Origin of the sequence: Enterobacter sp. NFIX58, assembly GCF_900110475.1 — a bacterium.
Lineage (GTDB): Bacteria > Pseudomonadota > Gammaproteobacteria > Enterobacterales > Enterobacteriaceae > Enterobacter > Enterobacter quasiroggenkampii.
On sequence record NZ_FODW01000001.1, the window covers coordinates 56682 to 114352 of the forward strand.

Genomic DNA, 57671 nt, shown 5'->3' on the forward strand with positions numbered 1-57671 from the left:
GCATATCATTGAGATAACCTGTGCGAACGGTCTGAACGTGATTGCCCATGCGGATTATCCGGCAGCGGAATACTGCTGGCAAAAACCGGTCAGTGCCCATCGCGTTTTATGGGACCGCGATCGGTTGATGGGGTTTATGGTGGGTAAAGGGCAGGGCATCAGCGGTGCGGATCATTTCTGGTTCGGACATACGCCTGTCGACAGAAGGTATGATTTTGACAATCTTCACTACATTGATACGGGCGCCGTATTTGACGGTTACTTTACGCTGGCGCAGCTGCAGTAATAAATAACCCGCCTTCGGGCGGGTTCTCTTTAGGTCAGGCAAGACGCATGACCCAGGCATCGGTTTTACTATCGTAATGCTCACGGTAAAGGACTGAGTGTTCGCCATCAAGTATTGCCGGGACGCTGGTGTCTGCATCCCATGCATCGAGCTGCATGCACAAATCCGGGTCGGATTTGCAGGGAATACTTAACGTTCGATCGCCTTGTGCTTCGCCGCGCAGCTCTGCGTCGTCGATTTCGAAAGCGCCAATACGCACGCTGGTTTTCGTCATAGTGCTCTCCGGGTCGGTTGTCAAAATCTGGTATGACCAGTGCGGCCACCCATTTTTGATCGTAGACAAGGAGAGCAAAATCGCCAGTAAAAAAATGCGCTTTTTTTCAGGCCGTGCGATCGTTACCGGTAAACAGCCGTCCATCGCGAACCAGCTCGCGCGGATAGCTGTTTTTCAGTCGTGAACCGACTTTTTTTGCCAGCCCGAGCGGGTATCCCTGATACGTCACGATCACTTCATCGCCTGATGGCGTGCTGTCAGGATAGACATCGCGACCACGATACCACTCTTCGGCTTCCTGATGCGTCAGGGCAAAGGCATTTTCGTGCCCGGCAAGGGCGATGACGGCCTCATGCTGCCAGCGATAGCCTTTATTATGCACTTCCGCCAGGCGGATCCCGATTCGGGAAAAACGGACCTTTCCGATGAGCGGTTCGATCTCAGCCGGGAACAGCCATACCTCTTTATCACGGATCCAGAGGTGCAGGCTCTCATCCCAGGCCAGGCCAACTTTTTCGGCGGCGGCGACAAGCTGTGCTGCATCGCGACCTTTGAGGGGGACAAACGGGAAGTTGCCGACCTTGAATTTAGGTGCGGGCAGGGGAGCAACCGCCTGTGTTTTACGCAGACGTGCCACAAAGAAGCCTTCGCAGTCGTAAATCTGTGGGAACACATGAAGGAAACCCTCAGGGGTGACCGCCTCCTGTGCTGAGGCAAACAGATCGTTAAGCGGCAGGAATTCGACCGCATCCGGGTATTGCGCTTTCAGCCACAAACAGACGTCTTCGTTTTCATCGCGGTTTAAGGTGCACGTTGAATAGACCAGTGTGCCGCCTGGGCGCAGGGCATGGAATGCGCTCTCGATCAGCTCCCGCTGCGTGGCGGCGATCTCAAGGTTGCTTTCCACGGACCAGTTCTTTAACGCATCGGGATCTTTACGCACCACCCCTTCGCCGGAGCAGGGGGCATCCAGCAGGATGGCGTCGAAGGCTTCCGGCAGGGCAGCGCCAAACACGCGTCCGTCGAAGTGCGTCAGGGCAACATTATGAATACCGCAGCGGCTGATGTTGGCATGCAATACCTTCACGCGGCTGGCGGAAAACTCGTTGGCGAGGATCGCACCGCGGTTACCCATGCGGGCGGCAATCTGCGTGGTTTTTGAGCCAGGCGCCGCGGCTACATCCATTACGCGTTCAGGCGAATTGCCATCGGCGAACAGGGCTGCCACCGGCAGCATCGAGCTGGCCTCCTGGATATAGAACAGACCGCTCAGATGTTCCGCGGTACTTCCCAGCGGCACGGCGTCTTCGTCATCGCGCTCGATCCAGAACCCCTCTGCGCACCACGGTACCGGCGTAAGCTGCCAGCTGTAGGGCGCGACCAGCGCCAGAAAATCCTCGACGCTGATTTTCAGCGTATTGACGCGAATACTCCGGCGTAACGGACGCTGGCAGGCGGCGATAAAATCGTCTAACGACAGGTGAGAAGGAAGCGCCTCGCGCATCTGCGCCAGGAATTGTTCAGGAAGAAATACGGAGTTTTGAGCCACGGGCACACCACAGGGAAAAGTTCAGGTGCGCAGTGTAGCATAAAGGCTCCGGTGCGTTGACACCGGAGCCTTGCAGATTAACGCGGCAGGGCGGTTCCCCATTCGCGCCACTCTTTCGGTTCGCTTTCGAGCAGCAGGAAGTGTTTACCCGGTTGCGCTTTCGGTGCCAGCGGCGTTCCCGGCGGCGTGGCAAAGGCAATGCCACCGCGAATGAACTGGTTGAAGGTGCCGGTTTTCACCACGCCTCCCGTCAGGCCAAAGTCCAGCGAATAGCCGGATGCCAGCCAGAATACCGAGTTATTACGCACCAGGTGCTGGTAGCGTTCACTGATGCGCAACGCCACCATTACGCGGTCAGAGAGCGTACCGAGCGTCAGGCCCGTGACCGTACCTACTTCAATACCGCGGAACAGTACCGGGGTGCCGATGCTCAGCGAGCCCGCTTCCGGCACTTCCACCACGATGCTCAGGCCGCCAAGGTAGCGCGAGTCGGTGATTGTGGCTTCCTGCAGCTCGAAATCACGACGGGCATTGCCCTGGCCTGGCTCCACGTTGATGTACGGCTGCAAAATGGTATCGAGATGCTCAACGCCCGCGGCCGAGATCTGCGGCGTGACCACCGAGAAGCGCGTACCCGTACGGGCAAAGGTTTGCACATATTCCGGGTAAAGTACGGCGGTGGCCTGCACCTCGTTACGCGAGGTGATCAGCGTCAGCTTCTGGATCTGCCCGATATCAATACCCAGATAGCGGATGGGCATGCCTTCCGCCAGCTTACCGGCGTCAAACGCGTGCAGGGTAATCTGCCCACCCACGGCGCGGGCGGCGGTCTCGGACGGGAAGAGAATACGTTTATCGCCCTTGCGCAGATTCGCGCCCGCACCGCTGAGGTTATCGAAGCTAATCGCCCCCCGCAACGCGCGTGAGAGCGGAGAGGCCTGCACGGTCAGTCCGTTACCGTTAAGCTGAACTTTCGCGCCGCCTTCGGCCCAGAAGACGCTGTTCGGCGTCAGCAGCTTGCGGTACTCCGGCTTGATGTGCAGTTCGATATCAAAGGCGTCGGCACGCGGGCGAACGGTAATCACTTCCCCGACTTCAAACTTGCGATACAGCACCACGGATCCCGCCTGAACGTCCGGCAGGGTCTCAGCGCTTAACGTCAGCGTGGTGGTAGGAAGATCGCTCAGGCTGTTTTCAATCGCTTTCTCCAGGTTGGCATACAGCGGGTAGCTATCGCGCACGGGGCCTTTATCCCCCGGTAAAATGCGGATACCGCCGTTGACCCATTCGCTGGCGCTGGCGCCGAGAAACTCCACGCCGTCCAGACCCACCTTCACGTCGACGCGACTGTTCACCACGAATTTACTGTCACCGTGCACCAGATCTCTGTATTGCGGGTCGATGGCGACGGAGAATTGCACCCCATCCGCGGAGAGCTTGCGCTCCAGCACCTGTCCCACCTGCACGCCGTGTAAAATCAACGGCTGACCGGCTTCAATCCCATAGCTTTCAGGCGCATTCAGGGTAACCGTCACCACGCCCGGTTTTTGCAACAGAGCTTTATCCGCCGGAGCAATCACGAAGCTGTTGCTGGGCTGACCTTCACCCGGGATCAGCTCAAAGGTATTGCCGGTCAGCAGCGTGCTGAGGCTGGTATCGTTCAGCGAGATCTTTGGACTGCGCATTTCGATGCGCGTTTTCTCGCGCAGGAGATCGACCACGCTCGGATCGACCGTCATTTCGCCGGTGACCGACCCGCCCGGGTTGAGCGTCATTTTGGTGAGCTGGCCGACCTGCAGACCCTGATACATCAGCGGCGTTGAACCCGCTTTTAGCCCCTTAGCATCGGGCAGGGCAAGTTTGACGATCACGCCGCGCTGGCTGTGCGCCAGGTCGGCGTACAATCCGAACGTGTCATCAGCGGTGGCAGGGCTCGAGTTTTCCGGGGAGTCAAAGGCAATGGCGCCGTTCACCAGGGCGGCCAGACTTTCCAGCTTCACTTTGGCGCCGCTCAGGCTGAGGTCGGCATCCACGCCGGACACGTTCCAGAAGCGGCTGCCCTTTTTCACCAGATTGGTGAAGCGACGCTCGATCAGCACATCAATAGTGACGCCCTGTTTGTTCGGGTTAATCGAGTAATCGTACACGCGGCCAACCGGGATCTTACGGAAATAGACCAGGGAGCCACTGTTCAGGGAACCGAGGTCCGGCGCCTGGAGATGAATCATCAAATCGCCGTTATTAAGACGGTATTTGGGCTGCGTATCCAGCGCAACAAAGTGATCCTGCGGCTCGCCTTTGCCCGGCATCATGCCAATATAGTTCCCGCCCACGAGCGCATCCAGCCCGGAGACACCGGCCAGAGAGGCTTTTGGCGTCACCAGCCAGAACTGTGTTTCGCTGCGCAGGGCATCCTGCATGTCAGATTTGATACTGACCCGCACCTGAATCTTATTCAGCCCTTTTCCAAGGGAGATATCCTGAACCGTACCGACCTCAACCCCCTGGAAGCGAACGGGCGTTCGTCCGGCGACGATGCCGTCGGCGGTCTGGAAATCAATGGTGACCGTACTCCCGCGATCTTCATAGCTTGTCCAGATAAGCCAGCCTGCAATCATCAGGGCGATGACGGGCAGCAACCAGAATGGCGAAATGCGGCGTTTTGTTTTAATTCTCGCTTCAGTCGGCGAAGCGGGGGTTTCCTGACTCATGTGCATCCCAAAGTAAGCGGCTATCCAGCCATTCCACAGCAAGAATAGTCAATATCACCGCAGAGCCGAAATAAAAAGCCGCGGGTCCCATTGTAAAAGCAAGTAACTGATCGCGATTGATGAGCGACATCATCAGCGAAATCACGAACAAATCTAACATTGACCAGCGGCCAATCCAGGTGACGAATCGCAGAAGCAGAATGCGGGTCCGTAAACCTTGTTCACACTTTAAGTGAATGCTGATGAGCAGGGTAATCATCACTACCACTTTGGTAAAGGGAACCAGGATACTGGCAATAAAGACGATCGCCGCCACCCCGACATTGCTGTGCGCAAGGGAGATAATCCCGGAGAGGATAGTATCCTCCTGACGTCCGCCATTCACGTAAATGATGGAAATCGGCAGCATATTGGCGGGGATCAGGAACACCAGGGAGGCGATCAGCGCGGCCCAGCATTTTTGCAGGCTGTTGTTGCGCCGCAGCCGTAATGGAATGTGGCACCGCGGGCAGCGTCCGCGCGGGTCGGGTAACCCGGTATAGTGGCAGCCCAGACAGACGCGCAGATTTTCATCGGGGCGCGTGGCGGGGCGCTGAGGGTAAAAACGCTCCCAGAGCTGCTCAACGTTAAGGTGGATCAGCGTCAGGATGCTCAGCAACACCAGACAGATGAAAGCAAAGAGTCCAATGCCGGGCTGCAAAAAGGCGTAGTCCTGGACTTTTATGGACGCAACGCCCACGCCGACCAGATAAATATCCAGCATGACCCACTCTTTGAGCTTATCCAGCATCAGCAGTACCGGGCGAAGGTTCATGCCAAGAATATTGCCAAACCAGAGATAGGCAATGGCGGCAACCAGCACCAGCGGTGCGCCAACGGTGCAAAACAGCACCATGGCGGCGGTAATCGGATCGCCCTGACGGGTCATCTGCCAGATACCCTGCAGCACGTTGGCATCAATGCGCACGCCAAGCAGGTAGAGCTTCAGCAATGGTTCGCTCCAGGCGAAGGGCATCAGCAGCAGCATGGTGACGGCCATGGCGGCGAGGCGGGTCAACGACCAGTCGCGGCCATCGCGAATTTTGGCGTCGCAGCGGGGACAGAAGGCGCTTTGGTGCGATTTCATCTTCGGCAACATAAAAAGCGTATCGCACTGGGGGCAACGCTGATAATGTGCACGAGGCAAAGCTTCGCTTACCGTATGGACAGTTATCTTTCTCGTCGGCGTAATTTTGGTTGTTTTTAAGGCCATCAGCTGCGCACAAATAAGTATTGTTGAAAGTTATAATAACTCATGAACGGATTCATCTTGAGCATGAGCGCATTTAATGCTTATTTTAATAGGCTATGCGGTAATTTTGTAAGACAACTAAGTGATTGAATAATGAACAAAACAGAATTCTACGCGGATCTGAACCGCGATTTTAAGGCATTGATGGCGGGTGAGACCAGCTTCTTAGCCACTCTGGCAAATACTAGCGCATTGCTGTTTGAACGTCTCTCTGACGTAAACTGGGCGGGCTTTTACCTTCTGGAAGGTGAAACGCTGGTGCTCGGTCCGTTCCAGGGAAAGCTGGCGTGCGTGCGTATCCCGGTTGGGCGTGGCGTATGCGGCACGGCGGTGGCCGAGAATCAGGTCCAGCGTGTGGAAGACGTTCATGCGTTTGACGGACACATTGCCTGTGATGCTGCCAGTAATTCTGAAATCGTTCTGCCGCTGGTGGTCAAAAATCAGATTATTGGCGTTCTGGACATCGACAGTACGGTCTTCAGTCGCTTTACAACCGAGGACGAACAGGGGCTGCGCGAGCTGGTGGCGAATCTGGAAAACGTACTCGCAGCAACCGATTATCAAAAATTCTTTGCGAGCGTCGCAGGATAATCAACGGATAACGTAGCATTTACTGATAGCGTCATTATAATGACGCCTGTTCATGCCTGCGCTTGTTGGCAACGTCCGTTGTAATCAGGAAATTTCATGGAAAATCAACCTAAGTTGAATAGCAGTAAAGAAGTTATCGCATTTCTGGCCGAGCGTTTCCCGCAGTGCTTCAGCGCGGAAGGCGAAGCTCGTCCCCTGAAAGTCGGTATTTTTCAGGATCTGGTGGCACGTGTTGAAGGGGAAATGAACCTCAGCAAAACTCAGCTGCGTTCCGCCTTACGTCTTTATACTTCGAGCTGGCGTTACCTGTACGGTATCAAACCTGGCGCGACTCGCGTGGATCTCGACGGCAACCCTTGCGGTGAGCTGGACGAGCAGCACGTTGAGCATGCGCGCAAGCAGCTGGAAGAAGCCAAAGCACGCGTTCAGGCACAACGTGCGGAACAGCAAGCGAAAAAACGCGAAGCCGCCGCGGCAAACGGCCAGGAAGAAGCGCCTCGTCGTGAGCGTAAACCACGCCCTGCGCCGCGTCGTCACGATAATAACGATCGCAAACCGCGTGCAGACAAACCAGCAGCAAAAGCCCCACGTGCGCCTCGTGAAGAGCCGCGCCATACTCCGGTTTCTGACATTAACGCCCTGAGCGTCGGTCAGGCACTGAAGGTAAAAGCGGGTAACAATGCTATGGACGCCACCGTACTGGAAATCACCAAAGATGGCGTTCGTGTACAGCTGACTTCTGGTATGTCAATGATTGTACGCGCAGAACACTTGTTGTTCTGAAACGGAGGCCAAGCCTGGCATGAACACTTTTTTTAAGCTCACCGCGCTGGCGGGTCTGTTTGCTATAACAGGTCACGCTTTTGCAGTGGACGATATCACGCGTGTTGATCAAATTCCGGTACTCAAGGAAGAGACGCAGCACGCGACGGTGAGCGAGCGCGTGACCTCACGTTTCACCCGTTCGCACTATCGTCAGTTCGATCTCGATCAGGCCTTTTCGGCCAAAATCTTTGACCGCTATCTGAACTTGCTGGATTACAGCCATAACGTTTTGCTCGCCAGCGATGTCGAGCAGTTCGCTAAGCGAAAATCCGAGGTGGGTGACGAGTTGCGTTCAGGCAAGCTGGATCTGTTCTACGATCTCTACAACCTGTCGCAAAAGCGCCGCTTCGAACGCTATCAGTACGCGCTGAAAGTGCTGGAACGTCCAATGGACTTCACCGGCAACGACACCTTCAATCTGGACCGCAGCAAAGCGCCCTGGCCAAAAGATGAAGCCGAGCTGAATGCGCTGTGGGACGGCAAAGTTAAATACGACGAACTGAGCCTTAAGCTCACCGGCAAAGACGAAAAAGAGATCCGTGACACGCTGACGCGTCGTTACAAATTTGCCATTCGTCGCCTGGCCCAGACCAACAGTGAGGATGTCTTCTCGCTGGCCATGACGGCCTTTGCGCACGAAATCGATCCGCACACCAACTATCTCTCACCACGCAACACCGAACAGTTCAATACCGAAATGAGCCTGTCTCTGGAAGGTATCGGCGCGGTGCTGCAGATGGACGATGATTACACGGTGATCAATTCGATGGTAGCGGGTGGCCCGGCATCTAAAAGCAAAGCGATTAGCGTTGGCGATCGTATTGTGGGTGTGGGACAAACCGGCCAGAACATGGTCGACGTGATCGGCTGGCGTCTTGATGACGTGGTTGCGCTAATCAAAGGTCCGAAAGGCAGCAAGGTTCGTCTGGAAATTCTGCCAGCCGGAAAAGGCACCAAAACCCGTATCGTTACCCTGACCCGTGAGCGTATCCGTCTGGAAGACCGCGCGGTGAAAATGTCGGTGAAAACCGTGGGTAAAGAGAAGGTGGGCGTCCTGGATATTCCTGGCTTTTACGTCGGGCTGACTGACGATGTGAAAGTTCAGCTGCAGAAGCTTGAAAAGCAGAACGTCAGCAGCATCATCATCGACCTGCGCAGTAACGGCGGCGGGGCGCTGACGGAAGCGGTTTCTCTCTCTGGCCTGTTCATCCCATCTGGCCCGGTGGTTCAGGTGCGCGATAACAACGGTAAAGTGCGCGAAGATGCGGACAATGACGGTGTGGTCTACTATAAAGGCCCGCTGGTTGTTCTCGTTGACCGCTTCAGCGCTTCCGCGTCTGAGATCTTTGCCGCAGCCATGCAGGACTACGGCCGTGCGCTGATCGTCGGTGAGCCAACCTTCGGGAAAGGCACTGTTCAGCAGTACCGTTCTCTGAATCGTATTTACGATCAGATGCTGCGTCCGGAATGGCCTGCGCTGGGCTCGGTTCAGTACACCATTCAGAAATTCTACCGCGTAAATGGCGGCAGTACGCAGCGTAAGGGCGTCACGCCGGACATCATCATGCCGACTGGCACCCAGGAGACGGAAACCGGCGAGAAGTTTGAAGATAACGCGTTGCCGTGGGACAGCATCAATGCCGCGACCTACGTGAAAGCGGGTGATATGATGCAGTTTGGCCCTGAGTTGCTGAAGGCGCATAACGACCGCATCGCGAAAGATCCGGAGTTCCAGTACATCATGAAGGACATTGCGCGATTCAATGCTCTGAAGGATAAGCGGAATATTGTTTCTCTGAACTACGCTCAGCGTGAAAAAGAGAACAACGAAGACGATGCAACCCGCCTGGCGCGTATCAACGATCGCTTCAAGCGTGAAGGCAAGCCTCTGCTCAAGAAACTGGACGATCTGCCAAAAGATTACCAGGAGCCGGATCCGTATCTCGACGAGACGGTACATATCGCTCTCGACCTGGCGAATCAGGAAAAAGAGAAACCTGCCGTACAGCCCGCTCCGGCAAAATAACCTCCCAACAGGCACAAGACATTGTGCCTGTTTCTTTTTGTACTTTATCCTTCCGTCAGTCAGATTTTCAATTGTGTAAAGTTGTGTCTTTCTGGTGACTTACGCCCGCCGGATGCTTGAAAATAGCCGCAATACCCATACGATGTGGGTAATCGCATAGTGCGTTTTGTTAAACTGAGGTAAAAAGAAAATTATGATGCGAATCGCGCTCTTCCTGCTCACCAACCTGGCGGTGATGGTGGTTTTCGGGCTCGTGCTAAGCCTGACAGGAATTCAGTCGAGCAGCGTTCAGGGTCTGTTGATTATGGCGCTGCTGTTTGGTTTTGGTGGCTCGTTCATCTCCCTGCTGATGTCGAAGTGGATGGCACTGAAATCGGTAGGGGGTGAGGTCATTGAGCAACCCCGTAACGATATGGAACAGTGGCTGATGAATACGGTGGCTCAGCAGTCCCGTCAGGCCGGGATCGCCATGCCGCAGGTGGCCATTTACCATGCTCCGGATATCAACGCGTTCGCCACGGGGGCCCGTCGCGATGCGTCACTGGTTGCTGTCAGCACCGGACTGCTGCAGAACATGAGCCGTGACGAAGCCGAAGCGGTTATCGCCCACGAAATTAGCCATATCGCTAACGGTGACATGGTGACCATGACCCTGATTCAGGGCGTGGTAAACACCTTCGTGATCTTTATCTCCCGTATTCTGGCGCAGATTGCCGCGGGCTTCATGGGCGGCAACCGCGACGAAGGTGAAGAGAGCAACGGCAACCCGCTGATCTATTTTGCTGTGTCGATGGTTCTGGAACTGGTATTCGGTATTCTGGCGAGCATCATCACCATGTGGTTCTCTCGTCACCGTGAATTCCACGCGGATGCCGGCTCTGCGAAGCTGGTTGGTCGTGAGAAGATGATTGCCGCGCTGCAGCGTCTGAAAACCTCCTACGAGCCGCAGGAAGCGAACAGCATGATGGCCTTCTGCATTAACGGTAAATCCAAATCGCTGAGCGAGTTGTTTATGTCTCACCCGCCGCTGGATAAGCGTATTGAAGCGCTGCGCAGTGGGGAATACCTGAAGTAACGCAACAAAACACAAAAAGCCGGGCGGGAGAACACTCCGCCGGCTTTTTTTATGCCTGAACCCTGGGCTGGGTCACCCGCAGGCCGCTGACGACCGCCGCGAGGGTGGCAAGGGCGCCTGCGGTGAGGAGCGCAAGGTGGTTACCGTTTTGTCCGGCAAGGTTAAACATCAGGGCGACCAGTGCCGCACCGCTGCTTTGGCCCAGCAGACGCGCGGTTCCCAGCATACCGCTTGCCCCACCGCTGCGATGCCGTGGTGCTGAGGTGATAATGGTGTGATTATTGGGGGACTGGAACAGGCCAAACCCTGCGCCGCAGAGGATCATGCGCCAGATGATGTCCAGATCCGAAGGCGACGAGGGCAACAATGCTAACGCGAAAAGGCCTGTCGCCATCACCGCCAGCCCCAAAGCGCCCAATAAACCGGCATGAACGCGTTCAATTAAATAACCTGCCAGCGGTGCCATCACCATTGTCGCCAGCGGCCAGGGGGTGAGCAGCAGCCCGGTTTCCACTTCTGAACGGCCAACTACGCTCTGCAGAAAGAAGGGCAGGGAGACCAGAGCCAGCATCTGGGCGCAGAACGAGCAGACAGACGTGCAGATGGAGAGCGAAAAGAGGGGAATACGCAGCAGGTCAACGGGCAGCAAAGGAACTGGCAGGGTGAGCTGGCGGCGTACAAAGAAGAAGCCGATCGCCAGCAGGGCGATGAGCTCCGCGGCGGTAATCATCAGAGATTGTCCCTGGGCAAAGCCGCTCAGCGCCGTAATCAGCAGGCCGAAGGTCAGGGCATTCATCACCGCACTTGCCACGTCGAAGCGCGGCATGCTGCTTTTGGGACCGTTAGCGGGAAGAAAGCGCAGGGCAAAAAAGATGGCGACGATACCCAGCGGCACGTTAATGGCGAACAGCCATTGCCATGACGCAACGGAGAGGATCGCCGCCGCAATGGTTGGCCCGGCGGCAGAAGAGACAGCGACAATAAACGAGTTTATCCCCATTCCGCGCCCCAGATGACGCTGCGGATAAATCAAGCGGATCAGCGCCGTGTTTACGCTCATGAGCGCCGCGCCGCCAAAACCCTGCGCAATACGCGCAAGCGTCAGGGTATGCAGTGAATCTGAAAGGGCACAGAGCAGGGAGGTAAAAGTGAAAACTACCAGGCCGCACTGATATACCCGGCGGTAGCCGAACATATCGCCGAGGAAAGAGAACGAGAGCAGTGACACCACAATCGCAATCTGGTAGGCGTTAACAATCCAAATCGAACTGGCGGGTGAGGCATGCAGGTCGCTGGCGATGGTTGGCAGGGCAACGTTTGCAATCGCGCCGTCAAGGACGGCCATTGAGATACCGATAATGATGGTCGCTATTGCGCCATACCGTTGGGGTAATGGCAGGCCATCAGAAAGATTTTTTTCCATCAGGAGTAAAAAGCTCAGCGTGAAATTATTCTCAGGGTAACTATTTTAGCATTGTTACAGCCGCGATATGTCGCAGATTTGTAACGAAGTAAACGCGGATTGATTGCAGGTGACATGACGGGAACTTATAATAAAAACCGGTTCTGATTTTTATAAAACACTCGCTATGAGGTGGTAAATGGCTATTGCGGATTTGGATAAACAGCCAGATTCTGTTTCTTCCGTGCTGAAGGTGTTTGGCATCTTACAGGCGCTTGGAGAAGAGCGTGAAATAGGTATTACAGAGCTGTCGCAGCGCGTGATGATGTCAAAAAGCACCGTTTATCGCTTTTTGCAAACCATGAAGTCCCTGGGATACGTTGCGCAGGAAGGCGAATCTGAAAAGTATTCTCTGACGCTTAAGCTGTTTGAATTGGGTGCGCGTGCGCTACAAAATGTTGACCTGATCCGCAGCGCTGACATTCAGATGCGTGAAATCTCTCGCCTGACCAAAGAGACCATTCATCTCGGTGCGCTGGATGAAGACAGCATCGTTTACATCCATAAAATCGACTCCATGTACAATCTGCGCATGTATTCGCGCATTGGTCGACGCAACCCGCTCTACAGTACCGCCATTGGTAAAGTTCTGCTGGCGTGGCGCGATCGCGAGGAAGTGAAGCAGATCCTTGAAGGCGTGGAATACAAGCAAAGTACCTCACGAACCATTACCAGCACGGATGCGCTGCTGACGGTGCTTGACCGCGTGCGCGAGCAGGGATATGGCGAAGATAACGAAGAGCAGGAAGAGGGGCTGCGCTGCATCGGCGTTCCGGTATTTGACCGCTTTGGCGTGGTGATCGCGGGCTTGAGTATCTCCTTCCCAACCTTACGCTTCTCCGAAGAGCGTCTGCATGAGTATGTGGCTATTCTGCACACTGCGGCACGGAAAATTTCTGAACAGATGGGATATCACGACTACCCGTTTTAATCCCTGCTGGTAGAAAAAAACGCCGCATCTGATGCGGCGTTTTTTGTATGTCATTCACCTGGCTGATTAGCCATTATCAATCACGACGGATGTTTTACGCAGTACAGGGCAGTGGGTTAAGCCAACGATCCCGCTGTCAGTATGCAGATACTGGGCAGTGCTCATTCCCTGTGCTGTGAGGTATTTACACTGAATGCCTAGCCCGGCTGCGTTTTCGGTGCTCCCCACGAGCACGCCATAGCCCGTTAACAGAAGGCCAATCCAGACAAGGGCCAGTGCAATAATTGTTCGAATGATGAATCGCATCATTACCTCTTTTATCGTTGTTATCGTAATGCTAGCGTAAAGCGTTTACGTGATGAAACAAGTGCAGGATTCTGAAAAAAAACGCGATGGAGGCACAGTTAGTCCTTGTTTAAGATAAGCGTGATAATCTCTTTACATCAGGTCCTTAGACGGAGTGTGGAGTGAAAAAAATACGCTGGGTAATTCTGATTATCGTGCTGATAGCGTGCGTGGTGTTATGGACGCAGACGATCAATGTGATGTGCGATCAGGATGTACAGTTTTTTAGCGGCGTTTGCGCAATAAACAAGTTTATTCCGTGGTAATAGACATTTTTTCTCAACGTGATTTCCTTCCTTCGCGCCAGTGGTAAAATAGACGTTTTTATTGAGGTGGTGAAATGGGTGAGTTACTGAATTCAGGGCTGCTGAATATAGCATCCCTGATGATTTCTTTGGTGGTTCTGCTTGTGGGGCTGGTCATCTGGTTTTTCGTGAACCGCGCCAGTTCCCGTACTAACGAGCAGATCGAACTGCTGGAAGCGCTGCTCGATCAGCAAAAACGTCAGAATGCGCTGCTACGCCGTCTGTGTGAGGCTAACGAACCGGAAGAGAAAGACGCGCCGAAAGACGCGGTCGCGGAAGATAACAAAGACGAAGACGACTTTATCCGCCTGGTGGCTGAGCGTTAATCTTTTTGTCCTGGGAGGTGGCTGTGGTCTGGAAAAATCCCTGGTATGACCCCTCCCTGAAACATCACACCCCAAACGGTTTTTGTAATACCGATCCTGTCGGACATCAACCCGGCGACCTTGACCGTTGGCGTAAAGCGCGTAAAGAGGCTGGATTACCGAAGCCGCCCGCGCTGGGTTATGAAGACTTTATCCGCCAGTGGTGGCAACCGGTTGAGCTTACGCAACCTCAGGAAGATGGGGTATGGTGGCTCGGACACGCGAGCGTGTTGCTGCAGCTGGACGGCAATATCATCCTTACCGATCCGGTGTTTTCTCGACGCGCTTCTCCGCTGCCTTTCCTGGGACCCCAGCGTAAGACACCCCCCGTACTGTCTGTCGAGCAACTTCATCAGCTGGATGCGGTCGTCATTTCCCATAATCATTACGATCATCTTGATGACGCAACCCTTCGCCGAATCCTCAAACGCTTTCCCGACGTCAGTATTTTTGTTCCGTTGGGCCTCGCCGACTGGTTTCGTCGCCGGGGAGCAAAACGCGTGGTCGAACTCGACTGGTGGCAGAGTTTCACCTGGCAGGGGATGACGCTGACCGCCGTACCGGCACAGCACTGGAGCATGCGCACGCCATGGAACCGCAATCGTTCCTTATGGTGCGGCTGGGTGATGGAAGGACGGCATCACCGCTTCTGGTTCAGCGGTGATACCGGTTATTCACCTGAGCTGCTGTTGATTCCTGAACGCCTGGGCCAGATAGATGCCGCCGCGTTACCGATTGGTGCCTATGCCCCACGATGGTTCATGGCTGTCCATCATATGGATCCGCAATCTGCGGTGGCATTGTGGCAGCAACTGGGCTCACCTCTGGCGTTCCCTATTCACTGGGGCGTGTTTGAACTGGCAGATGAATCCTTAGATGAACCTGTGCAGGAGTTAACTCACGCACTCGATAATTTAGCACCAGTTAACCATTCTTTCAGGATACTGAAAATTGGTGAATATTTATCCTTATAAACGAAGCGATAAATTGTTGCATATATTGTTGATGTAAACGCGCGCAGGAATGTTTTATTTTTGTCGAAACGTTTTGCTTGCCTTCTTTTGATGCAGAGTCATAAAAATTTCATTATTTTGGTGCATAACGCTGTTTATTCGCTGGTGCATTTTAATACAGCTGGGAGCGGGTTATTAACACTGTTTTTTCTCTGAAACAATTTGGTCGCGTTACAATGATTTAAGCATAAGTTTTCACAAATTGTTCTAACTCAATCAAGACGTAAGATTTCTTTTCCTGTTTGCTGGACGGTTCGTAATGATTGAGCTATGTTAAAAAAGTCTTAGATTACAGCGGTTGTGAAAGCAACGCTGGGTCTTTGTTACGCAGCAGGGCTGTCTGTACGTGATGCGCATAATTGTGCAAAACCTGACAGGCACTGTTCGAATTTGTGCGGCGGATCGAGACATGTTTAAAAATGGCTTGCCATATTAAACATAGTGTGTGATAACACGTTTTGGGTCAAACGAGGTACAGTTCTGTTTATGTGTGGCATTTTCAGTAAAGAAGTCCTGAGTAAACACGTTGTCGTTGAATACCGCTTCTCTGCCGAACCTTATATTAGTGCCTCATGCAGTAATGTCTCAGTTTTATCTCAGTTAATGCCTGCGGGCTAAGAAAACACTCTAAGGAATTTTGCAAAATGGCAAAGATTAAAGGTCAAGTTAAGTGGTTCAACGAGTCTAAAGGTTTTGGTTTCATTACTCCTGCTGACGGCAGCAAAGACGTGTTCGTACACTTCTCTGCAATCCAGGGTAACGGCTTCAAAACTCTGGCTGAAGGCCAGAACGTTGAGTTCGAAATTCAGGACGGCCAGAAAGGCCCAGCTGCAGTTAACGTAACTGCTATCTGATCGAACCGCTGCTGACTGAAGTGCCCGGCACTTCACTCTCAGACATAAAGCCTCGCCTGTCGCGGGGCTTTTTTATGTCCCTTATCTTTCAAAATATTACCATCCGCGGTCTTGTTAGTAACTTGTTGCAAAGCTGCGAGGTTAGTAGCACTGTTTCGCCACCTTCTCGCCGTCTTTTCCCGTTAAATCAGGGCGTTGTTTTACAGCCCTGGGGTTCAGGTGAAGAAGACATTGATAACAGCAACTGGAAATTTCACGCCGGCGCGTTTTGCTCTGCTCTGTTTAGCTATTTTTTGTAGTCTGGCTTTTCTGCTGGGGCGCGTTGCCTGGCTGCAAATCATCAAGCCTGACAATCTGGTGAAGCAGGAGGATATGCGATCCCTCCGCCAGCTGGCGATTGATGCGCCGCGCGGCATGATAATGGATCGTGAGGGTCGCCCCCTGGCGGTGAGCGTGCCTGTCCAGGCCGTTTGGGCCGATCCGAAAACGGTGCTGGCAAAAGGGGGCGTCGGGCTTGATGAGCGCTGGCAGGCGCTGGCCAGCGCGCTGCATCTCTCCCTCGGCACACTCTCGGCACGCATCAACGCCAACCCACAGGGCCGTTTTATTTACCTTGCCCGTCAGGTCGATCCTGCGCAGGCAAAGTGGATCGACAAACTGAATCTGCCCGGCATCAATTTGCGCGATGAGTCCCGCCGTTTTTATCCTGCTGGCCATGTGGCAGCGAACCTGATTGGCTTCACCAATATTGACGGGCAGGGCATCGAAGGTGTGGAAAAGAGCTTCAACGCGCAACTCACCGGCAAGCCGGGTGTGCGTCAGGTAAGGGAAGATCGCTATGGACGCGTGGTTGAAAACCTGACCGAAATTGCGCCCGCACCGGCGCATAACATCCAGTTAAGTATTGACGAGCGGCTGCAAACCATCACCGAAGATGCGCTCGACAATGCCGTGGCCTGGAACAAGGCCGAGTCGGGGGCGTCGGTGCTCATTAATATCCCAACCGGGGAAATCCTCGCCATGGCGAGCTACCCGGATTTTAACCCCAATAATCGTGAAGGGGCGACGATAAACGATTTTCGCAACCGCGCAATCAGCGATACGTTCGAACCTGGTTCGACCGTCAAGCCGCTGGTGCTGATGACGGCCCTGCAGCAGGGGCTGGTCCAGCCGGACAGCGTGATTGACACCCACCCGTATACCCTTGACGGACATCGCATTCGCGACGTGGGCTTTTACCCTGAGCTGACGATGACCGGGATCCTGCAAAAATCGAGCGACACCGGCGTTTCCCGACTTTCGCTGGCGATGCCTGTCCAGCATCTCATCGATACCTATCGAAACTTTGGTTTTGGCACCAATACGGGGCTTGGCTTAACGGGGGAAAGCTCGGGGCTGTTGCCACAGCGTAAATACTGGAGCCAGCTCGATCGCGCAACTTTTGCCTTCGGCTACGGGCTAATGGTTACGCCGCTCCAGCTGGCCCACGTCTACGCCACGATTGGTGGGTACGGGCTTGAGCGTCCGCTCTCGATCACCCGCATCGATCCCCCCGTTATCGGGCATCGCGTCATGCCGGAAGAGATTGCCCATGAAGTGGAGCACATGATGGAGAGCGTTGCGCTGCCGGGTGGCGGAGGCGTTAAGGCTGCCGTGCGTGATTACCGGGTGGCGGTGAAAACCGGTACGGCAAAGAAAATTGACGATAGCGGGAAGTATGTCGATAAATACGTCGCCTACACGGCGGGGGTTGCCCCTGCCAGCAATCCGCGTTTTGCCCTGGTGGTGGTGATTAACGATCCGCAAAACGGGGCTTACTACGGCGGGGCCGTCTCTGCCCCTGTCTTCAGTGAGATTATGGGTAACGTGCTGCGTCTGGAGAATATCAAACCTGACGGGTTACCGGCGGGGTCCGATCACCTTATCGTCATGCGCTAACCGGGCGTTTATAACAGGGGCGAATAGCGGTACACTTCGCCCTTTGATTATGCTCCGGAGTTGCCATGTCCTTCAGCTGTCCCCTTTGCCACGCCCCCCTGACGCACTCAGACAAACGGTATACCTGCCCGCAGGGGCATCAGTTTGACCGGGCAAAAGAAGGCTACGTGAATCTTCTGCCGGTACAGCATAAGCGTTCCCGCGATCCTGGCGACAGTGCTGAGATGATGCGGGCGCGCCGTGCGTTTCTCGATGCCGGGCACTATCTGCCGCTGCGGGAGGCCGTCACGCAGATGCTCAATGATATTCTGCCTGCTTCAGCCACCGCCATGCTCGATATCGGCTGTGGGGAAGGATACTACACCGCACGGTTTGCGGAGGTTGCTCGTGAGAAGGGCGCGCAGACATTCGGTCTGGACGTGTCGAAAGTGGCCATACGCGCGGCGGCAAAGCGTTATACCGACGTGACGTTCTGCGTGGCCTCCAGCCACCGGCTGCCGTTTGACGATGCCAGCATGGACGCGGTTATCCGTATCTACGCGCCGTGTAAGGCAGAGGAGCTGGCGCGCGTGGTGAAGCCGGGCGGATGGGTGGTCACCGTGACCCCAGGCCCGCGTCATCTGATGGAGCTGAAAGGGCTGATCTACGACGAAGTGCGTCTGCATGCCCCGCATTCAGAGCAGCTGGGCGGTTTTACCCTGAAGCAGGCGGAATCAGTGGCGTACGAAATGACGCTCAAAGGGGAAGAGGCCGTCGCGTTATTGCAGATGACGCCGTTCGCGTGGCGGGCAAAACCGGAGGTGTGGGAAACGCTGGCGGCACATTCAACATTTCGCTGCCAGACGGACTTCAGCATCCACATCTGGCAGCGCGAAGATTAACCGGCGAAGTGTGCCCAGAGGATCTGGGCGCCAATGCCAATCAGCACAATCCCCCCGAGGATCTCGGCGCGTTTACCCAGCAGCGGGCCGATAAACCGTCCGACCATCATGCCCAGCGTGGACATAATCAGGGTTGCACAGCCAATAGCCAGCGCGGTGGCGATAATATTGACCTGCAGAAATGCCAGACCCACACCAACGGCCATCGCATCAAGGCTGGTGGCAATTGCGGTGGTGACCAGCAGCCAGAAGCCGTGGCGATGCTGCGGCTCCTCGTGTTCATCATCACCGCCGCGAAAACCTTCAATGACCATTCGGCCTCCGAGGAACACCAGCAGGACGAAGGCAATCCAGTGGTTCCACTCCAGCACGAACTGGCTGGCGAGCATGCCAAGTCCCCAGCCGATAAGCGGGGTCAGCGTTTCGATAGCGCCAAAAATCAGGCCGGTACGCAGGGCTTCTGAGAATTTAGGTTTGTGTAGCGTGGCGCCTTTTCCGATGGAAGCAGCGAAGGCGTCCATGGACATGCCAAAAGCGAGAAGGATCGTAGCGGAGATATTCATAACAGCGTCCAGACCGGGGATATCCATATGACACATCACTGCCCCCAGTAAACAGCAGTTGATGTATCTATGGTCTCGCCTGATCGCAATGCACATAAGATGTGCGGTAAGCGATCCGTACGTGCCACGTTTTTCAACGAGTATGTTGACACGTACATTTCCTGTGAACAGGAAATCGGCTACTCCCCAACGACGGGCGCAACCTTAACATATTTTGAGAATATAAAACAACAATGAAAAGGCATTATTTAAAACGTTTATTGATAACGATTTTCATTTGTCTTTAATCGTGAAAATATCGTTAACAAATAGCGTTCAAATTAGCGGTGGGGATATAGCTTCGGCTATGTTTCTTGCGCAAAATAAACACAGGATATAGCCGTTGCTATATATCTAACTCATTGAGTCTTAACGAGTAACTTGTATATCTTTTCCAGGTCATCAATATTCTTCACCCGAATAAGCAGGCGGCGTTGTTCTAATTGCATCACCAGTACACCGTCTTCGGATAAATTCATCTCTTTAATACGGTTATATTCTATCCATACATTGGCAAAGAAGAATCCGTGGGATTTAAAAATGATTTTTGGCGTGCGGATCCAGAACAGATAAATCGCCATTAATTCCAGCGCACATAATAACCATGTGGTTAATAATGCACCATGGCTGGTGACGTTATTGTAAATAAGAATGGCGATGAGACCCACGAAGATAAAGGCATCCACGCGCCCGCGTCGTAGCAGGGGAAGGGAGAGCAGCGTCTCGCCGTGACGGCGGGGCATAATGAACTCGTCATAGATCGCGTAAGCCAGAAGGGCAACAACAAATAAAACCAGTACGATGTCCGTGACAGTCATTCATCCTCCAGATAAAAAAAACCGGGGGCAAGCCCCCGGCCTATAGCATTGAAACTTACAGGCCCAGCAGGCCGACGGCGTAGCCCGCAATACCGATGACGAAGAAGCCAACGATGATCCACAGCGGGTTCACTTTCTTACGCAGCAGCCACATACAGGCGAAGGTCAACAGCAGCGGGACCAGGCCCGGCATCAGCTGATCCAGAATCGTCTGCACGGTGGTGACGCGGGTCTGACCATCCTGTCCGGTGATGGTCGATACCACCAGCGGGATGTTCACGTGCGTCCACTTGTTTACCAGCGCGCCCATGACAAACAGGCCGAGGATTGACGCCCCCTCAGTCAGTTTCTGCAGGAAGCCGCCGCCCATGTCCTTAACGATGTCCACCCCTTTACGGTAGCCGTAGGCCACGCCGTAGTAACGGGTCAGCAGACGCACGGCGTTGAACAGGATGAAGAACAGCAGCGGGCCAAGCAGGCTGCCGCTCATCGCGATACCGGCACCCAGTGCCGCGAAGACCGGACGCACGGTACCCCAGAAGATAGGGTCACCGACACCGGCCAGCGGACCCATCAGACCGACTTTGATACCGTTGATGGCACCATCGTCAATCTCTGCGCCGTTTGCACGCTGCTCTTCCATCGCCAGCGTTACGCCCAGAACGGGGGCCGCAACGTAAGGATGAGTGTTAAAGAATTCCAGGTGACGCTTGATGGCCTGACGGCGTGCTTCGTTGTTTTCCGGGTACAGGCGTTTGATCGCCGGTACCATGGAGAAGCAGAAACCCAGCGCCTGCATACGTTCGAAGTTCCATGAACCCTGAAACAGGTTAGAACGGATGAACACGCCACGAATATCACCCGGAGTGAGTTTTTTCTCGGTGGTAGTTTTTGTCATATCAACCATTTCGCTCACCTGTTAGTCCAGTTCGTTATCGAGATCGTTGTTACCAGCAGCCTGCGCTGGGGCACCCGCGACGCGGTTATATTTCGGGCTGAGCTGGATGTAGAGAATCGCCATCACCGCACCGATCACACCCAGTGCAACCAGGTTGAAGTTGGTGAAGGCCGCGGTCACGAAGCCGAGGTAGAAGAACGGCATCAGATAGCCTGCGCGCATCATGTTGATGACCATCGCATAACCAACGACCACGATCATACCGCCCGCGATGTTCAGGCCGCCGGTGACCACTTCAGGAATGGCGTTCAGCATGCTCTGGACTTCACTGGTACCCACAGAGATCGCGACGATAACCGCCGGGATTGCGATACGCATCGCCTGCAGGAAAAGGGATGAAACGTGGATCCATGACAGGGCCGTGAGGTTGCCGTTGTCGGCCGCCTTATCCGCCGCGTGCTGGAAGGCAACGGTGATAGTACGAACGATGATGGTCAGAACCTGGCCTGCGGCTGCCAGCGGGATTGCCAGGGCGATACCTGCACCAATACTCTGGTGACCGGCAATAACCAGAACGGTAGAAATGATAGAGGCCAGCGCGGCATCGGGCGCAACCGCCGCACCGATGTTCATCCAGCCCAGGGCGATCATTTCCAGGGTACCACCGATGATGATACCGGTTTTCATGTCACCCAGAACGGCCCCAATCAGCGTACAGGCCACCAGAGGACGGTGGAACTGAAATTCATCAAGTACGGATTCCATACCCGCAATACATGCGACCACGAACACCAGCACAATCTGAAGAGTGGTAATCTCCATTGTACTTCTCCTATTACATAAGCATTATGTGAAAAACCGGCGCGGGCTTATTTCCCAACTTTGCCGATCAAATCCATCATTTTCAGTTTCTGGTCCGTGGAAACCTTACGGGCTTCCAGCTCAATACCACGTGCATTCAGCTTGTTGAATGCTTCGATATCTTTCGCATCGACTGAAATGGCGTTGTTGACCTGCGTTTTGCCCTGACGGAATGCCATACCACCAATGTTAACGGAGGTGATTTTCACGCCGCCTTCAACAATGCGCTCAACGTCTGTCGGGTTAGTGAACAGGAGCATCACGCGTTCGCCCGCATATTTCGGGTTGTTGTATACGCGAATCATCTTGGCGACATCCACAACGTGCGCGGTAACGCCAGGAGGAGCAACCTGAGTCAGAAGGGTTTTACGTACGGTATCAGCGGCCACTTCGTCGCTGACCACGATAATGCGTCGAACGTTGGTCTCTTTGGTCCAGCGCGTGGCAACCTGACCGTGGATTAAGCGGTCATCAATACGCGCAAGGCCGATCACCATGTAATCATTCGGGCCCATCGGTTTTGCCGGTGCCGCCGCTTTCGGTGCCGCTGCAGGCGCAGGGGCAGGTTTTTCAACCGGCTGTGCCTTCAGGGCCTTAACTCCTTCGCGGCCGGTTTCAACGGCCAGTGCAACCAGTTCATCGAAGGACGGATTGTCGTCGCGTGCCATAAGGGTTTCCACCAGCATGGGAATATTGACCCCGGCGACAACTTCATAATGCTCTTTATCGACGACAATGCGGCTGGCAGCATTGAACGGGCTGCCGCCCCATGTATCAACGAGAAACAGCACGCCTTTGCTGGTATCCAGCTTCTCGAGCTGAGCGTTGTACTTCTCTATCAGCGTCTCGGCGTTTTCACCGGGAACGAAATCGATCCAGCCGACGTTTTCCTGCTCGCCCAACAGCATCTCTGCCGTTTTGAGTAGCTGCTCAGCAGCCCAACCATGTGTGCCTATGACAATAGCAATGGTCACTTGCTACCTCCTTTTATTATCATTAATACGCCTGCCAGGCAGTCGTACTGAGAATCGTATTGGCGAACCGAATCGATTCAGATAAGGGTTAGAGTTCAAAAAACTAAGACTTCCGCGAATTATTTTAGATAGTGAAAAAATAATTTATGTGATGAAGATCCGTAATTTAGCCACGCGTTACAGAATTATCTGTAGCGTAAAGCCGCTGTGTTACAGAACTTTGCAAAGGAACGTAAATCTTTGCTAAAAACACAGTCTCTCTGATATGTTTAGCCTCCGTTTAATTGTTCAGGAGTATAGGGCTCCAGCCCACTATATGGACCGTCACCGACGTCAGTCATCTTCCAGGCCATTTCGCGCCTTTTTCACCGGCGATCCTCGCCACGTATCGACTCTGTCTGCCTCTGTTTTGCCCACATTGAGTGGGGCACCGTTTCGTCATTCCTTTAGCAGGAGCTTGTCATGGAATTCTTAATGGACCCGTCAATCTGGGTGGGATTGCTCACGCTGGTCGTGCTGGAGATCGTTCTCGGCATTGATAACCTGGTGTTTATCGCCATCCTTGCGGATAAGCTGCCGCCAAAACAGCGTGATAAAGCGCGTCTGATTGGACTCTCGCTGGCGCTGGTCATGCGACTGGGGCTGCTCTCCGTCATCTCGTGGATGGTCACGCTGACCAAACCGCTGTTCTCCGTCATGGATTACACCTTCTCCGGCCGTGATTTAATCATGCTGATCGGGGGGATATTCCTGCTCTTCAAAGCGACGACAGAACTTCATGAGCGGCTGGAAAACCGTCAGCACGATGATGGGCACGGTAAAGGCTATGCCAGTTTCTGGGTGGTGGTGCTGCAGATCGTGGTGCTGGATGCGGTCTTCTCGCTGGATGCGGTGATCACGGCGGTCGGCATGGTGAACCATCTGCCGGTCATGATGGCAGCGGTGGTTATTGCGATGGCGGTCATGCTGCTGGCGTCGAAACCGCTGACGCGTTTCGTGAACCAGCATCCAACGGTGGTGGTACTGTGTCTGAGCTTCCTGCTGATGATTGGTCTGAGCCTGGTGGCGGAAGGCTTTGGCTTCCATATTCCGAAAGGCTACCTGTACGCCGCGATTGGCTTCTCGATCCTGATCGAGCTGTTCAACCAGATTGCGCGCCGTAACTTTATCAAGCAGCAGTCAAATCAGCCGCTGCGCGCCCGTACCGCAGATGCCATTCTGCGCCTGATGGGCGGTCGTCGTCAGGTGAATGTGCAGTCTGATTCCGAAAACCACAACCCGGTTCCGGTCCCGGAAGGGGCGTTTGTGGAACAGGAACGCTACATGATTAACGGCGTGCTCTCTCTGGCCTCCCGTTCGCTGCGCGGCATCATGACGCCGCGCGGGGAGATCAGCTGGGTCGATGCTAACCTGAGCGTTGATGAAATTCGCCAGCAGCTGCTCTCTTCACCGCACAGCCTGTTCCCGGTATGTCGTGGTGAACTGGATGAGATCATCGGCGTGGTGCGGGCGAAAGAGATGCTGGTCGCCCTGGAAGAGGGCGTTAACGTCGAAGCCGTTGCTGCTGCATCGCCTGCGATTGTGGTGCCGGAAACGCTGGATCCGATCAACCTGCTCGGGGTGCTGCGCCGCGCTCGCGGTAGCTTTGTTATTGTCACCAACGAGTTTGGCGTGGTGCAGGGGCTGGTGACGCCGCTGGACGTGCTGGAAGCGATCGCCGGTGAATTCCCGGATGAAGACGAAACGCCGGAAATTGTTGCCGATGGCGAAGGCTGGCTGGTTAAAGGTACCACCGACCTGCACGCGCTCTCGCACACGCTGGGGCTGGAAAACGTGGTCAACGATGAAGAAGACATCGCGACCGTTGCCGGTCTGGTTATCGCCGTAAATGGCCAGATCCCGCGTGTTGGCGATGTGATAGAACTGCCGCCGCTGCATATTACCATTGTCGAAGCCAACGACTATCGCGTTGATATGGTCCGTATTGTTAAAGAACAATCTGCCCACGACGAAGATGAGTAAGTCTGCTTAACGCAGCGGCATTAAGGGTACGATGTGCCCGTTATGACGCGCTGGCGGGGGAGCACTTCCCGCCAGCCAGTCTGGAAAGTCCCGTAGCGGCATCGGCCGCGCATAGAAAAAGCCCTGCAGGACTGGAACGCCGTGACGGCGTAAATAGCGCGCCTGCTCTTCCGTTTCGACCCCTTCCGCAACCAGCTCGATATTTAGCCGCTGGCCCAGCGCAATGATCATGTCCGTCACCGTTGAATTCACGGCATCCGTACCAATGGCGGTGGTAAAGGACTGGTCAATTTTCAGGACGTCCGGATGCAGCTTTTCAAGCCAGGAGAGGGAGCTGTTCCCGGTGCCAAAATCGTCGATAGCGAGCTTCACCCCTTTGCGATGCAGTTCGCGCACGATGCGATAATCCGCGTCCAGCAGCGCATCCCGTTCCGTGAGTTCAATCACCAGCTGCTGTCGCGGATTGGCGCTGAACCAGAGACGGTTCAGGTCCTGTACCAGTACAGCGTGACGGAAATGGCTGGCGGCTACGTTAATGCCGATGTGGAAACCGGCGCTGGACGGGAAGTAGCCTATCTGGCGCACCGTTTCGGCGATGACATAGCGGGTCAGGGGGACAATTTGGTTATGTTCTTCTGCCAGAGGGATAAACACCTCCGGGGTGATCCAACCCTGACGGGGGTTATTCCAGCGCAGCAGGATCTCAACGCCCGTGCACGCCTGGGTGCGGGCATTCACCAGCGGCTGGCAGAAAAGCTCAAATTCCCGCGCCGCAATGCCCATATCGATCTCCCACGTAAAGCTCATCCGGTTTGCCGTCGCCAGCCAGGCGAGATAGCCCAGCAGCAGGCTGAGCATCAGCCCCAGCGGCAGCTGGGCGGGCAGGCTTGTTAAGGCTAACTCACCGGGGCCAGGTCCGCTGACCGTAATGGTGAAAGGATTTCGGGTTGATGACTGCTGGAAAAGGGCGCTCTCTTCATCAAACGTCAGACTGTCGGTGACGCGTTGACCGTAGCGTAAAAAACGATCGCCGACTGTCAGCACCACGTCATTGATGAGCGGACGCTGGGGCTCGAGGATCATTCTGGCGATCAGGTCGATGTTAATAATCTCGACGACGCCTTCGTCACCATCCTGGGAGACGGGATACCACTGGATCAAAACAGGGCTGCCCTTAAGCAGCCACTGGTCGGTCGATAAAATCAGCTTCGCCGTGCTGGCGGGGAGTTCCTGAAGGAAGTCACGGACAGGCTCGCTGCGGCTGCCGAAAATACTCGAACAATACAGGATTCCGTCTTTAATCAGGGCGATAGAACGTACCGTCTGCAAAATGGCTGCCTGCTGTCGCAGCGCCAGCTGCACCTGCGGGCAGGGCTGTCCCACCAGCGGCTGCAGCACGTTGCGGTGGTTTTCCAGGGAAAGCAAAACGTTATCAAGGGCGCGAACGGTATGGCTGGTAAAATCGAGGATCCGCTGTTGGTTAACGTTGCGCTGGGAAATAAAGCGAATGCCCAGCGTCAGGATGAGCGTGAGGAGCGCAACCGTCACACAGACGATAACGCGTTTTCGGCGATAGTTTTTAATGATCGTTTGTGCAGTTTGCATGAACGGTCGCCTGATAAGCCACCAGCCACAAAAGCCGGACGCAACAGTGAAAGTGTAGTGGGGAAAGCAGAAGGAGACGAGGAAGAAGAGGGAAATTCGCCCATCCGTTGCAGATGGGCGAAAGGCAGTATTAGTCGCACTGCACCTTAATGGCCAGGCCACCACGGGACGTCTCGCGGTATTTCGCGTTCATGTCTTTGCCCGTTTCGTACATGGTTTCAATCACCTTATCCAGCGATACGCGAGGTTCGCTGGTACGGCGCATCGCCATACGTGAGGCGTTGATGGCTTTCACCGAGGCAATCGCGTTACGCTCAATGCACGGCACCTGCACCTGGCCCGCGACCGGATCGCAGGTCAGACCAAGGTTATGTTCCATACCGATTTCAGCCGCCACGCAGACCTGCTCAGGGCTTGCACCCAACAGCTCTGCCAGACCTGCCGCTGCCATGGAGCAGGCCACGCCGACTTCACCCTGACAGCCCACTTCCGCACCGGAGATGGAGGCATTCATCTTGTACAGCGCGCCGATGGCACCTGCTGCCAGGAAATAACGGATATAGATGTCCGGCGTCACGGGCTCAATAAAGTGGTCGTAATACGCCAGCACCGCAGGAACAATGCCGCACGCGCCGTTGGTTGGCGCCGTCACGACGCGGCCACCGGCGGCGTTCTCTTCGTTAACCGCAAGTGCAAACATATTCACCCAGTCGACCACGTTCATCGGGTCGTTGGAGAATTTGTCCGTGGTCACCAGCATACGGCGCAGAGCAGAGGCACGACGCGGCACGCGCAGCGGACCCGGCAGAACCCCTTCGGTGTTCATCCCGCGATCGATACAGGCGCGCATGGTTTGCCAGACGTTGGCAAAATAGTCTTCAATCTCTTGTTTGCTGTGCAGGGCCAGTTCGTTCTGCATCACCATGCCGGACAGGGAAAGACCGGTCTGTTTGCAGTAACCCAGCATCTCGGTCGCCGATTTGAACGGGTACGGTACGCTGACGTCGCCGACGCTGTCTTTGCCAAAATGCTCTTCATCCACGATGAAACCACCGCCGATGGAGTAGTACGTTTTGCTGTAGATCTCTTTTTCACCGCTAAAAGCGTGAATGGTCATGCCGTTTTCATGCAGCGGCAGGTTGTCGCTACGGAAACGCATGCCGTCATCCTGCGGAAAATCAACTTCCTGCTGGCCGTTTGCCAGCAGCAGGCGGCCGCGTGTTTCCACGTCGCGGATGAATGCCGGGATGGCATCAATATCAACGGTATCCGGCATATTGCCTGCCAGACCCATAATAATGGCGATATCGGTGTGGTGGCCTTTACCCGTTAATGACAGCGAGCCGTAAACATCCACGGCGACACGGGTAACGCTTTCCAGTAATCCTTTTTCGACCAGATCATCGACGAACTGTTTACCGGCCTTCATCGGGCCAACAGTATGGGAAGACGAAGGGCCAATTCCCACTTTGAACATGTCGAATATACTAATCACTTTCACACTCCTGACAGGGTTACCGGGGTTCCAGTAACGATGTTATAACTGCGCATAGTGTAAGAGGGAACACCGACCTCGGCTTAACTATTCACATGAATTAAACTAATGGTTAACGATGGGTTTTGCTAATAGCGCGACGCAGATCGCAAACCTGGCAGAAGAGGGCGGAATGTAAAGTATAGTCAAGGCTTCAGGCCGATTTGCAACGCCAGCTCACGAATAATGCCCGCCGTCATGCCCCAGACAAAATAATGCTGATACCAGGACAACCAGACCCGATGGTCATGCCCACGACGCTGAATATCCAGCGGGTGATAACGACTCAGTCGGAGGGCTTCATCCAGCGGCATTTCAAACACCGCGGAGACTTCATCGACGCTGGCGTGATACTGCAGGCCCGGCGGGATAATGCCGACCACCGGCGTGACCTGAAAACCGGTGACGCTGTCGACGGGTGGCAGCACGCCGATGACCTCAACGGCCTCTGGCGGAATGGCAACCTCTTCCTGCGCTTCGCGCAGCGCGGCGGCAATCAGCGAGGCGTCGGAGCTGTCTACCGCGCCCCCCGGAAAAGCGACCTGACCCGCGTGCTTGCGTAAATGGGCGGAACGCTGGGTGAGCAGCAGGCCCGGCTGCGCGCGACGCACGACCGGGATCAACACGGCCGCCTGACGTTGATTCAGCGCTTCGCGGTTGACCTGCGGTCTTAGTAGCTGAAAGCGAGATAAAAAGTCATCCAGCGTCAGATTCTCTTTTTCCACCCGTGTTTACTCCAGTTGTTTCAGGATACGGTTAACTTTATCAAAGGTTTCCTGATATTCCGCATCGACCTGGCTGTCGGCAACAATGCCGCCCCCGGCCGAACAGTAAAGGTTTCCGTTACAGGCGGTCAGCGTGCGAATGGTGATGCTGGTATCCATGGTGCCGCACAGGCTGATATAGCCGATGCTACCGCACCAGGCATTACGGCGGTGGGGCTCCAGCTCATCGATGATCTCCATTGCCCGCACCTTCGGCGCGCCGGTGATGGAGCCGCCCGGGAACGCGGCGCGCAGAAGATCGCAGGCCGTGCGCGAGTCAGGCAGCCGCGCGGTAATGGTGCTGACCAGATGATGCACCGCCGGGAAAGGCTCAACGACAAACAGTTCCGGCACGCGGACGCTGCCCGGCACGGCCACCCGGCCAATGTCGTTACGCATCAGATCGACAATCATCAGGTTTTCGGCGCGGTCTTTTGGCGAGGCGGCCAGTTTTTCCGCCTGCTGGCGATCGGCATCAGGATCGGCAAGGCGTGGAAGCGTGCCCTTAATCGGGCGGGTTTGGATCGTGCCCTCGGCCAGATGAATAAAGCGCTCGGGCGAGAGGCTGAGGATCGCCCCCTGTTCCAGACGCACAAAGGCGCTGAACGGCGCCTTATTGCTGGCATTAAGGCGGGTAAACGCCTGCCACTCATCTCCCCGATAGGTCGCCTCGAAGCGCTGGGCAAGGTTAACCTGATAGCAGTCGCCGCTTTGCAGATACGCCTGAACGCGCGCGAATTTTTCGGCATATTCCGCGGCGCTCATGTTCGAGCGCCAGCCGGAGGTCAGCGTGAACGTCTCTGCGGGTGCAGCCTGTTGCGCCTCAAGCCAGGCCAGACGCGCCTGCACGTCACGATGGCTCAGCAGGGAAACCGTTTTTTTCTGGTGATCGACAATTAACGCCCAGTCATACAGCCCCACGGCCATGTCGGGCAGGGGGATATCAGCCTGCGCATGCTCGGGCAGCGTTTCGAAACGGCGACCCAAATCGTAGCCAAACAGGCCCAGCGCGCCCCCCTGAAAAGGAAGATCCGGGTTGGGGCTGGCAGATAAGCCCAGCGCGTCAATGTCGTGCTGAAGCTGCGCCAGCGGATCGTCCGTTAACGACAGAACATCGGTTGTCAGCGTCTTCAGCGGATCGGCGACCAGAATATCAAAGCGGCTATAGGGATGGTCCGCATGGCCGGAATGCAGCAGCATCGCAAACGGAAGATGGCTCAGGCGGGCAAACCAGTATTCAGCGGCGTCTGTCCGCCAGGGCAGGGTAATAACAGTGGGGAAGCGCATGTTCATGTGTGGCATACTACCGGGCAGCGTGAAATAATTAGCGCGAATAATTTAGCAGGAGTTGACGATGTTTGCAGGTTTACCTTCTCTGAGCCATGAACAGCAGCAGAAAGCGGTTGAGCGAATTCAGGAACTGATGTCCCAGGGGATGAGCAGCGGACAGGCGATTTCCCAGGTGGCGGAAGAACTGCGCGCCACGCATACCGGCGAGCGGATCGTGGCGCGTTTCGAGGATGAAGATGAAGAGTGATCGGGCTTAAACCGCCGCGATAATCTTAATCTCTACCTTGTATTCCGGCTTCATCAGCGTGGCCTGTACGGTGCAACGTACAGGCGCGTGACCCGCCACCACCCACGCGTCCCAGGCTTTGTTCATTGCCGCGAAGTCATCTTTGTTTGCCAGGAAAATCGTCGCATCCAGAATGCGGGATTTGTCGCTGCCCTGTTTTTCCAGCACCGCGTCAATCTGCGCCAGGGTATTGGCCGTCTGCTCGAACGCATCCGCGTCCAGGTTAGCCGGGACGCCGGTGTAGTAGAGCGTCTGGTTATGGATCACCACATCAGACCAGCGGGCTTCGGCATCAATGCGCACAATTGTCATAAACGTTTCCTCGTTATTTTTCGTCGTCAGGCGGCAAGACTGCCATATTGTTCATCTGTCGTCACTATTTGGGGTGGCACATGAGAGGATGGGCTGACATAATCCCTGTGCAAAAATACAGTGAGAGAGCACCGTGGCAGACGATTTTTCCCCTGAAGGTCAATTAGCGCAGGCTATCCCCGGCTTCAAACCCCGTGAGCCTCAGCGACAGATGGCGCACGCCGTTGCACGCGCCATCGATAAGGCTCAGCCGCTGGTGGTCGAAGCCGGTACCGGCACGGGTAAAACCTATGCGTATCTTGCGCCGGCGCTGCGGGCGAAAAAGAAGGTGATTATTTCCACCGGTTCGAAGGCGCTGCAGGATCAGCTCTACAGCCGTGATTTGCCCACCGTGGCAAAGGCGCTGAAATATAAAGGCCGTCTGGCCCTGCTGAAGGGGCGCTCCAACTATCTCTGCCTGGAACGCCTTGAGCAGCAGGCGCTGGCGGGCGGCGACCTGCCGGTGCAAACCCTGAGCGACGTCATTATCCTTCGCGCCTGGGCGAACCAGACCGAAGAGGGCGATATCAGCACCTGCGCGAGCGTGCCGGAAGACTCTCCCGCCTGGCCGCTGGTGACCAGCACCAACGACAACTGCCTCGGCAGCGACTGCCCGCTGTATAAAGACTGCTTCGTGGTGAAAGCGCGCAAAACGGCGATGGATGCGGATGTGGTGGTGGTGAACCACCATCTGTTCCTTGCGGATATGGTCGTCAAGGATAGCGGTTTCGGCGAGCTGATCCCGGAAGCGGACGTGATGATCTTCGACGAAGCCCACCAGCTGCCGGACATCGCCAGCCAGTACTTTGGTCAGTCGCTCTCCAGCCGTCAACTGCAGGATCTGGCGAAAGATTTCACCATTGCTTACCGGACCGAACTCAAAGATACCCAGCAGCTGCAGAAGTGCGCCGACCGTCTGGCGCAGAGCGCGCAGGATTTCCGTTTACAGCTCGGCGAGCCGGGCTATCGTGGTAACCTGCGCGAGCTGCTGGCGGACAAAAACATCCAGCGCGCGCTGCTGCTGCTCGATGATGCGCTTGAGCTCTGCTACGACGTGGCAAAACTGTCACTCGGCCGCTCCGCGCTGCTGGATGCGGCCTTCGAGCGCGCCACGCTCTATCGCGGGCGGCTCAAACGGCTGAAAGAGATTAACCAGCCGGGTTACAGCTACTGGTACGAGTGCACTTCGCGCCACTTTACCCTGGCGCTGACGCCGCTGACGGTGGCGGATAAATTTAAAGAGGTGATGGCGCAGAAGCCGGGCAGCTGGATCTTTACGTCGGCAACCCTGTCGGTGAATGACGATCTGCACCACTTCACAGAGCGCCTCGGCATTGAGCAGGCGGAATCGCTGCTTCTGCCCAGCCCGTTCGATTACGAAAAGCAGGCGCTGCTCTGCGTGCCGCGCAATCTGCCGCTTCCCAACCAGCCGGGTGCGGCCCGGCTGCTGGCGGCGATGCTGAAGCCAATGATCGAGGCCAATAACGGCCGCTGCTTTATGCTCTGCACCTCCCACGCCATGATGCGCGACCTCGCTGAGCAGTTCCGCGCTACGATGACGCTACCGGTGCTGCTGCAGGGCGAAACCAGCAAAGGCCAGCTTCTGCAGCAGTTCGTGAGTGCCGGTAATGCCCTGCTGGTCGCAACCAGCAGCTTCTGGGAGGGGGTGGACGTGCGCGGCGACACGCTTTCGCTGGTGATCATTGATAAGCTACCGTTTACCTCCCCGGACGATCCGCTGCTGAAGGCGCGGATGGAAGACTGTCGTCTGCGCGGCGGCGATCCGTTTGACGAGGTTCAACTGCCGGATGCGGTCATTACGCTTAAGCAAGGGGTAGGGCGCCTAATCCGTGACGTCACAGACCGCGGCGTGCTGGTCATCTGCGATAACCGGTTGGTGATGCGTCCTTACGGTGCGACTTTCCTTGCAAGCCTGCCGCCCGCGCCGCGGACGCGGGACATAAAACGCGCGGTGCGTTTCCTGGCAAACCCAACGGCGGAGTAATTTACCCCGGAGTGTGCTAAGATGCGCGCCATTTTGTGACTGACCCTTGCGAGAGCGCGACGACCGATGCGAATTCTGGCTATTGATACCGCGACAGAGGCTTGCTCTGTTGCCCTGTTGAACGACGGTGCTGTTTCTGCCCATTTCGAAGAGTGCCCACGGGAACACACCCAACGCATTCTGCCCCTGGTAAAAGCCATTTTAACCCAGGGAAACACCTCCTTAACCGACCTCGACGCGTTGGCCTTTGGCCGCGGCCCCGGCAGCTTTACGGGCGTACGTATCGGGATTGGCATTGCGCAGGGGCTGGCGCTGGGCGCCGAACTGCCGATGATCGGTGTCTCTACCCTCGCCACCATGGCGCAGGGCGCATGGCGCACGACCGGGGCAACGCGCGTCCTGGCAGCGATTGATGCCCGCATGGGCGAAGTCTACTGGGCCGAATACACCCGTGACGAGCAGGGCGTGTGGCACGGTGAAGAGACGGAGGCCGTGCTTAAGCCAGAAGCGGTGACAGAACGACTGAAGCAGCTGTCCGGCGAGTGGGCGACCGTCGGCACGGGCTGGCCAGCGTGGCCTGAGATGGCGAACGACACCGGGTTGACGCTGGTGGACGGCAACATGCTTTTGCCGGCTGCGGAAGATATGCTTCCGATTGCCAGCCAGCTGCTCGCAGCAGGCAAAACCGTGGCTGTTGAACAGGCGGAACCGGTTTATTTGCGAAACACCGTCGCGTGGAAGAAACTTCCGGGCCGCGAGTGAATCTCAGTAACAGGAACTGAGAAAAAGGAGTCGCATCATGGCGGTTCAGACTAAAGTAGTACGCCTTATTATGGCAGGCGCGGTTGCCATAGCACTGAGCGGATGCGTTTCCGTTCCTGATGCGATTAAGGGCAGCAGCCCGACGCCACAGCAGGATCTGGTTCGGGTGATGAATGCGCCTGAGCTGTACGTGGGCCAGGAAGCGCGCTTTGGCGGTAAGGTGATTGACGTACAAAACCAGCAGGGGAAAACCCGCCTGGAGATCGCCACCGTTCCGCTGGACAGCGGCGCGCGGCCTGTACTGGGCGAGGCCTCCCGGGGACGTATCTATGCGGACGTCAGCGGGTTCCTCGATCCGGTCGATTTTCGCGGACAGCTGGTGACCGTCGTCGGGCCGATTACCGGCGCCGTGCAGGGCAAAATCGGCAACACGCCGTATAAATTTATGACCATGCAGGTCAACGGATACAAGCGCTGGCGGCTGGCCCAGCAGGTGATTATGCCGCCGCAGCCGATCGACCCGTGGATGTGGGGTCCGCATCCCTATCGCTACGGCTACCCGGGCTGGGGCTGGTATAACCCGGGACCTGCACAGGTACAGACGATCGTTACTGAGTAACTTACTGTTATTGCTAGAAAAGAGACAGCGGCTCAGCCGCTGTCTCTGTTTTTTTACGGATAAAACGAAAAAAAAGAGTGACGCGCTTCGCAACCTTAAATCTGAACAATTAATAAACTGGTACGCTGAGTTAATATAATGTTAACAAACTGTTTATTATCGGGGTTGTGATGACGACGAACACTCATTTCAGAGGTGATGCATTGAAGAAGGTTTGGCTTAACCGTTATCCCGCAGATGTTCCTGCTGAGATCAATCCTGACCGTTATCAATCCCTGGTGGAATTATTTGAACACTCGGTAAGGCGCTACGCGGACCAGCCCGCATTTGTGAATATGGGCGAGGTGATGACGTTCCGTAAGCTGGAGGAGCGCAGCCGGGCGTTTGCGGCGTATCTGCAGGAAGGGCTGGGGCTGCAAAAAGGAGATCGCGTCGCGCTGATGATGCCGAACCTGCTGCAATACCCGGTGGCGCTGTTCGGTATCCTGCGTGCCGGGATGATCGTCGTCAACGTCAACCCGCTGTATACCCCGCGCGAGCTGGAGCATCAGCTGAACGACAGCGGCGCGGTTGCGATTGTCATTGTGTCCAACTTTGCCCATACGCTGGAAAAAGTGGTCGACAAAACCCAGGTGAAACACGTCATCCTGACGCGCATGGGGGACCAGCTCTCTACCGCCAAAGGCACGCTGGTTAACTTTGTCGTCAAATACGTCAAACGTCTGGTGCCAAAATACCATCTGCCGGACGCTATCTCCTTCCGCCGCGCGCTGCATGCGGGCTATCGGATGCAGTACGTCAAGCCGGAAGTGGTCTCAGAAGATCTCGCCTTCCTGCAGTATACCGGTGGTACCACCGGCGTGGCGAAAGGCGCAATGCTGACCCACCGCAACATGCTGGCGAACCTTGAGCAGGTCAACGCAACCTACGGGCCGCTGCTGCATCCCGGCAAAGAGCTGGTCATCACGGCGCTGCCGCTGTACCACATTTTCGCACTGACCATGAACTGTCTGCTGTTTATTGAGCTGGGCGGTCAAAACGTGCTAATTACCAACCCGCGTGATATCCCGGGGCTGGTGAAAGAGCTGGCAAAATACCCGTTCACCGCCATGACCGGGGTAAATACCTTGTTTAACGCGCTGCTTAATAACAAAGAGTTCCAGCAACTGGACTTCTCCACGCTGCACCTCTCTGCGGGCGGCGGTATGCCGGTTCAGCAGGCGGTGGCCGAGCGCTGGGTGAAGCTCACCGGTCAGTATCTGCTGGAGGGCTATGGCCTGACGGAATGCGCGCCGCTGGTCAGCGTTAACCCGCATGACATCGACTACCACAGCGGAAGCATTGGTCTGCCCGTTCCTTCCACTGAAGCGAAACTGGTCGATGATAACGATAATGAAGTTGCGCCGGGTGAGCCGGGCGAGCTGTGCGTCAAAGGTCCACAGGTGATGCTGGGCTACTGGCAGCGTCCCGACGCGACTGACGAAATCATCAAAGATGGCTGGCTGCATACCGGTGACATCGCGGTGATGGATGACGAGGGCTTCCTGCGCATTGTCGATCGCAAGAAAGATATGATCCTGGTCTCCGGCTTCAACGTCTATCCGAATGAGATCGAAGACGTAGTCATGCAGCACAGCGGCGTACTCGAAGTGGCAGCGGTCGGCGTGCCTTCCGGCAGCAGCGGTGAAGCGGTGAAGATATTTGTGGTCAAGAAAGATCCTTCTCTCACCGAGGAAGCGCTGGTAACGTTTTGTCGTCGTCAGCTGACGGGCTATAAAGTGCCGAAGCTGGTGGAATTCCGCGATGAGCTGCCGAAATCCAACGTCGGGAAGATATTACGACGAGAATTACGTGACGAAGCCCGTGCCAAAGTAGACAATAAGGCCTGAGCTACACGTTAATCGCCCAGACGCCGGTTAAGCCGGCGTTTTTTATGGGCGCAAACAAAAGAGAATCCGATTTGAATTACCAGATGATCACGACCAACGACGAGCTGGCTTCGCTGTGCGAAGTGACGCGCGACTTTCCTGCCATTGCCCTGGATACCGAGTTTGTCCGTACCCGGACGTACTATCCGCAGCTGGGGTTGATTCAGATGTACGACGGTAAAAACGTGTCGCTGATCGACCCTCTCGGCATTACCGACTGGACGCCGATGCGCGACCTGCTGCTCGATACCGCCGTCACGAAATACCTGCATGCAGGCAGTGAAGATCTGGAAGTCTTTCTGAATACCTTTGGCATCATGCCTCAGCCGCTGATTGATACGCAGATCCTCGCGGCGTTCAGCGGTCGCCCGCTCTCATGGGGCTTTGCCGCCATGGTGGAGGAGTATACGGGCCTGACCCTGGATAAAAGCGAATCCCGGACCGACTGGCTGGCGCGTCCGCTTACCGCCCGCCAACTGGAGTATGCGGCGGCTGACGTGTTTTACCTGCTGCCGATCGCCGGACAGTTGATGAAAGAGGCGGAAGCCTCCGGATGGCTCCCGGCAGCGCTGGACGAGTGCCGTATGACCCAGCAGCGTCGTCAGGAAGTGGTGGATCCGAAAGACGCCTGGCGCGACATCAGCAACGCCTGGCAGCTGCGCACGCGTCAGCTGGCATGCCTGCAGCTGCTGGCAGACTGGCGCTTGCGTAAAGCGCGCGAGCGCGATCTGGCCGTTAACTTTGTCGTCCGCGAAGAGCATCTCTGGGCGGTGGCGCGCTATATGCCGGGCAGCCTCGGCGAGCTGGACAGCATTGGGCTTTCGGGCAGTGAGATCCGTTTCCACGGCAAAACCCTGCTGGCGCTGGTCGCAAAAGCGCAGGAATTACCCGACGACGCGCTGCCGGAACCGCTGCTGAACCTGATGGACATGCCGGGCTATCGCAAAGCGTTTAAAGATATCAAAGCACTGGTGCAGACGGTGGCAACGGAAAGCAAGCTGAGCGCGGAACTGCTTGCCTCACGCCGTCAGATTAACCAGCTGCTGAACTGGCACTGGAAGCTGAAGCCGCAGAATGGCGTACCGGAAATGGTTGCGGGATGGCGCGGGGAATTGATGGCCGATCGCCTGAATACGTTGCTGGAAGGTTATCCGCGATAAAAAATATGCCGGGTGATAACCCGGCATATTCCCCCGGTGGCGCTGCGCTTACCGGGGCTACGAAATCATAAATCTACGGACGCGACTCTTCCGCTTCCGGGAGCGTCACGTTCAGCTCCAGAATCGAAATATCCCCGTCTTTTTGTTCCAGCTGCACCGTCACCATCTCCGGGTCAATCTGCACGTACTTACAGATCACTTCCAGGATGTCCTTACGCAGCTGCGGCAGGTAGTGAGGCTCGGCGTCGCTACGACGACGCTCCGCAACGATAATTTGCAGACGTTCTTTTGCGATGTTGGCGGTGTTCTTTTTCCGCGAGAGAAAAAAGTCCAGTAATGCCATAACTTATCCTCCGAACAGGCGTTTGAGGAAACCTTTCTTCTCTTCTTCAATGAAGCGGAAAGGACGTTCTTCTCCCAGCAGACGGTCAACGGTATCGGCGTAAGCTTTACCTGCATCTGCCATTGTATCCAGGATCACTGGCTCGCCCTGGTTAGAGGCGCGTAACACGGACTGATCTTCCGGGATAACGCCCACCAGCTTAATGCGCAGGATCTCCAGCACGTCTTCCATGCTCAGCATGTCACCTTTGTTCACGCGGCCCGGGTTGTAGCGAGTGAGCAGCAGGTGTTCTTTAATCGGGTCTTCGCCATTTTCCGCACGACGGGATTTAGATGCGAGGATCCCGAGAATGCGGTCTGAGTCACGCACGGATGAAACTTCAGGGTTGGTGGTGATGATCGCTTCATCAGCGAAGTAGAGCGCCATCAGAGCACCGGTTTCGATACCGGCAGGGGAGTCACAGACGATGAAGTCGAACTCCATTTTTTTCAGCTCGTCGAGCACCTTTTCTACCCCTTCGCGGGTCAGGGCGTCTTTGTCACGCGTCTGAGAGGCCGGGAGAATGTAGAGGTTCTCGGTGCGCTTGTCTTTAATCAGCGCCTGGTTCAGCGTGGCATCGCCCTGAATGACGTTCACGAAGTCATACACGACGCGACGCTCACATCCCATGATGAGGTCGAGGTTACGCAGGCCGATATCGAAGTCGATAACGACGGTTTTCTTTCCCTTCTGGGCCAAACCAGTAGCGATGGCCGCGCTGGAGGTGGTCTTGCCAACGCCTCCTTTACCCGAAGTAACAACAATAATGCGTGCCATAGAAATTCCTTGTTAAAAAGGGATCAATTCAACGGTTGAACGGTCAACGCGTCGTCTGCCAGAAGCAGGCGAGCCGCTTTGCCATAAAATTCGGCTGGGATCTTGTCGCTCAGCCAATATTCACCTGCGATGGACACCAGTTCCGCCGTCAGGTGAGTACAAAATATTTGCGCGTCCCGATCGCCACTTGCACCCGCGAGCGCACGTCCACGCATCATACCGTATACGTGAATATTGCCATCTGCAATCAGCTCAGCGCCAGCGCTGACGTGGCTTGTAACAATCAGATCACAGTTTGGTGCATAAATGCGCTGACCGGAACGAACCGGCACATCAATCATTCGCGTTTTTGTGATGGTTGTAACGTTTTGCGCCGCAGGAGGGGGCGTTTCGACGGCAACGGGTGCCGCACGGGGGGCTTTTTCTTTGCCTTCATTCAGAAGCGGCAGCCCCGCACGGTCGATTTCCGCTTTCAGTTCAGTATCTTTGCAGCCGCTGATGCCGACAATACGCAGTCCGGTAGAGGAGACGGCCTGCTGGAGAAGTTTCCAGTTAACCGGCGCCTCAAGACCGCTGACGTTGATCACAACAGGGGCGTGCTTCAGAAAGGCGGGAGCCTGGGCGATTTTGTCTTCTAACGCCTGACGAATAACCTCGGGTTTTGCATCATGCAAATGTACCACTGATAAGGTGAAGCTACTGCCTTTAAGCTCGATGGGCGTGTTTGACATCCTGGCCTTACTCAATTTGCTATTAACCGCAACCACTCGCTGCGATATTCCGAAGAGTATCAGGCATGTTATAGTCAGGAGTATATTGAGGCAAGCAACCACCCATTAATTCAGAGTAAAAACATGTTTTGTGTGATCTACAGAAGTACAACCCGTGACCAGACCTATCTTTATGTCGAAAAGAAAGACGATTTTTCACGCGTGCCTGAAGAATTAATGAAGAGCTTTGGCCGACCGCAGATGGCGATGCTGCTGCCGCTTGATGGTCGCAAGAAACTGGTGAATGCCGATCTGGAGAAAGTGAAAACGGCATTAGCCGAGCAGGGCTATTATTTACAGCTTCCGCCGCCACCGGAGAATTTATTAAAACAGCATCTTGAGGCGAACGGAAAAAAATAGTCTCAACTGTTTTTGAGCACAACACATCAACCGTTTAGGGGTCGACCATGTATCAACATCATAACTGGCAAGGTGCATTACTGGATTATCCCGTCAGCAAAGTGGTTTGCGTAGGCAGCAACTATGCAAAACATATTCAGGAGATGGGCAGTGCGACGCCAGAAGAGCCGGTTCTGTTTATTAAGCCTGAAACGGCGCTTTGCGATATCCGCCAGCCGCTGGCCCTGCCGCAGGGGCTCGGCTCGGTGCATCACGAGGTTGAACTCGCCGTACTGATCGGCGCGACGCTGCGTCAGGCTTCCGAAGAGCATGTTCAGAAAGCGATTGCCGGATACGGCGTGGCGCTGGATCTGACGCTACGCGACGTGCAGGGTAAAATGAAGAAAGCCGGACAGCCGTGGGAAAAAGCCAAAGGGTTTGATAATTCCTGCCCGATTTCGGCGTTTGTGCCGGTGAGCGAATTTACCGGCGATCCGCAGGATACCCCACTTAGCCTGAAGGTTAACGGTGAAATCCGCCAACAGGGCACCACGGCAGACATGATCCATAAGATTGTGCCGCTGATCGCCTACATGAGCCGCTTCTTTACCCTGAAGCCGGGTGATGTGATCCTGACCGGCACGCCGGAAGGCGTTGGTCCGCTCGTGAGCGGTGATGAACTGGAGGTCGGTTTTAACGGCCTGTCGCTGAAAACCCGCGTGCTGTAACTTCCTCTTGCCGCCTGAAAAGGGCGGCAAAACTTGCAACGACGTGCCAGACTCGTTATAAGGTGCGCTTTCTTTTGACGTGTGGACATCCTGATGAACGACATCCCTTTCTGGCAAAGCAAAACTCTCGACGACATGACTGATGCGGAATGGGAATCCTTATGCGACGGCTGCGGTCAGTGCTGCCTGCACAAGCTGATGGATGAAGACACGGATGAAATCTACTTCACCAACGTGGCCTGTAAGCAGCTCAACATTAAGACCTGCCAGTGCCGCAACTATGAGCGCCGCTTTGAGTTCGAGCCGGACTGCATCAAGTTAACCCGGGATAATCTGCCCACCTTCGAATGGCTGCCGCATACCTGCGCGTATCGCCTGCTGGCGGAAGGGAAAGATCTGCCGGCCTGGCATCCGCTGCTGACCGGTTCAAAAGCGGCGATGCATGGCGAGCGTATCTCCGTGCGCCACATTGCGGTGAAAGAGTCTGAGGTGCGTGACTGGGAAGACCACATCATGAATCACCCGACCCGCTGAGATTAAAAAACCCGCCTTGGCGGGTTTTTTATTATGTCGGGTGGCGCTGCGCTTACCCGACCTACAAAACCGTAGGCCCGCGCAAGCGAAGCGCCGCCGGGCGAATTAGCGCCCAAATAGATCGCGTTTCTTCGGTTTGAACGGCTGAGCGATCAGCACCAGCAGCGCCACGACGAAGTAGGCGGCAAAAATGCCCACCAGCCACTGCGGCATCTCGAGGGTCAGGAATTCCCACTGGCGAACGGAACAGTCACCGGATGCAACAAACACCTGCGGCAGCCATTTGTCCAGCGGCAGCCAGCTCGGGAAGCGGGCGGCAAAATCGCAGGTCATAAACGGTGACGGATGCAGCTGCATCATGGTGTGCTGCCAGGAGAGTTCAATGCCTTTCCAGGCGCTGTACAGCCAGATCGCGATAGCGGCATAGCGAAGCGGCGATTTCGGGGCAATCGCGCCCACCAGGCCCGCACCCATAATGCCGAACAGGGCACAGCGTTCGTAAATACAGAGTACGCAAGGTTTCAGTCCCATTACGTGCTGGAACCATAGCGCCACCATTTCCAGCGCAAAGGCGGTCAGGGCCATTAACAACCACGCTCCGCGACCGCGGGAGCACTGGTTTAAAAATCTCAACATAATCATTTCCCTGGAACATGCTTAGAAATTGCAGTGTAAACGAATTCGTTTTGCGCGCCACCTGTACCTGGCGAAATAAAACGTAATTGGATGTTTATCGTGCGAAAAGGCAAACGGGCAGCGAACTGCCCGAGTTGCAGTATTTACTGCGCCGCAAGTATACCCGCTTGTATCAACCATTGCGTACAGGGAATGAGGGTAATTTTGACGCAAAGCAATCCCACGATCGTGAGCACCAGCGTGTAGGGCAGCGCCATCCACACCATCCGGCCATAAGAAAGACGTATGAGGGGGGCGAGGGCGGAGGTCAGCAGGAACAGGAAGGCGGCCTGTCCGTTTGGCGTCGCCACCGACGGCAGGTTGGTACCGGTGTTGATCGCCACCGCCAGCAGCTCAAACTGTCCGGCGCTGATAACGCCTTGCTCCATGGCCGCTTTGGCCTCGTTGATGTAGACCGTCCCGACAAAGACGTTATCTGAGATCGACGAGAGCAGGCCATTAAACAGATAAAACAGCGACAGTTGAGCATCCGGCGACGCCTTTAAGACAAAGGCAATAATCGGCGCGAACAGATGCTGGTCGATAATCACCGCCACGACCGCAAAGAAGACCGCCAGCAGGGCGGTAAACGGCAGGGCTTCGGTAAAGGCTTTGCCGATGGCATGCTCATCCGTTACGCCGGTAAAGGTGGTGGCGAGAATAATGACCGACAGGCCAATCAGCCCCACTTCAGCCAGATGGAACGCCAGCGCGGCGATCAGCCAGACGCCGATGATCCCCTGAGCAATCAGGCGCAGCGTCTCCTGGCGCGTCCGCTGGCGTCGACTCTGCAGATCAAATTTATGCAGCTCCTGGCGCACCGGCTCCGGAAGTTGTGCTCCGTACCCAAAGAGGCGAAACTTCTCCACCAGCAGACAGGTCGCCAGACCGCAGATCAGCACCGGCACGCTCACTGGCGCCATTCTCAGGAAGAAATCACCGAAGTGCCAGCCCGCCGCTTTGGCAATGATCAGGTTTTGCGGCTCGCCCACCATCGTCATCACGCCCCCCAGAGCGGTACCGACGCCGGCATGCATCATCAGGCTGCGCAGGAAGGCACGAAACTGCTCCAGTACCTCACGGTTATGCGCATCGACGTGGCTGTCATCCTGCAAATCCTCGCCCGGACGAGAGGAGGCCACGCGGTGATAAATACCGTAAAACCCCACCGCCACGCTTATCACTACCGCGACCACCGTCAGCGCGTCCAGGAAGGCCGACAGGAAGGCAGCCGCAAGGCAAAATGCCAGCGAGAGGAACATTTTCGACGGAATGCTGAGCAGCAGGCGCGTGAAGATAAACAGCAGCAGCTGTTTCATAAAGTAGATGCCCGCCACCATAAACATCAGCAGCAGAAGCACTTCAAGATTGGATGCCAGCTCGGCCTTGACGTGCTCAGCGCGGGTCATGCCGATGACGACGGCCTCAAACGCCAGCAGTCCGCCCGGCAGAAGGGGATAACATTTCAGCGCCATCGCCAGGGTGAAGATAAATTCCGCCACCAACAGCCACCCGGCCATAAACGGGTTCACGCTAAAGAGGAGGGGATTTACGACCAGGAACACCAGAAGTATAAGTTTGTACCAGTCAGGAGACTGGCCTAAAAAATTGCGCCACAGCGCGCGCCCAAATGAAATTTCCACGACAGACGTCCTTCCCCGTCAAGTAAGACAAAACATCAGTATACGCAAAAATCGCGGGCCGGAGGCGGATAACGCTGCAGTGTAAATTTCACAAAAATGAAACGGCGATCCCTCTTTTCTCTCTTTGCCGCGCTACCTGCCACTGCGTGCCTCTGGTATGATGAGTCCAATTTGCTAAAGCTGTGTAATGGAAATCTCACTATGGTCATTAAGGCGCAGAGCCCGGCGGGTTTCGCGGAAGAGTACATCATTGAAAGCATCTGGAATAATCGTTTCCCTGCGGGGTCCATTCTTCCGGCTGAACGCGAACTCTCTGAACTGATTGGCGTCACTCGCACCACGCTGCGTGAAGTGCTTCAGCGACTGGCGCGCGATGGCTGGTTGACGATCCAGCACGGCAAGCCAACAAAAGTGAACAACTTCTGGGAAACCTCCGGGCTGAACATTCTTGAAACGCTGGCGCGTCTCGATCATGAAAGCGTGCCGCAGCTCATTGATAATCTGCTCTCCGTTCGCACCAACATCGCGACGATCTTCATTCGTACGGCTTTCCGTCAGCATCCGGAAGATGCGCTTGCGGTACTGGCCAGTGCCAACGAAGTGGAAGATCACGCCGACGCGTTTGCCACCCTCGATTACAACGTCTTCCGTGGGCTGGCGTTTGCCTCCGGCAACCCGGTGTACGGTCTGATCCTCAACGGCATGAAAGGGCTCTACACCCGCATTGGTCGCCACTACTTTGCCAATCCAGAAGCCCGCAGCCTGGCGCTGGGCTTCTACCATAAGCTGATCAAGCTGTGCTCTGAAGGCCTGCACGATCAAGTTTATGAGACAGTGCGCCGCTACGGTCACGATTCTGGTGAAATCTGGCACCGCATGCAGAAAACGCTGCCGGGCGATTTGGCGATTCAGAGCCGCTGAAATAAAAAACCTCTCGTATGAGAGGTTTTTTTTCGCCCGGTGGCGCTTCGCTTACCGGGCCTACAAAAACCGTAGGCCGGGTAAGGCGAAGCCGCCACCCGGCAAAAAACTACAGCGTATTTAACCGCGCCGGGCAGCGTTCCAGCAGCTCAACGCTCCCGTCTTCATTCTGCTGCTCCAGCTGCACGTCAAAGCCCCACAGGCGATGCACATGCTTCAGCACCTCTTTACGCCCTTTATCCAGCGGCGCGCGGTTGTGCGGGATATAGCGCAGCGTCAGGGAGCGGTCACCGCGTAAATCCACGTTCCAGACCTGAATATTCGGTTCAAGGTTACTCAGGTTGTACTGGGAAGAGAGGCGAGAGCGGATCTCACGGTATCCCTCCTCGTTGTGGATTGCGGAGATCTCCAGATAGTTGTTGCGGTCATCGTCCAGCACGGTGAAGAAGCGGAAGTCACGCATGATCTTCGGCGACATAAACTGGCTGATGAAGCTCTCATCCTTAAAGTCGCGCATCGCAAAGTGCAGCGTTTCCAGCCAGTCAGATCCGGCGATATCCGGGAACCAGTACTTGTCTTCTTCCGTCGGCGACTGGCAGATACGCTTGATGTCCTGGAACATGGCAAAGCCAAGCGCATACGGGTTAATGCCGCTGTACCACGGGCTGTTGTAAGGCGGCTGGAACACCACGTTGGTATGGCTGTGGAGAAACTCCATCATGAACCGCTCGGTAACTTTCCCCTCGTCATACAGGTGGTTGAGGATGGTGTAGTGCCAGAATGTCGCCCAGCCTTCGTTCATCACCTGCGTCTGCTTTTGCGGATAGAAATACTGGCTCACCTTGCGCACGATGCGCAGGATCTCACGCTGCCACGGCTCCAGCAGCGGGGCGTTCTTCTCCATAAAATAGAGCAGGTTTTCCTGCGGCTCGGACGGATAGCGACGCGCTTCGGCGATCGTTTTTTCCTCCTCACGCTTCGGCAGGGTGCGCCACAGCATGTTCACCTGGCTTTGGAGATACTCTTCGCGGCTTTTCTGCCGCGCTTTCTCCTCCTGGAGGGAGATTTTCTGCGGACGTTTGTAGCGATCAACGCCGTAGTTCATCAGCGCGTGGCAGGAGTCGAGCAGTTTTTCCACTTCGTCCACGCCGTAGCGCTCTTCGCAGTCGGTAATGTATTTACGGGCGAAGATCAGGTAATCGACGATGGAGCTGGCATCCGTCCAGCTGCGGAAGAGATAGTTATTCTTGAAAAAAGAGTTATGCCCGTAGCAGGCGTGCGCCATCACCAGCGCCTGCATGGTAATGGTGTTCTCTTCCATTAAATAGGCGATACACGGATTGGAGTTGATAACGATTTCATACGCCAGACCCTGCTGGCCGTGCTTATACAGCCGCTCCGTTTCAATAAATTTCTTACCAAACGACCAGTGCGGATAGTTGATCGGCATCCCGACGCTGGAGTAGGCGTCCATCATCTGTTCGGACGTAATGACTTCAATCTGATGGGGGTAGGTATCTAGGCGATACAGTTTTGCGACCCGGTCGATCTCGGCGAGGTAAACATCCAGCAGCTCGAAGGTCCAGTCGGGTCCATCGCTCAGACGTGTGTTGTCCTTGTTCAGGGAATCAATAGTAGCCATTAGCGCGCCCTCGTTGTGGGTGCTCTCTCTGTCTGGAGAGCCTCCTTTCAAGCATAGATCAACGTGTTAAAAAGCGTGCTGAGGCAGAAATTTTTTCTTTGCGATTTCGCGTTTTTGATACGGCAAAAAAAGGGCGTCCCTCAGCATATTATGCTGGTTAAAAATAACGCGCAGCAGGAGATCCCAAATTATCACTATCCCCTGATGCTGGGGGATGTGTGAGGTAAGTCACCATAAAAAAGTCGTATGTTGAATAATATTTTCAACTAGGTTATCAATCTGTAATTAGAAGATTGTTCTTTTGCACATAATGGAGTGGCTATGCGTGTTGTCATACTGGGAAGTGGTGTCGTTGGGGTAACCAGCGCCTGGTATTTAAGTCAGGCGGGACATGACGTCACCGTTATCGATCGTGAGTCAGGCCCTGCGCTGGAAACCAGTGCGGCGAACGCCGGGCAAATCTCTCCCGGCTATGCGGCACCATGGGCAGCGCCGGGCGTTCCGCTGAAGGCGATTAAATGGATGTTCCAGCGCCACGCGCCGCTGGCCATCAGCCTTGACGGCACGCAGTTTCAGCTGAAGTGGATGTGGCAGATGCTGCGCAACTGCGACACCCGCCACTACATGGAGAATAAAGGGCGCATGGTGCGCCTGGCGGAATACAGCCGCGACTGCCTGAAAGCGCTGCGCGCGTCGACGGGGATTGAGTACGAAGGCCGTCAGGGCGGAACGCTGCAGCTGTTCCGCACGGCGCAGCAGTACGAAAATGCCACCCGCGATATCGCCGTGCTGGAAGATGCCGGCGTACCGTACCAGCTGCTGGAAGCCAGCCAGCTTGGTCAGGTTGAACCGGCGCTGGCGGAAGTGGCGCATAAGCTGACGGGCGGCCTGCGCCTGCCGAACGACGAAACCGGCGACTGCCAGCTCTTTACGCAGCGTCTGGCGCAGATGTGCGAGCAGGCGGGGGTGAAGTTCCGCTTTAACACCGCTGTCGACAAGCTGCTGTCGGAAGGGGAAAAAATTTACGGCGTGAAGTGTGGCGAAGAGGTGATCAAAGCGGATGCTTACGTCATGGCGTTTGGCTCGTACTCCACCGCCATGCTGAAGGGCATTCTCGATATTCCGGTCTACCCGCTAAAAGGCTACTCGCTGACCATTCCGGTAAAAGAGGAGAGCGGCGCACCGGTTTCTACCATTCTGGATGAAACCTACAAAATCGCCATTACCCGCTTCGATAACCGCATCCGCGTAGGCGGCATGGCGGAGATCGTCGGCTTCAATACCGAGCTGCTGAAACCGCGTCGTGAAACGCTGGAGATGGTGGTAGGGGATCTCTTCCCGCGCGGTGGCTTTGTCGAGCAGGCGACGTTCTGGACCGGCCTGCGTCCGATGACGCCGGACGGTACGCCGATTGTGGGGCGCACGCCGTTCAAAAACCTGTGGACCAATACCGGACACGGCACCCTTGGCTGGACGATGGCCTGTGGCTCCGGCCAGCTGCTGAGCGACCTGATTTCCGGACGCACGCCAGCCATTCCGTTTGACGATTTGAGCGCCGCGCGCTATCAATCGGGATTTACGCCGTCGCGTCCACAGCACCTGCACGGCGCGCATAACTAAGGAGTTGTCATGTCCCGTCCTGTTCTGGCTCAGCTGAACCTGCAGGCCCTGAAGGATAACCTGCAGATTGTTCGCCGGGCGGCACCTGGCGCACGCGTGTGGTCGGTCGTGAAAGCGAATGCCTACGGCCACGGCATTGACCGTATCTGGAGCGCCTTGAGCGCCACCGATGGCTTTGCGTTACTTAATCTGGAAGAGGCCATTTTGCTGCGTGAGCGCGGCTGGAAAGGGCCCATACTGCTGCTCGAAGGCTTTTTCCACGCCGACGATCTGCCGCTGCTGGATAAGTACCGGCTGACCACCAGCGTTCACAGCAACTGGCAGATTAAAGCGATTCAGGATGCGAAGCTCCACGCGCCGCTGGATATCTATCTCAAGGTGAACAGCGGCATGAACCGCCTGGGCTTCCAGCCTGAGCGGGTGCATACGGTCTGGCAGCAGCTGCGTGCGCTGAAGAACGTAGGTGAAATGACGCTGATGGCGCATTTTGCCGACGCGGAAAAACCGGACGGCATTGCCGATGCCATGGTCCGCATTGAGCAGGCGGCAGAAGGGCTGGACTGTCCGCGCTCGCTGTCCAACTCGGCGGCCACGCTCTGGCATCCCGAGGCGCATTACAACTGGGTGCGTCCGGGGATCGTTCTGTACGGCGCGTCCCCCTCGGGCCAGTGGCAGGATATCGCCAACAGCGGCCTGAAGCCGGTAATGACCCTGCGCAGCGAAATCATTGGTGTGCAAACCCTGAAGGCTGGCGACACGGTGGGCTACGGCAGCCGCTATCGGGCAAAGGGCGAGCAGCGGATTGGTATCGTGGCGGGCGGCTATGCCGACGGCTACCCGCGCATTGCGCCGACCGGCACGCCTGTGTGGGTCGATGGTGTCCGCACGGGGACGGTAGGCACCGTATCAATGGATATGCTGGCCGTTGACCTGACGCCATGCCCGCAGGCGGGTATCGGTTCGCCGGTTGAGCTGTGGGGTAACGAAATCAAAATTGATGACGTGGCGGCCGCAGCAGGGACGGTAGGGTATGAACTGATGTGTGCTCTGGCACCAAGGGTGCCGGTTGTGACGGTGTAACGAATGTTTGTGTCGGGTAGCGGCTTCGCCTTACCCGACCTACAAAATCCTCGAGTGTAGGCCGGGTAACCGTGAGCGCCACCCGGCAAAAAAACCGCTACTCCGCTTCCTCTTCCATCGGCCTCAAACCGACTTTCCTCACAGCGTTATCTTCTTTCTCTGCTACCGTCCAGATCATCCCGGCAAACTCGACCTGATCGCCCACGACCGGGGCAGCGCCAAGCCGCTGCTGGATGATTTCGCCCAGCGTTTGCTGGCTATCTCCGTCTTCAGCACCTTCATCCAGGCCGTAAATCAGCGCCACATCGGCAAACCTGGCGCTGGCTTCCAGAATGAAATCGCCGAAGAAACGCTGGTCCAGCGCCACCGGAGGCGACTGGCTGAACAGCTTGCCCAGTGCGGGCAGGTCGCGCTCGCGGCCAATCACGCAGAGAATGTCCCCTTCGCGCAGGCGGGTGCTGCCGGTAGGGTGCAGCAGAACATTGTCGCGGAACAGGGCGGCAATGCGCGTTTCGGCCGGCATGTGCAAATCGCGCAGCGAAGCCCCCACGCACCATTTGTCGGCGCTCAGCTGATAAACGAACTGTTCCCACGGGTTTTCCGGATGGATGTCGAGCCCCACGCGGGAAACCGGCCAGCCCACGGGAGGCACCACCACTTTGGCTTTTTTCGCCGCCCACCCGAGGGACGTTCCCTGGAACAGCAGCGAAATCAGCACCACGAAGAACGCCACGTTAAAGAACAGCCGGGCGTTATCCAGACCCGCCATCATCGGGAAGACGGCAAGGATAATCGGCACCGCGCCGCGCAGGCCCACCCAACTGATGAATATCCGCTCGCGCAGGTTGAAGCCGCGAAACGGCAGCAGGCCTGCAAATACCGACAGCGGACGGGCGAAGAAGATCATCCACGCGGACAGCAGCAGCGCCGGAACCGCGATGGGAAGCAGGTCTGAGGGGGTGACCAGAAGCCCCAGCACCAGGAACATGCCGATCTGCGCCAGCCAGGCCAGACCGTCGAAGTTCTGCAAAATGGCATGCCGGTTGCGAATAGGGCGGTTGCCCATCAGGAACCCGCAGAGGTAGACGGCGAGAATGCCGCTGCCGTCCAGCGCCGTGGTAACGGCAAAAATGAGGATGCCGCCGCTCAGCGCCAGCAGAGGGTAAAGCCCCAACGGCAGCGATATGCGGTTGATTGTCTGCTGAAGCAGATAGCCGCCCGCCAGGCCGATAACAATCCCCAGGCCAAACTGCTGCAGGATATGCCACGCAAACGTCCAGCTCAGCCCGCTTTCGTGCTGCTGAATCATCTCGATAAGCGTAATGGTGAGAAACACCGCCATCGGGTCGTTACTGCCGGATTCAATCTCAAGCGTGGAGCCAACGCGTTCGTTGAGCCCTTTTCCGCCGAGCAGAGAAAACACCGCTGCCGCATCGGTTGAGCCAACAATCGCGCCAATCAGCAAACCTTCCATGATATTGAGATGGAAAAGCCACGCGGCCATCATTCCGGTGAGGCCGGAGGTTATCAACACGCCAACCGTCGCGAGCGACAGCGCGGGCCCTAAGGCCACGCGGAAGGAGCTCGCCTGGGTGCGCATGCCGCCGTCCAGCAGGATCACCGCCAGCGCCAGGTTACTCACCATGTAGGCGAAAGGATAGTTATCGAATGGGATACCGCCAATGCCATCAATGCCGGCCAGCATGCCGATGGCGAGGAAAATAACAAGAATAGGTATGCCGAGACGCGATGAAAATGAACTTAATAAAATACTGCTGGTTACAAGGACCGAACCCAGAATGAAAAGGCTGATTATCGCTGCGGCATCCAATGTTCTCTTACTCCCACCTCAATATTAACGCTGTTACTAAAACCCTAACATATTAACGACGGCAACAGCGTTTTATTAAGGGGGTATAACGGCTTTTTTATGCCTTTATGACAGGATGGCCGCTGATGGTCAGCCGGGAGCCGGAATCATTATGGATCAGGGAGGCGTGCGCCCCCAGCGCCAGGGTGACGGTGCGCTGCTCATGGCCAAAATCCAGACCGGCGATCACCGGAACATCCAGCCGCGAGCGAATGAACTCAATCATGGTTTCCAGGGAGTAACCCGCGTCATAGTCATTCGGGGCAGAGCCGCTGAAGCTGCCCAGCACGATCGCGGACTGGCGCTCAAGAATACCGGCATGATAGAGCTGCAACAGCATGCGCTCGACGCGGAACGGATGTTCGTTGATATCTTCCAGCACCAGAATGCCGTCCTCGATGTGCGGCATCCACGGCGTGCCGATAAGCGAAACCAGCATCGCCAGGTTGCCGCCCCAGAGCTGGCCTTCACATTCCCAGTGCGGTCCATTCCCCTGCCACTCCACGCTGTAGGTGGGATTGCGCAGCGCGCGCCAGAAGTGTTCCACGGTGAACGCATTCAGCTCCGGCGCGCCGAAGTTACCGGCCAGCATCGGGCCGCTGAAGGTGATGACGTTATGCAGCGCCAGCAGCCCAAGCTGGATGACGGTGAAATCACTGTGGCCGCATATCAGCAGCGGATCCTGCTGCTGGCGCTGCGCCAGGCCCTGCCAGTCAATGCTCTCCAGCAGCCTGCTCGCGCCATATCCGCCGCGCACCGCCAGCACTATGCTATTTTCACCCTTCAGGTCGACCAGGCTATTGATATCATTCAGCCGCTGCGCTTCGGTACCGGCAAAACGCTGCTGGCGGCGGGGGATAATCGTCTGATTTTCTACCTGGTGGCCCGACTCCAGCAAACGCTGAACGCCCCGCTGCGCGGCGTCCTGGTTAATGCAGTAGCCCGACGGCGCGATGAGATGAAACTGAGACATGGCAATTCCTTGCTGAATGAGAAACTAATTGTCTATATCATGCCGCTTATACGCCGCCTGCTTCAAGAGCGGCGCACCGCGATGACCGGCTATAAGGATAGATGACGTGAAATTGAGATGGTTTGCTTTTTTGATTGTGTTGCTCGCTGGCTGTAGTTCAAAACATGATTATCAAAACCCGCCCTGGAACCCGGAAGTACCGGTGAAGCGCGCGATGCAGTGGATGCCGATCAGTGAACAAGCCGGGAAAGCCTGGGGCGTCAGTCCGCGTCTCATCACGGCGATCATTGCGGTGGAGTCCGGCGGTAATCCCACGCTTGTCAGCAAATCCAACGCGGTGGGGCTGATGCAGCTTAAAGCGTCAACGGCGGGGAAAGAAGTTTACCGCTATATGGGCTGGAGCGGTCAGCCGTCGACCAGCGAGCTGAAGAATCCGGAACGCAACATTTCAATGGGCACGGCCTATCTGAGCATCATGGAGCACGGTGTGCTGAAGGGCATTAAGGATCCGGAGGTGATGCAGTACGCGCTGGTGGTCTCTTACGTTAACGGTGCCGGCGCGTTGCTGAGAACCTTCTCCTCTGACCGCAAAGAGGCGATAGAAGAGATTAACGGCATGGACAAAGACGAATTCTTTGAGCATGTGGCGAAAAATCACCCGGCACCACAGGCGCCTCGTTATATCTGGAAAGTACAGAAAGCGATGGATGCCATGTAATGCCGCAGACGGGCGGCGGTCACGCTGCCCGATGTTCCTTACAGAACTTTATTTGCCCGTTCCCGCGCCTCGCGCTCCAGGGAGTAGATAATACGCTGCAGCTCGCGCTCTGCGCCGGGCCCGACATTCAGGAAACGGAAGCTCAGACGCGGCGTGGTGATGGTTTCATTTTTGCTGTCCACGACGGTGCGGTCGCTGATGGCAATCAGCTGTGCATCGAAATAAAAGCGCCCCCAGCCCCCCATATCCAGTTCAATTTGCGTAAACCGCATGCCTTCTACCAGTCCGTCGGGTTTCGGCGTATCCATCAGCGCACCCATACCGCCCAGCGACAGATCGAAGAGGCGGAAGCGGATCTCTTTTTTGTCCGGCATTTTGGCCTTGCAGAAGTAAGCGGGATGAAGCGGGGCGTTGATGCGGAAATATTCGCGACGCTGGACAAACCAGAGATTGCCAGGAAGGGGGGTCACAAAGGCCGGAAGCCCCTGATATTCGATCAGTTCCAGTCGCGACAGGACAAACTCCACTTTGGCGCCCTGCGTTTCGGCCATCACGGCGATATTCTCCGCCTTCAGCGCCGCGCGGTTTTCATACTCCTGGCTGCCCAAATCAATCACCAGCCGCTCCTGCGAGGCGTCAAGGATCTTGCTGATGAACTGATTATTCGACCAGCTGATGCGCAGCGGCACTTCACCTTTTTGCAGGTCGCGTAATACCCCTAATACAGCCAGCGGATTTTGCTTGAGGAACTGCTCACTGTAATGACTCACGCCGGATGGCTCCTTGATAGATGACAGACTGTCTTAGCGTTATCGGCAATCTGCGATGGAACTTAATACAAACCGGTGAGTTTTTTTTGCCTGTTTAGACAAAGATAAGTCGGTGAGAAGAAAATGATTTTCCGGCGATGACCTATACTTATGTTAGCTGTGCAGAAGGTTTTCTGCGCATGCGTTAAACCTGCAAGAGGGCATCGCTATGGGTATCATCGCCTGGATTATCTTTGGTCTTATTGCTGGCGCTATCGCGAAATTGATCATGCCGGGAAACGATGGCGGCGGCTTTATTTTGACCTGTGTACTCGGGGTCGTTGGTGCGGTTGTGGGCGGCTGGCTGGCGACGATGTTTGGCTTCGGAGGCAACATAAGTGGTTTTGACCTGCACAGTTTTCTGGTCGCTGTCGTGGGCGCCATTGTGGTTCTGGGCATATTCAGGTTACTGCGACGAGCATAACATGACGTAAACGGCTCTCTGCGGAGGGCCGTTTTTTTGCCTGTGTATTGATTTGTTAATCTAAATGATAATAATTGTCGTTCCGTATCGCATTTAACAACAAGACGACATTATGACTCCTTCACGTTTTACGCTATGCGCCCTGGCAGGCGCCGTCTCGCTCGCACTGCACGTTCCGGCATTCGCCGAAGAATCCACTATCGTCGTCACCGGCGCAGAGCAGGGCAGCGCGCTGCCGGCCTGGACGAACAGCGCCACGAAATCGGCCGTTGCTGAAAGTAAAACGCCGCAGGTCATCACGACCCTCTCTGCGCCGGAAATTGACAAGCGCCATGCGAATTCCGTGAATGAAATCCTGCGCTATGCGCCTGGGGTCTCAACCGAGGTGCGGGGAAATACCTCCTACATGAGCGAATATAAAATTCGTGGCTTTACCGTCGACCAGGAGTTCTACAACGGGCTGCAACTGCCCTATAACGTCACCGGCAATACCAAAGCCCGCATCGATCCGCTGTTGATTGACAGCGTTGATATCCTGAAAGGCCCCTCATCGGTTCTCTACGGCGGCGGCTCGCCGGGCGGGCTGGTGAATATCCAGAGTAAAAAGCCGCAGCGAGAAGCGCGAACCGAATTCGGTTTTAACACCGGCAACCGCAACCTGAAAGAGGGCTATCTCGACTCAACCGGGCAGATTGCCGACAGCGACTGGAACTACCGTCTGCTGGGGAAAGCGACGGAAAATGACGATCAGCCGCACACCACCCGTTATGAAAATTACCTGGTTGCCCCGTCCGTCACCTGGCAACCCGACAGCAAAACCCGCCTGACTCTGGATGCGCTGGCGCAGAACTCCCCGAGCCTGACGCCGTCGAACCCGCTGCCGCTCGCCTACCTGCGCTCGAAATACGCGGGCAAGCGCGACTACGCCGGTGATGAGTGGAACGGATTTAAGCAGCGCCAGTGGATGCTGGGCTACAGCTTTGAACATGCGTTCGACAGCGGCTGGGGCTTTAACCAGAAGGCGCGCTATTTCGACGTCGATACGCATCAGCGCAGCGTCTATGCGACGGGCACGGGAAGCGAGGTCTATCAGCTCAACCGCTTTGCCTACACCACCGATGAAGATCTGCAGAGCTTTAACATCGATAACCAGGTGACGAAAACCGTGGCGCTGGGCGACTGGCAACACCATCTGCTGGCCGGGTTTGACTATCAGAAGCTGAATTCCCATTTCCACTACCGTTACGCGTCGGCCACGCCGGGCATGGATATGCGCAACCCTGACTATTCGCAGATCGGCGAAAGCGCGCTGGGCCTGTATACCGCCCAGAAAAACCGTCTGAGCTATCAGCAGAACGGCTACTACCTGCAGGATCAGGTGGAGTGGGGGGGCTTAAATCTGCTGGGCAGCCTGCGCTACGACGATTATCGCTCCGTGACCACCAATTATCTGCAAAACGGTGATAAGGACTGGGTCTCTCAGGATCGCGTCACCAAACGCCTGGGCGCGCTTTACGCTTTTGATAATGGTCTGTCACCGTTTATCAGCTATTCCGAAGGCTTTGCACCGGTGTCGCCGAAGGGAACGCTCGCGGCGAAAGACGTCAAACCGACCACCAGCAAGCAGGTGGAGGGCGGCGTGAAATATCTGCTGGCCGACTACGCCACTACCTTTACCGCCTCGGTGTTCAACATCCGTCAGAAAAATGTCGTCACCTCCGATCCGGGCTTCCTGAACTATCGTCAGACCGGGGAGGTGGAATCCAAAGGGGCTGAGCTGTCTGCCATCAGCCGCCCGACGGACAACCTGACGCTGATTGCGAACTATGCCTACACCCACGCGATCAATACGGAAGATGATAAGTACAAAGGGAAACGTCCAACGCAGGTGCCGGAGAATGCCTTCAATCTCTGGGGGGATTACACCTTTGAGAACACGCCGCTGAAAGGGCTGATGCTGGGGGCGGGGGCGCGCTATACCGGCCCGATGGAAATCTCACCCGCTAACGATGCGGGTAAGCTGGGCGGTACCACCCAGTACGATCTGGCGGCATCCTATCGGATGGGCGAAATCCTGCCTTCGCTGGCAGGGCTGACGCTTAAGGCCAGCGCGCAGAACATCACCAACAAAGAGACGCTGACCTGCTACGATGCGACCAACTGCTGGATTGGGCGCGACAGAACGTATCAGTTAGGGGCGAGTTACAGTTTCTAAGCAAAGCCCTGTGAGTTTAAAAAGTAGGCCGGGTAAGGCGTAGCCGCCACCCGGCAATACTCACTTACTGCGCCGTCGCCTTCACCGGCGCCACCTCATCATTCGCGGCAGGCCGATTCTCCGGCACGCTGTCGCACGGTTTCTCTTTCGGGCAGACCCGATCCAGCATCTTCAGCGTCACCCCGTTGCTCCAGCCGAAGCCGTCCTGCAGCGGATACTCGCCGCCGCCGCCGCCCGTACCGGTCGTCGACACGTCGTATTTCTCGACCAGTTTCTTTTCCCGGTCATAAGTATGCTGAACGTTTTTCAGGAAGCGCCAGGTCACATCCATTGAGACCTTCTCTTGCCCGTAATTCTGCAACCCTTCCGCCGCCACCCATTGCAGCGGAGCCCAGCCGTTTGGCGCATCCCACTGCTGACCGCTGTTGACGGTGGTGGTCGCTATTCCGCCCGGCTGCAGCAGACGTGAGGAGGTTGCCGCAGCGACTTTATCGGCACGATCCTGCGCCGCCGCCTTCACGTAAAGCGGGAACAGGGCCGCAGCCGTGAGCTGATTGCGTACCTTCTTACTCTTCAGATCGTAATCGGCGTACCAGCCCTCTTTATCATTCCACAGGTGGCTCTCGATGGCTTTCTGGCGCGCGGTGGCCAGCGCCTCATACTTGTTTGCGCTGGCGGCATCGCCGCTTTCCTGGCTTGCCCGGGCCAGCAGTTTTTCCATCTTGAACATCAGAGCATTCAGGTCCACGGGCACAATGCTGGTGGTCCGGATGGTGCCGAGTTTTTGCGGATCGTCCATCCAGCGGGAGCTAAAGTCCCATCCCGAGGCCGCGGCGGAACGCAAATCACGGTAGATCTCGGTTGCCGGTCGGTTAGGGTTACTTTTCGCGGTATTCACATCGTCAAGCCAGGACTCCGGGCGCGGGGTGTCGCGATCGTCCCAGTAGCGGTTGAGGATCGCGCCGTCATCCAGTTTCACCACGCGTTTGCTGGCCTGGCCCGGCTGCAGGGCATCGACGCCGTCCATCCAGTAGGCATACTCTTTCTCCATCTGCGGACGATATTTCTTCAGCGCGTCGCTGTCATGGGTCGCCAGCAGTTCAACCATCAGTGAGAAAAACGGCGGCTGGGAGCGGCTCAGGTAATAGCTGCGGTTGCCGTTGGGAATGTGGCCGAAGGTGTCGATCTCATACGCAAAGTTATCCACCATGTCGCTGATTTTGTCCCAATGATCGCTCTCAGCCAGGCCCAGCATGGTGAAGTAGCTGTCCCAGTAGTAGACCTCGCGGAAACGACCGCCGGGCACAACGTAAGGCTTCGGTAACGGCAGAAGGGAATCCCATTTGTTGCTGGCTTTATCGGTGGTGCGCGTCAGTACGGGCCAGAGATCGTCAATGTGCTCACGTAACGATTGCCCCGCCGGTGGAACATACTTTTCTCCCTCTTCTGGGAGGGTGAAATTCATCTCGACAAAATGGCGCAGGTCAAAGCTGGACTGCGCGTGCTGCATCCTGTAATCCGCCAGAATCATCAGCGGGTCACTTTTGGGGACTGCATCCGCAAAGGTTTTTTGATCGGGAAACAGTTTAGCGCTTTGCACATCATTGAAGAGGGGCCCCAGTAAAATATCGGGCGGGGTTGTCTGAGTCGCAGGCTGTTCGTTGGCATAGCCAAACGTTGCGACACCGAGCAGCGCGCCTCCCAGCGCAAGATGTAAACAAGCGGGGCGCAATGTACGAGGTTTTATCATCTTTTCGTCTCCTGTCTTTACCGGGCAGCGTGACCGCTGTTGTCAATCACCTGAAAACCTTAGACGAATATTGCCCGCTTCGCGTGTTGAATATCCCATTTTGCGCAGAACCAGACAAATTACCGCGTTCTCAGGCAGGCTGCAGGACGTTTGATAATTTGTTGTGGGAATGAAACCGGTCTAATTATTATCTTAAATAATTATATTTGTATTTTATATAATTAACGTCGGGCAAGTCGATGAAATAATAATGTGAGGCGGGTTGTGTTTCTCTCGTTAATAATAAAGGAATTATTCTGCCCGGTTCACACAAGTTAAAATTCATAATTCAGTTATCAAAAAACATAATAGCGTTCCTGCGTGTATTTGTACGAAATGGCGAAACTCAATCTTTGGGTATTTCCTTTTTAATCAGGACGGAATCTATGAAATTAAAGAAAATGGTCATATTGACAGGTGCGCTCTATTCCGGGGCGCTTTTAGCCGCCCAGTCCTCAGCAAGCGTGGAGGAAAAGCTGGCGCAGCTGGAAGCGCAAATCGAAGTGCTTAAACAGCAACAGGCGGCGGTACAGCAGGCAGCGACGGTCACCGTGCAGTCAG

55 protein-coding genes, 1 pseudogene and 1 riboswitch (2 of these 57 cut by a window edge) are annotated in these 57671 nt (G+C 55.8%); of the genes and pseudogenes, 30 read left to right on the forward strand and 26 right to left on the reverse strand.

All coding sequences use genetic code 11. From position 1 onward, the window contains the following. Positions 1-286, forward strand: partial view of a protein-serine/threonine phosphatase gene (gene pphA, locus BMW97_RS00285; protein WP_045908224.1) — the 3' end only. Its footprint begins 359 nt before the window's first position; the window shows 286 of its 645 coding nt (coding positions 360-645); the start codon falls outside the window, past its left edge; it ends in the stop codon at positions 284-286. Positions 287-320: 34 nt separating this feature from the next. Here the strand turns inward: pphA and BMW97_RS00290 are convergent, their stop codons facing one another. The 4 genes from BMW97_RS00290 to yebS all read right to left on the reverse strand — a co-directional run bounded on the left by BMW97_RS00290 (position 321) and on the right by yebS (position 6072). Next, on the reverse strand, positions 321-560 hold the full coding sequence (locus BMW97_RS00290) for a YebV family protein (RefSeq protein ID WP_008500472.1): 240 nt from the start codon (positions 558-560) through the stop codon (positions 321-323). A gap of 106 nt (positions 561-666) precedes the next feature. Further along, positions 667-2109: a 16S rRNA (cytosine(1407)-C(5))-methyltransferase RsmF gene (gene rsmF, locus BMW97_RS00295; protein ID WP_045908225.1), complete on the reverse strand. Its 1443-nt coding sequence runs from the start codon at positions 2107-2109 to the stop codon at positions 667-669. Positions 2110-2186: 77 nt separating this feature from the next. Next, positions 2187-4820, reverse strand: coding sequence for a PqiB family protein (locus BMW97_RS00300; RefSeq protein ID WP_045908226.1), 2634 nt, complete (start codon positions 4818-4820; stop codon positions 2187-2189). Beyond that, positions 4789-6072, reverse strand: coding sequence for a membrane integrity lipid transport subunit YebS (gene yebS / locus BMW97_RS00305; RefSeq protein ID WP_045908227.1), 1284 nt, complete (start codon positions 6070-6072; stop codon positions 4789-4791). Before yebS ends, BMW97_RS00300 begins: the two co-directional genes overlap by 32 nt. A gap of 132 nt (positions 6073-6204) precedes the next feature. Here yebS and BMW97_RS00310 point away from each other — a divergent pair, with 132 nt between their 5' ends. From BMW97_RS00310 to htpX, 4 genes are all read left to right on the forward strand, one after another. Then, the gene (locus BMW97_RS00310) at positions 6205-6702 is read left to right on the forward strand and encodes a GAF domain-containing protein (protein WP_008500476.1); all 498 of its coding nucleotides are present in this window, start codon (positions 6205-6207) and stop codon (positions 6700-6702) included. 96 nt (positions 6703-6798) lie between these two features. Beyond that, a complete protein-coding gene (gene proQ, locus BMW97_RS00315; protein WP_014884292.1) occupies positions 6799-7485 on the forward strand; it encodes an RNA chaperone ProQ in 687 nt (228 codons plus the stop codon). 19 nt (positions 7486-7504) lie between these two features. After that, positions 7505-9553, forward strand: a complete 2049-nt coding sequence (gene prc, locus BMW97_RS00320; RefSeq protein ID WP_045908228.1) for a carboxy terminal-processing peptidase — start codon at positions 7505-7507, stop codon at positions 9551-9553. Positions 9554-9746: 193 nt separating this feature from the next. After that, positions 9747-10628, forward strand: a complete 882-nt coding sequence (gene htpX / locus BMW97_RS00325) for a protease HtpX (RefSeq protein ID WP_014884290.1) — start codon at positions 9747-9749, stop codon at positions 10626-10628. 49 nt (positions 10629-10677) lie between these two features. Here the strand turns inward: htpX and BMW97_RS00330 are convergent, their stop codons facing one another. Beyond that, on the reverse strand, positions 10678-12051 hold the full coding sequence (locus BMW97_RS00330) for an MFS transporter (RefSeq protein ID WP_045908229.1): 1374 nt from the start codon (positions 12049-12051) through the stop codon (positions 10678-10680). A 178-nt stretch (positions 12052-12229) separates the two neighbouring features. On the opposite strand from BMW97_RS00330, the gene kdgR reads away from it, so the two are divergent. Beyond that, positions 12230-13021 (forward strand): DNA-binding transcriptional regulator KdgR, encoded by a 792-nt coding sequence (gene kdgR, locus BMW97_RS00335; RefSeq protein ID WP_023312208.1) that lies wholly within the window; start codon positions 12230-12232, stop codon positions 13019-13021. A 66-nt stretch (positions 13022-13087) separates the two neighbouring features. Here kdgR and BMW97_RS00340 read toward each other — a convergent pair whose 3' ends face one another. Continuing rightward, a complete protein-coding gene (locus BMW97_RS00340; protein WP_045908230.1) occupies positions 13088-13327 on the reverse strand; it encodes a YobH family protein in 240 nt (79 codons plus the stop codon). Positions 13328-13488: 161 nt separating this feature from the next. Here BMW97_RS00340 and mgrB point away from each other — a divergent pair, with 161 nt between their 5' ends. The 7 genes and pseudogenes from mgrB to rlmA all read left to right on the forward strand — a co-directional run bounded on the left by mgrB (position 13489) and on the right by rlmA (position 18722). Beyond that, positions 13489-13632 carry a PhoP/PhoQ regulatory lipoprotein MgrB gene (gene mgrB / locus BMW97_RS00345; protein WP_006175995.1) on the forward strand — a complete coding sequence of 48 codons (144 nt, stop codon included), beginning with the start codon at positions 13489-13491 and terminating at the stop codon, positions 13630-13632. Positions 13633-13706: 74 nt separating this feature from the next. Then, on the forward strand, positions 13707-13997 hold the full coding sequence (locus BMW97_RS00350; RefSeq protein WP_024909723.1) for a YebO family protein: 291 nt from the start codon (positions 13707-13709) through the stop codon (positions 13995-13997). A 23-nt stretch (positions 13998-14020) separates the two neighbouring features. After that, the gene (locus tag BMW97_RS00355; protein ID WP_045908231.1) at positions 14021-15010 is read left to right on the forward strand and encodes an MBL fold metallo-hydrolase; all 990 of its coding nucleotides are present in this window, start codon (positions 14021-14023) and stop codon (positions 15008-15010) included. A 525-nt stretch (positions 15011-15535) separates the two neighbouring features. Beyond that, positions 15536-15680 (forward strand): annotated as a pseudogene (locus tag BMW97_RS00360) (DUF2627 domain-containing protein). A gap of 13 nt (positions 15681-15693) precedes the next feature. Further along, on the forward strand, positions 15694-15903 hold the full coding sequence (gene cspE, locus BMW97_RS00365) for a transcription antiterminator/RNA stability regulator CspE (RefSeq protein ID WP_001062678.1): 210 nt from the start codon (positions 15694-15696) through the stop codon (positions 15901-15903). Positions 15904-16122: 219 nt separating this feature from the next. Then, positions 16123-17841, forward strand: coding sequence for a peptidoglycan glycosyltransferase FtsI (gene ftsI, locus BMW97_RS00370; RefSeq protein WP_045908232.1), 1719 nt, complete (start codon positions 16123-16125; stop codon positions 17839-17841). 65 nt (positions 17842-17906) lie between these two features. After that, positions 17907-18722 carry a 23S rRNA (guanine(745)-N(1))-methyltransferase gene (gene rlmA / locus BMW97_RS00375; protein ID WP_045908233.1) on the forward strand — a complete coding sequence of 272 codons (816 nt, stop codon included), beginning with the start codon at positions 17907-17909 and terminating at the stop codon, positions 18720-18722. Here the strand turns inward: rlmA and mntP are convergent. From mntP to manX, 5 genes are all read right to left on the reverse strand, one after another. Beyond that, positions 18719-19285 (reverse strand): manganese efflux pump MntP, encoded by a 567-nt coding sequence (gene mntP, locus BMW97_RS00380; RefSeq protein WP_045908281.1) that lies wholly within the window; start codon positions 19283-19285, stop codon positions 18719-18721. The genes rlmA and mntP overlap by 4 nt on opposite strands. Before the next feature lie 10 nt (positions 19286-19295). Next, a riboswitch (yybP-ykoY riboswitch) is annotated at positions 19296-19485 on the reverse strand. A 198-nt stretch (positions 19486-19683) separates the two neighbouring features. Next, positions 19684-20142 (reverse strand): DUF986 family protein, encoded by a 459-nt coding sequence (locus BMW97_RS00385; protein ID WP_045908234.1) that lies wholly within the window; start codon positions 20140-20142, stop codon positions 19684-19686. Between the two features lie 55 nt (positions 20143-20197). Continuing rightward, positions 20198-21049, reverse strand: coding sequence for a PTS mannose transporter subunit IID (locus BMW97_RS00390; RefSeq protein WP_006810994.1), 852 nt, complete (start codon positions 21047-21049; stop codon positions 20198-20200). Between the two features lie 12 nt (positions 21050-21061). Then, complete coding sequence (gene manY / locus BMW97_RS00395; protein WP_024909729.1) at positions 21062-21862, reverse strand: PTS mannose transporter subunit IIC; 801 nt, start codon at positions 21860-21862, stop codon at positions 21062-21064. A gap of 47 nt (positions 21863-21909) precedes the next feature. Continuing rightward, positions 21910-22875 (reverse strand): PTS mannose transporter subunit IIAB, encoded by a 966-nt coding sequence (gene manX, locus BMW97_RS00400; protein ID WP_045908235.1) that lies wholly within the window; start codon positions 22873-22875, stop codon positions 21910-21912. A gap of 462 nt (positions 22876-23337) precedes the next feature. Between manX and yoaE the strand changes: the two genes are divergently transcribed. Beyond that, on the forward strand, positions 23338-24897 hold the full coding sequence (gene yoaE / locus BMW97_RS00410) for a CNNM family cation transport protein YoaE (RefSeq protein WP_008500492.1): 1560 nt from the start codon (positions 23338-23340) through the stop codon (positions 24895-24897). A gap of 6 nt (positions 24898-24903) precedes the next feature. Here the strand turns inward: yoaE and BMW97_RS00415 are convergent, their stop codons facing one another. The 4 genes from BMW97_RS00415 to pabB form a co-directional block, all read right to left on the reverse strand. Then, complete coding sequence (locus tag BMW97_RS00415; RefSeq protein WP_045908236.1) at positions 24904-26502, reverse strand: EAL domain-containing protein; 1599 nt, start codon at positions 26500-26502, stop codon at positions 24904-24906. A gap of 130 nt (positions 26503-26632) precedes the next feature. After that, positions 26633-27997 (reverse strand): L-serine ammonia-lyase, encoded by a 1365-nt coding sequence (gene sdaA / locus BMW97_RS00420; protein WP_045908237.1) that lies wholly within the window; start codon positions 27995-27997, stop codon positions 26633-26635. Between the two features lie 185 nt (positions 27998-28182). Then, on the reverse strand, positions 28183-28761 hold the full coding sequence (locus BMW97_RS00425; protein ID WP_045908238.1) for a CoA pyrophosphatase: 579 nt from the start codon (positions 28759-28761) through the stop codon (positions 28183-28185). A 6-nt stretch (positions 28762-28767) separates the two neighbouring features. Further along, on the reverse strand, positions 28768-30093 hold the full coding sequence (gene pabB / locus BMW97_RS00430; RefSeq protein ID WP_045908239.1) for an aminodeoxychorismate synthase component 1: 1326 nt from the start codon (positions 30091-30093) through the stop codon (positions 28768-28770). Between the two features lie 61 nt (positions 30094-30154). On the opposite strand from pabB, the gene BMW97_RS00435 reads away from it, so the two are divergent. Next, complete coding sequence (locus BMW97_RS00435) at positions 30155-30337, forward strand: YoaH family protein (protein WP_008500497.1); 183 nt, start codon at positions 30155-30157, stop codon at positions 30335-30337. Between the two features lie 6 nt (positions 30338-30343). Here the strand turns inward: BMW97_RS00435 and BMW97_RS00440 are convergent, their stop codons facing one another. Next, a complete protein-coding gene (locus BMW97_RS00440) occupies positions 30344-30688 on the reverse strand; it encodes a RidA family protein (RefSeq protein ID WP_008500498.1) in 345 nt (114 codons plus the stop codon). A 133-nt stretch (positions 30689-30821) separates the two neighbouring features. On the opposite strand from BMW97_RS00440, the gene BMW97_RS00445 reads away from it, so the two are divergent. The 5 genes from BMW97_RS00445 (at position 30822) to rnd (ending at position 37201) form a co-directional block, all read left to right on the forward strand. After that, on the forward strand, positions 30822-32732 hold the full coding sequence (locus BMW97_RS00445; RefSeq protein ID WP_023325496.1) for a DNA repair helicase YoaA: 1911 nt from the start codon (positions 30822-30824) through the stop codon (positions 32730-32732). Positions 32733-32798: 66 nt separating this feature from the next. Beyond that, the gene (gene tsaB, locus BMW97_RS00450) at positions 32799-33494 is read left to right on the forward strand and encodes a tRNA (adenosine(37)-N6)-threonylcarbamoyltransferase complex dimerization subunit type 1 TsaB (RefSeq protein WP_045908240.1); all 696 of its coding nucleotides are present in this window, start codon (positions 32799-32801) and stop codon (positions 33492-33494) included. Between the two features lie 37 nt (positions 33495-33531). Beyond that, positions 33532-34113: a Slp family lipoprotein gene (locus BMW97_RS00455; protein ID WP_028018678.1), complete on the forward strand. Its 582-nt coding sequence runs from the start codon at positions 33532-33534 to the stop codon at positions 34111-34113. Between the two features lie 203 nt (positions 34114-34316). Continuing rightward, positions 34317-36002 carry a long-chain-fatty-acid--CoA ligase FadD gene (gene fadD, locus BMW97_RS00460; protein WP_074180385.1) on the forward strand — a complete coding sequence of 562 codons (1686 nt, stop codon included), beginning with the start codon at positions 34317-34319 and terminating at the stop codon, positions 36000-36002. A gap of 71 nt (positions 36003-36073) precedes the next feature. Beyond that, positions 36074-37201 carry a ribonuclease D gene (rnd, locus tag BMW97_RS00465; protein WP_090392675.1) on the forward strand — a complete coding sequence of 376 codons (1128 nt, stop codon included), beginning with the start codon at positions 36074-36076 and terminating at the stop codon, positions 37199-37201. Positions 37202-37274: 73 nt separating this feature from the next. On the opposite strand, the gene minE is transcribed toward rnd, so the two are convergent. The 3 genes from minE to minC are packed head-to-tail and all read right to left on the reverse strand — an operon-like array spanning position 37275 to position 39091. Further along, a complete protein-coding gene (gene minE, locus BMW97_RS00470; protein WP_008500504.1) occupies positions 37275-37544 on the reverse strand; it encodes a cell division topological specificity factor MinE in 270 nt (89 codons plus the stop codon). Positions 37545-37547: 3 nt separating this feature from the next. Continuing rightward, positions 37548-38360 carry a septum site-determining protein MinD gene (gene minD / locus BMW97_RS00475; protein WP_008500505.1) on the reverse strand — a complete coding sequence of 271 codons (813 nt, stop codon included), beginning with the start codon at positions 38358-38360 and terminating at the stop codon, positions 37548-37550. Between the two features lie 23 nt (positions 38361-38383). Further along, positions 38384-39091, reverse strand: a complete 708-nt coding sequence (minC, locus tag BMW97_RS00480; protein WP_045908243.1) for a septum site-determining protein MinC — start codon at positions 39089-39091, stop codon at positions 38384-38386. 123 nt (positions 39092-39214) lie between these two features. Between minC and BMW97_RS00485 the strand changes: the two genes are divergently transcribed. The 3 genes from BMW97_RS00485 (at position 39215) to BMW97_RS00495 (ending at position 40731) form a co-directional block, all read left to right on the forward strand. Then, positions 39215-39490 carry a YcgL domain-containing protein gene (locus tag BMW97_RS00485; protein WP_008500507.1) on the forward strand — a complete coding sequence of 92 codons (276 nt, stop codon included), beginning with the start codon at positions 39215-39217 and terminating at the stop codon, positions 39488-39490. 47 nt (positions 39491-39537) lie between these two features. Beyond that, positions 39538-40197 (forward strand): fumarylacetoacetate hydrolase family protein, encoded by a 660-nt coding sequence (locus BMW97_RS00490; RefSeq protein WP_024909871.1) that lies wholly within the window; start codon positions 39538-39540, stop codon positions 40195-40197. 93 nt (positions 40198-40290) lie between these two features. Next, on the forward strand, positions 40291-40731 hold the full coding sequence (locus BMW97_RS00495; RefSeq protein ID WP_045908282.1) for a YcgN family cysteine cluster protein: 441 nt from the start codon (positions 40291-40293) through the stop codon (positions 40729-40731). A 105-nt stretch (positions 40732-40836) separates the two neighbouring features. Here the strand turns inward: BMW97_RS00495 and dsbB are convergent, their stop codons facing one another. Next, the gene (gene dsbB, locus BMW97_RS00500) at positions 40837-41367 is read right to left on the reverse strand and encodes a disulfide bond formation protein DsbB (protein ID WP_045908244.1); all 531 of its coding nucleotides are present in this window, start codon (positions 41365-41367) and stop codon (positions 40837-40839) included. A 143-nt stretch (positions 41368-41510) separates the two neighbouring features. Then, positions 41511-43049, reverse strand: a complete 1539-nt coding sequence (nhaB, locus tag BMW97_RS00505; protein WP_045908245.1) for a Na(+)/H(+) antiporter NhaB — start codon at positions 43047-43049, stop codon at positions 41511-41513. Between the two features lie 201 nt (positions 43050-43250). Here nhaB and fadR point away from each other — a divergent pair, with 201 nt between their 5' ends. Next, positions 43251-43970 carry a fatty acid metabolism transcriptional regulator FadR gene (fadR, locus tag BMW97_RS00510; RefSeq protein ID WP_045908246.1) on the forward strand — a complete coding sequence of 240 codons (720 nt, stop codon included), beginning with the start codon at positions 43251-43253 and terminating at the stop codon, positions 43968-43970. A gap of 109 nt (positions 43971-44079) precedes the next feature. Here the strand turns inward: fadR and BMW97_RS00515 are convergent, their stop codons facing one another. After that, positions 44080-45612: a SpoVR family protein gene (locus BMW97_RS00515; RefSeq protein WP_023293929.1), complete on the reverse strand. Its 1533-nt coding sequence runs from the start codon at positions 45610-45612 to the stop codon at positions 44080-44082. A gap of 321 nt (positions 45613-45933) precedes the next feature. Here BMW97_RS00515 and BMW97_RS00520 point away from each other — a divergent pair, with 321 nt between their 5' ends. Continuing rightward, positions 45934-47232, forward strand: coding sequence for a D-amino acid dehydrogenase (locus BMW97_RS00520; protein WP_045908248.1), 1299 nt, complete (start codon positions 45934-45936; stop codon positions 47230-47232). 9 nt (positions 47233-47241) lie between these two features. Next, on the forward strand, positions 47242-48312 hold the full coding sequence (dadX, locus tag BMW97_RS00525) for a catabolic alanine racemase DadX (protein WP_008500515.1): 1071 nt from the start codon (positions 47242-47244) through the stop codon (positions 48310-48312). A gap of 97 nt (positions 48313-48409) precedes the next feature. On the opposite strand, the gene BMW97_RS00530 is transcribed toward dadX, so the two are convergent. Together BMW97_RS00530 and ldcA are read right to left on the reverse strand one after the other, a co-directional pair. Then, complete coding sequence (locus BMW97_RS00530) at positions 48410-50143, reverse strand: potassium/proton antiporter (RefSeq protein ID WP_045908249.1); 1734 nt, start codon at positions 50141-50143, stop codon at positions 48410-48412. A gap of 97 nt (positions 50144-50240) precedes the next feature. Then, positions 50241-51155, reverse strand: coding sequence for a muramoyltetrapeptide carboxypeptidase (gene ldcA / locus BMW97_RS00535; RefSeq protein WP_045908250.1), 915 nt, complete (start codon positions 51153-51155; stop codon positions 50241-50243). Between the two features lie 106 nt (positions 51156-51261). Here ldcA and emtA point away from each other — a divergent pair, with 106 nt between their 5' ends. After that, positions 51262-51873, forward strand: a complete 612-nt coding sequence (emtA, locus tag BMW97_RS00540; RefSeq protein ID WP_024909815.1) for a membrane-bound lytic murein transglycosylase EmtA — start codon at positions 51262-51264, stop codon at positions 51871-51873. 38 nt (positions 51874-51911) lie between these two features. On the opposite strand, the gene BMW97_RS00545 is transcribed toward emtA, so the two are convergent. Further along, complete coding sequence (locus BMW97_RS00545; RefSeq protein WP_045908251.1) at positions 51912-52643, reverse strand: flagellar brake protein YcgR; 732 nt, start codon at positions 52641-52643, stop codon at positions 51912-51914. A 208-nt stretch (positions 52644-52851) separates the two neighbouring features. On the opposite strand from BMW97_RS00545, the gene BMW97_RS00550 reads away from it, so the two are divergent. Together BMW97_RS00550 and BMW97_RS00555 are read left to right on the forward strand one after the other, a co-directional pair. Beyond that, positions 52852-53106, forward strand: a complete 255-nt coding sequence (locus BMW97_RS00550; RefSeq protein WP_008502662.1) for a GlsB/YeaQ/YmgE family stress response membrane protein — start codon at positions 52852-52854, stop codon at positions 53104-53106. 112 nt (positions 53107-53218) lie between these two features. After that, complete coding sequence (locus tag BMW97_RS00555; RefSeq protein WP_045908252.1) at positions 53219-55321, forward strand: TonB-dependent siderophore receptor; 2103 nt, start codon at positions 53219-53221, stop codon at positions 55319-55321. A 64-nt stretch (positions 55322-55385) separates the two neighbouring features. Here BMW97_RS00555 and BMW97_RS00560 read toward each other — a convergent pair whose 3' ends face one another. Continuing rightward, positions 55386-57071: an alpha,alpha-trehalase gene (locus BMW97_RS00560; protein ID WP_090392337.1), complete on the reverse strand. Its 1686-nt coding sequence runs from the start codon at positions 57069-57071 to the stop codon at positions 55386-55388. A gap of 425 nt (positions 57072-57496) precedes the next feature. On the opposite strand from BMW97_RS00560, the gene BMW97_RS00565 reads away from it, so the two are divergent. Continuing rightward, a protein-coding gene (locus BMW97_RS00565; protein ID WP_090392339.1) for a carbohydrate porin crosses the window boundary here: on the forward strand, positions 57497-57671 show its beginning. The gene runs 1163 nt beyond the window's last position; the window shows 175 of its 1338 coding nt (coding positions 1-175); its start codon is at positions 57497-57499; the stop codon falls past the right edge of the window.

Coding starts and splice junctions, on each gene's coding strand:
- BMW97_RS00290 (WP_008500472.1), bottom strand. CDS start 560: ATGACGAAAACCAGCGTGCGTATTGGCGCTTTCGAAATCGACGACGCA.
- BMW97_RS00300 (WP_045908226.1), bottom strand. CDS start 4,820: ATGAGTCAGGAAACCCCCGCTTCGCCGACTGAAGCGAGAATTAAAACA.
- yebS (WP_045908227.1), bottom strand. CDS start 6,072: ATGGCCTTAAAAACAACCAAAATTACGCCGACGAGAAAGATAACTGTC.
- BMW97_RS00310 (WP_008500476.1), top strand. CDS start 6,205: ATGAACAAAACAGAATTCTACGCGGATCTGAACCGCGATTTTAAGGCA.
- proQ (WP_014884292.1), top strand. CDS start 6,799: ATGGAAAATCAACCTAAGTTGAATAGCAGTAAAGAAGTTATCGCATTT.
- prc (WP_045908228.1), top strand. CDS start 7,505: ATGAACACTTTTTTTAAGCTCACCGCGCTGGCGGGTCTGTTTGCTATA.
- htpX (WP_014884290.1), top strand. CDS start 9,747: ATGATGCGAATCGCGCTCTTCCTGCTCACCAACCTGGCGGTGATGGTG.
- BMW97_RS00330 (WP_045908229.1), bottom strand. CDS start 12,051: ATGGAAAAAAATCTTTCTGATGGCCTGCCATTACCCCAACGGTATGGC.
- kdgR (WP_023312208.1), top strand. CDS start 12,230: ATGGCTATTGCGGATTTGGATAAACAGCCAGATTCTGTTTCTTCCGTG.
- BMW97_RS00340 (WP_045908230.1), bottom strand. CDS start 13,327: ATGCGATTCATCATTCGAACAATTATTGCACTGGCCCTTGTCTGGATT.
- BMW97_RS00350 (WP_024909723.1), top strand. CDS start 13,707: ATGGGTGAGTTACTGAATTCAGGGCTGCTGAATATAGCATCCCTGATG.
- cspE (WP_001062678.1), top strand. CDS start 15,694: ATGGCAAAGATTAAAGGTCAAGTTAAGTGGTTCAACGAGTCTAAAGGT.
- rlmA (WP_045908233.1), top strand. CDS start 17,907: ATGTCCTTCAGCTGTCCCCTTTGCCACGCCCCCCTGACGCACTCAGAC.
- mntP (WP_045908281.1), bottom strand. CDS start 19,285: ATGAATATCTCCGCTACGATCCTTCTCGCTTTTGGCATGTCCATGGAC.
- BMW97_RS00385 (WP_045908234.1), bottom strand. CDS start 20,142: ATGACTGTCACGGACATCGTACTGGTTTTATTTGTTGTTGCCCTTCTG.
- BMW97_RS00390 (WP_006810994.1), bottom strand. CDS start 21,049: ATGGTTGATATGACAAAAACTACCACCGAGAAAAAACTCACTCCGGGT.
- manY (WP_024909729.1), bottom strand. CDS start 21,862: ATGGAGATTACCACTCTTCAGATTGTGCTGGTGTTCGTGGTCGCATGT.
- yoaE (WP_008500492.1), top strand. CDS start 23,338: ATGGAATTCTTAATGGACCCGTCAATCTGGGTGGGATTGCTCACGCTG.
- BMW97_RS00415 (WP_045908236.1), bottom strand. CDS start 26,502: ATGCAAACTGCACAAACGATCATTAAAAACTATCGCCGAAAACGCGTT.
- pabB (WP_045908239.1), bottom strand. CDS start 30,093: ATGAACATGCGCTTCCCCACTGTTATTACCCTGCCCTGGCGGACAGAC.
- BMW97_RS00435 (WP_008500497.1), top strand. CDS start 30,155: ATGTTTGCAGGTTTACCTTCTCTGAGCCATGAACAGCAGCAGAAAGCG.
- BMW97_RS00440 (WP_008500498.1), bottom strand. CDS start 30,688: ATGACAATTGTGCGCATTGATGCCGAAGCCCGCTGGTCTGATGTGGTG.
- tsaB (WP_045908240.1), top strand. CDS start 32,799: ATGCGAATTCTGGCTATTGATACCGCGACAGAGGCTTGCTCTGTTGCC.
- BMW97_RS00455 (WP_028018678.1), top strand. CDS start 33,532: ATGGCGGTTCAGACTAAAGTAGTACGCCTTATTATGGCAGGCGCGGTT.
- minE (WP_008500504.1), bottom strand. CDS start 37,544: ATGGCATTACTGGACTTTTTTCTCTCGCGGAAAAAGAACACCGCCAAC.
- minD (WP_008500505.1), bottom strand. CDS start 38,360: ATGGCACGCATTATTGTTGTTACTTCGGGTAAAGGAGGCGTTGGCAAG.
- minC (WP_045908243.1), bottom strand. CDS start 39,091: ATGTCAAACACGCCCATCGAGCTTAAAGGCAGTAGCTTCACCTTATCA.
- BMW97_RS00485 (WP_008500507.1), top strand. CDS start 39,215: ATGTTTTGTGTGATCTACAGAAGTACAACCCGTGACCAGACCTATCTT.
- BMW97_RS00490 (WP_024909871.1), top strand. CDS start 39,538: ATGTATCAACATCATAACTGGCAAGGTGCATTACTGGATTATCCCGTC.
- BMW97_RS00495 (WP_045908282.1), top strand. CDS start 40,291: ATGAACGACATCCCTTTCTGGCAAAGCAAAACTCTCGACGACATGACT.
- dsbB (WP_045908244.1), bottom strand. CDS start 41,367: ATGTTGAGATTTTTAAACCAGTGCTCCCGCGGTCGCGGAGCGTGGTTG.
- fadR (WP_045908246.1), top strand. CDS start 43,251: ATGGTCATTAAGGCGCAGAGCCCGGCGGGTTTCGCGGAAGAGTACATC.
- BMW97_RS00515 (WP_023293929.1), bottom strand. CDS start 45,612: ATGGCTACTATTGATTCCCTGAACAAGGACAACACACGTCTGAGCGAT.
- BMW97_RS00520 (WP_045908248.1), top strand. CDS start 45,934: ATGCGTGTTGTCATACTGGGAAGTGGTGTCGTTGGGGTAACCAGCGCC.
- dadX (WP_008500515.1), top strand. CDS start 47,242: ATGTCCCGTCCTGTTCTGGCTCAGCTGAACCTGCAGGCCCTGAAGGAT.
- ldcA (WP_045908250.1), bottom strand. CDS start 51,155: ATGTCTCAGTTTCATCTCATCGCGCCGTCGGGCTACTGCATTAACCAG.
- BMW97_RS00550 (WP_008502662.1), top strand. CDS start 52,852: ATGGGTATCATCGCCTGGATTATCTTTGGTCTTATTGCTGGCGCTATC.
- BMW97_RS00555 (WP_045908252.1), top strand. CDS start 53,219: ATGACTCCTTCACGTTTTACGCTATGCGCCCTGGCAGGCGCCGTCTCG.
- BMW97_RS00560 (WP_090392337.1), bottom strand. CDS start 57,071: ATGATAAAACCTCGTACATTGCGCCCCGCTTGTTTACATCTTGCGCTG.